The organism is Shewanella sp. SR1 (genome assembly GCF_020447145.1).
Taxonomy (GTDB): domain Bacteria; phylum Pseudomonadota; class Gammaproteobacteria; order Enterobacterales; family Shewanellaceae; genus Shewanella; species Shewanella baltica.
Genome location: NZ_JAJAEF010000026.1, coordinates 1 through 57671, shown reverse-complemented (window position 1 = coordinate 57671; position 57671 = coordinate 1). Strand labels below are relative to the sequence as shown.

53 protein-coding genes and 1 pseudogene (1 of these 54 running past the window's edge) are annotated in these 57671 nt (G+C 44.4%); 40 read left to right on the top strand and 14 right to left on the bottom strand.

Annotated elements, in window-relative coordinates; all coding sequences use genetic code 11:
- The 3 genes from KV201_RS18820 to KV201_RS18810 all read right to left on the bottom strand — a co-directional run.
- Window positions 1-1355, bottom strand: the 5' portion of a protein-coding gene (locus tag KV201_RS18820; protein ID WP_011711567.1) for a hypothetical protein. Its footprint begins 253 nt before the window's first position; the window shows 1355 of its 1608 coding nt (coding positions 1-1355); its start codon is at window positions 1353-1355; its stop codon lies beyond the left edge, outside the window.
- Between the two features lie 128 nt (window positions 1356-1483).
- The gene (locus KV201_RS18815; RefSeq protein ID WP_011711566.1) at window positions 1484-2011 is read right to left on the bottom strand and encodes a single-stranded DNA-binding protein; all 528 of its coding nucleotides are present in this window, start codon (window positions 2009-2011) and stop codon (window positions 1484-1486) included.
- A gap of 72 nt (window positions 2012-2083) precedes the next feature.
- Window positions 2084-2659, bottom strand: a complete 576-nt coding sequence (locus KV201_RS18810) for a hypothetical protein (protein WP_011711565.1) — start codon at window positions 2657-2659, stop codon at window positions 2084-2086.
- Window positions 2660-3309: 650 nt separating this feature from the next.
- On the opposite strand from KV201_RS18810, the gene KV201_RS18805 reads away from it, so the two are divergent.
- The 3 genes from KV201_RS18805 (at window position 3310) to KV201_RS18795 (ending at window position 8028) form a co-directional block, all read left to right on the top strand.
- Window positions 3310-4473 carry a replication initiation protein gene (locus tag KV201_RS18805; protein ID WP_140906695.1) on the top strand — a complete coding sequence of 388 codons (1164 nt, stop codon included), beginning with the start codon at window positions 3310-3312 and terminating at the stop codon, window positions 4471-4473.
- A gap of 1274 nt (window positions 4474-5747) precedes the next feature.
- Window positions 5748-6965 carry an AAA family ATPase gene (locus KV201_RS18800; RefSeq protein ID WP_011711563.1) on the top strand — a complete coding sequence of 406 codons (1218 nt, stop codon included), beginning with the start codon at window positions 5748-5750 and terminating at the stop codon, window positions 6963-6965.
- Window positions 6955-8028, top strand: a complete 1074-nt coding sequence (locus KV201_RS18795) for a hypothetical protein (RefSeq protein ID WP_037426883.1) — start codon at window positions 6955-6957, stop codon at window positions 8026-8028. The genes KV201_RS18800 and KV201_RS18795 overlap by 11 nt, the downstream gene beginning before the upstream one ends.
- A gap of 623 nt (window positions 8029-8651) precedes the next feature.
- Here the strand turns inward: KV201_RS18795 and KV201_RS22665 are convergent.
- From KV201_RS22665 to KV201_RS18775, 4 genes are all read right to left on the bottom strand, one after another.
- Window positions 8652-8798, bottom strand: coding sequence for a transposase (locus KV201_RS22665; protein ID WP_226060198.1), 147 nt, complete (start codon window positions 8796-8798; stop codon window positions 8652-8654).
- A 183-nt stretch (window positions 8799-8981) separates the two neighbouring features.
- The gene (locus tag KV201_RS18785; RefSeq protein ID WP_226060194.1) at window positions 8982-9908 is read right to left on the bottom strand and encodes an Abi family protein; all 927 of its coding nucleotides are present in this window, start codon (window positions 9906-9908) and stop codon (window positions 8982-8984) included.
- 259 nt (window positions 9909-10167) lie between these two features.
- Complete coding sequence (locus KV201_RS18780) at window positions 10168-10515, bottom strand: hypothetical protein (RefSeq protein ID WP_226060193.1); 348 nt, start codon at window positions 10513-10515, stop codon at window positions 10168-10170.
- Between the two features lie 14 nt (window positions 10516-10529).
- Window positions 10530-11792, bottom strand: a complete 1263-nt coding sequence (locus tag KV201_RS18775) for a PD-(D/E)XK nuclease-like domain-containing protein (protein WP_140906693.1) — start codon at window positions 11790-11792, stop codon at window positions 10530-10532.
- Window positions 11793-12070: 278 nt separating this feature from the next.
- On the opposite strand from KV201_RS18775, the gene KV201_RS18770 reads away from it, so the two are divergent.
- The 3 genes from KV201_RS18770 to KV201_RS18760 are packed head-to-tail and all read left to right on the top strand — an operon-like array spanning window position 12071 to window position 16323.
- Window positions 12071-12898, top strand: a complete 828-nt coding sequence (locus tag KV201_RS18770; RefSeq protein WP_037426876.1) for a hypothetical protein — start codon at window positions 12071-12073, stop codon at window positions 12896-12898.
- Entirely contained in the window at window positions 12898-13626 is a 729-nt protein-coding gene (locus tag KV201_RS18765) for a TraV family lipoprotein (protein ID WP_037426873.1), read from the top strand. Before KV201_RS18770 ends, KV201_RS18765 begins: the two co-directional genes overlap by 1 nt.
- 12 nt (window positions 13627-13638) lie before the next feature.
- Window positions 13639-16323 (top strand): TraC family protein, encoded by a 2685-nt coding sequence (locus KV201_RS18760; protein ID WP_086904416.1) that lies wholly within the window; start codon window positions 13639-13641, stop codon window positions 16321-16323.
- Window positions 16324-16353: 30 nt separating this feature from the next.
- On the opposite strand, the gene KV201_RS18755 is transcribed toward KV201_RS18760, so the two are convergent.
- Window positions 16354-17076, bottom strand: coding sequence for an HDOD domain-containing protein (locus KV201_RS18755; protein WP_037426869.1), 723 nt, complete (start codon window positions 17074-17076; stop codon window positions 16354-16356).
- A 138-nt stretch (window positions 17077-17214) separates the two neighbouring features.
- Here KV201_RS18755 and KV201_RS18750 point away from each other — a divergent pair, with 138 nt between their 5' ends.
- The 6 genes from KV201_RS18750 (at window position 17215) to KV201_RS18725 (ending at window position 26206) form a co-directional block, all read left to right on the top strand.
- Window positions 17215-17706, top strand: coding sequence for a hypothetical protein (locus KV201_RS18750; RefSeq protein ID WP_037426866.1), 492 nt, complete (start codon window positions 17215-17217; stop codon window positions 17704-17706).
- 68 nt (window positions 17707-17774) lie between these two features.
- Window positions 17775-19769: a helicase-related protein gene (locus tag KV201_RS18745; RefSeq protein WP_037426863.1), complete on the top strand. Its 1995-nt coding sequence runs from the start codon at window positions 17775-17777 to the stop codon at window positions 19767-19769.
- Window positions 19770-19824: 55 nt separating this feature from the next.
- A complete protein-coding gene (locus KV201_RS18740) occupies window positions 19825-20730 on the top strand; it encodes a thioredoxin fold domain-containing protein (protein WP_011711551.1) in 906 nt (301 codons plus the stop codon).
- Window positions 20731-20915: 185 nt separating this feature from the next.
- A complete protein-coding gene (locus KV201_RS18735) occupies window positions 20916-25160 on the top strand; it encodes an Ig-like domain-containing protein (RefSeq protein ID WP_226060192.1) in 4245 nt (1414 codons plus the stop codon).
- Window positions 25161-25295: 135 nt separating this feature from the next.
- A complete protein-coding gene (locus tag KV201_RS18730; protein WP_011711549.1) occupies window positions 25296-25757 on the top strand; it encodes an antitoxin Xre/MbcA/ParS toxin-binding domain-containing protein in 462 nt (153 codons plus the stop codon).
- Complete coding sequence (locus KV201_RS18725) at window positions 25754-26206, top strand: RES family NAD+ phosphorylase (RefSeq protein WP_011711548.1); 453 nt, start codon at window positions 25754-25756, stop codon at window positions 26204-26206. Before KV201_RS18730 ends, KV201_RS18725 begins: the two co-directional genes overlap by 4 nt.
- Before the next feature lie 141 nt (window positions 26207-26347).
- Here the strand turns inward: KV201_RS18725 and KV201_RS18720 are convergent, their stop codons facing one another.
- Entirely contained in the window at window positions 26348-26773 is a 426-nt protein-coding gene (locus KV201_RS18720; RefSeq protein ID WP_011711547.1) for a hypothetical protein, read from the bottom strand.
- A gap of 74 nt (window positions 26774-26847) precedes the next feature.
- Here KV201_RS18720 and KV201_RS18715 point away from each other — a divergent pair, with 74 nt between their 5' ends.
- From KV201_RS18715 to traN, 4 genes are all read left to right on the top strand, one after another.
- Entirely contained in the window at window positions 26848-27354 is a 507-nt protein-coding gene (locus KV201_RS18715; RefSeq protein ID WP_226060191.1) for a S26 family signal peptidase, read from the top strand.
- 37 nt (window positions 27355-27391) lie between these two features.
- Window positions 27392-28630 (top strand): TrbC family F-type conjugative pilus assembly protein, encoded by a 1239-nt coding sequence (locus tag KV201_RS18710; protein ID WP_166485397.1) that lies wholly within the window; start codon window positions 27392-27394, stop codon window positions 28628-28630.
- Between the two features lie 68 nt (window positions 28631-28698).
- Window positions 28699-29778 carry a TraU family protein gene (locus tag KV201_RS18705; protein WP_011711544.1) on the top strand — a complete coding sequence of 360 codons (1080 nt, stop codon included), beginning with the start codon at window positions 28699-28701 and terminating at the stop codon, window positions 29776-29778.
- Window positions 29779-29780: 2 nt separating this feature from the next.
- A complete protein-coding gene (gene traN, locus KV201_RS18700) occupies window positions 29781-34055 on the top strand; it encodes a conjugal transfer protein TraN (protein ID WP_226060190.1) in 4275 nt (1424 codons plus the stop codon).
- A 41-nt stretch (window positions 34056-34096) separates the two neighbouring features.
- Here the strand turns inward: traN and KV201_RS18695 are convergent, their stop codons facing one another.
- Entirely contained in the window at window positions 34097-34954 is an 858-nt protein-coding gene (locus tag KV201_RS18695; RefSeq protein WP_011711542.1) for a hypothetical protein, read from the bottom strand.
- 151 nt (window positions 34955-35105) lie between these two features.
- Between KV201_RS18695 and KV201_RS18690 the strand changes: the two genes are divergently transcribed.
- A complete protein-coding gene (locus KV201_RS18690) occupies window positions 35106-36905 on the top strand; it encodes an ATP-dependent helicase (RefSeq protein WP_226060189.1) in 1800 nt (599 codons plus the stop codon).
- A 13-nt stretch (window positions 36906-36918) separates the two neighbouring features.
- Here KV201_RS18690 and KV201_RS18685 read toward each other — a convergent pair whose 3' ends face one another.
- Window positions 36919-37974 (bottom strand): RNA-guided endonuclease TnpB family protein, encoded by a 1056-nt coding sequence (locus tag KV201_RS18685; RefSeq protein ID WP_088212891.1) that lies wholly within the window; start codon window positions 37972-37974, stop codon window positions 36919-36921.
- A 565-nt stretch (window positions 37975-38539) separates the two neighbouring features.
- On the opposite strand from KV201_RS18685, the gene KV201_RS18680 reads away from it, so the two are divergent.
- The 17 genes from KV201_RS18680 (at window position 38540) to KV201_RS18600 (ending at window position 52298) form a co-directional block, all read left to right on the top strand.
- Window positions 38540-38911, top strand: coding sequence for a hypothetical protein (locus KV201_RS18680; RefSeq protein ID WP_037426830.1), 372 nt, complete (start codon window positions 38540-38542; stop codon window positions 38909-38911).
- Between the two features lie 313 nt (window positions 38912-39224).
- Window positions 39225-39422, top strand: coding sequence for a hypothetical protein (locus tag KV201_RS18675; RefSeq protein WP_037426827.1), 198 nt, complete (start codon window positions 39225-39227; stop codon window positions 39420-39422).
- 344 nt (window positions 39423-39766) lie between these two features.
- Window positions 39767-40162, top strand: coding sequence for a hypothetical protein (locus KV201_RS18670; RefSeq protein ID WP_011711540.1), 396 nt, complete (start codon window positions 39767-39769; stop codon window positions 40160-40162).
- 178 nt (window positions 40163-40340) lie between these two features.
- On the top strand, window positions 40341-41408 hold the full coding sequence (locus KV201_RS18665; RefSeq protein ID WP_011711539.1) for a DUF3150 domain-containing protein: 1068 nt from the start codon (window positions 40341-40343) through the stop codon (window positions 41406-41408).
- 96 nt (window positions 41409-41504) lie between these two features.
- Window positions 41505-42479, top strand: a complete 975-nt coding sequence (locus KV201_RS18660; protein WP_011711538.1) for an AAA family ATPase — start codon at window positions 41505-41507, stop codon at window positions 42477-42479.
- A gap of 82 nt (window positions 42480-42561) precedes the next feature.
- Window positions 42562-44187, top strand: coding sequence for a hypothetical protein (locus KV201_RS18655; RefSeq protein ID WP_226060188.1), 1626 nt, complete (start codon window positions 42562-42564; stop codon window positions 44185-44187).
- Window positions 44188-44376: 189 nt separating this feature from the next.
- A complete protein-coding gene (locus KV201_RS18650) occupies window positions 44377-45396 on the top strand; it encodes a toprim domain-containing protein (protein WP_086904913.1) in 1020 nt (339 codons plus the stop codon).
- 145 nt (window positions 45397-45541) lie between these two features.
- The gene (locus KV201_RS18645) at window positions 45542-45844 is read left to right on the top strand and encodes a hypothetical protein (protein WP_086904914.1); all 303 of its coding nucleotides are present in this window, start codon (window positions 45542-45544) and stop codon (window positions 45842-45844) included.
- Between the two features lie 327 nt (window positions 45845-46171).
- Window positions 46172-46603: a hypothetical protein gene (locus KV201_RS18640; protein WP_088212894.1), complete on the top strand. Its 432-nt coding sequence runs from the start codon at window positions 46172-46174 to the stop codon at window positions 46601-46603.
- Window positions 46604-47109: 506 nt separating this feature from the next.
- Complete coding sequence (locus KV201_RS18635; protein WP_011711534.1) at window positions 47110-47475, top strand: hypothetical protein; 366 nt, start codon at window positions 47110-47112, stop codon at window positions 47473-47475.
- A 111-nt stretch (window positions 47476-47586) separates the two neighbouring features.
- Window positions 47587-48021, top strand: coding sequence for a hypothetical protein (locus KV201_RS18630; protein ID WP_011711533.1), 435 nt, complete (start codon window positions 47587-47589; stop codon window positions 48019-48021).
- Window positions 48022-48142: 121 nt separating this feature from the next.
- Window positions 48143-48430 (top strand): hypothetical protein, encoded by a 288-nt coding sequence (locus tag KV201_RS18625; RefSeq protein WP_011711532.1) that lies wholly within the window; start codon window positions 48143-48145, stop codon window positions 48428-48430.
- Window positions 48431-48558: 128 nt separating this feature from the next.
- On the top strand, window positions 48559-49932 hold the full coding sequence (locus KV201_RS18620) for a DNA cytosine methyltransferase (protein ID WP_226060187.1): 1374 nt from the start codon (window positions 48559-48561) through the stop codon (window positions 49930-49932).
- A gap of 101 nt (window positions 49933-50033) precedes the next feature.
- The gene (locus tag KV201_RS18615) at window positions 50034-50462 is read left to right on the top strand and encodes a hypothetical protein (RefSeq protein WP_088212897.1); all 429 of its coding nucleotides are present in this window, start codon (window positions 50034-50036) and stop codon (window positions 50460-50462) included.
- A 512-nt stretch (window positions 50463-50974) separates the two neighbouring features.
- A complete protein-coding gene (locus tag KV201_RS18610) occupies window positions 50975-51199 on the top strand; it encodes a 2Fe-2S iron-sulfur cluster-binding protein (RefSeq protein ID WP_037429954.1) in 225 nt (74 codons plus the stop codon).
- 69 nt (window positions 51200-51268) lie between these two features.
- Entirely contained in the window at window positions 51269-51706 is a 438-nt protein-coding gene (locus tag KV201_RS18605) for a hypothetical protein (RefSeq protein ID WP_226060186.1), read from the top strand.
- Between the two features lie 91 nt (window positions 51707-51797).
- Window positions 51798-52298 carry a hypothetical protein gene (locus KV201_RS18600; protein ID WP_226060185.1) on the top strand — a complete coding sequence of 167 codons (501 nt, stop codon included), beginning with the start codon at window positions 51798-51800 and terminating at the stop codon, window positions 52296-52298.
- Between the two features lie 112 nt (window positions 52299-52410).
- Here the strand turns inward: KV201_RS18600 and tnpA (KV201_RS18595) are convergent, their stop codons facing one another.
- Window positions 52411-52875, bottom strand: coding sequence for an IS200/IS605 family transposase (gene tnpA, locus KV201_RS18595; RefSeq protein ID WP_088212900.1), 465 nt, complete (start codon window positions 52873-52875; stop codon window positions 52411-52413).
- Between the two features lie 246 nt (window positions 52876-53121).
- Here tnpA (KV201_RS18595) and KV201_RS22560 point away from each other — a divergent pair, with 246 nt between their 5' ends.
- Genes KV201_RS22560 through KV201_RS18585 form a run of 3 tightly spaced genes read left to right on the top strand, consistent with a single transcriptional unit; the run spans window position 53122 to window position 54665 of the window.
- The gene (locus tag KV201_RS22560) at window positions 53122-53256 is read left to right on the top strand and encodes a hypothetical protein (protein ID WP_264175291.1); all 135 of its coding nucleotides are present in this window, start codon (window positions 53122-53124) and stop codon (window positions 53254-53256) included.
- A complete protein-coding gene (locus KV201_RS18590) occupies window positions 53256-53609 on the top strand; it encodes a helix-turn-helix domain-containing protein (protein WP_226060184.1) in 354 nt (117 codons plus the stop codon). The genes KV201_RS22560 and KV201_RS18590 overlap by 1 nt, the downstream gene beginning before the upstream one ends.
- A gap of 33 nt (window positions 53610-53642) precedes the next feature.
- Window positions 53643-54665, top strand: a complete 1023-nt coding sequence (locus KV201_RS18585; protein ID WP_319000225.1) for a transposase — start codon at window positions 53643-53645, stop codon at window positions 54663-54665.
- Between the two features lie 14 nt (window positions 54666-54679).
- On the opposite strand, the gene KV201_RS18580 is transcribed toward KV201_RS18585, so the two are convergent.
- Window positions 54680-55324, bottom strand: coding sequence for a hypothetical protein (locus KV201_RS18580; RefSeq protein ID WP_226060182.1), 645 nt, complete (start codon window positions 55322-55324; stop codon window positions 54680-54682).
- A gap of 287 nt (window positions 55325-55611) precedes the next feature.
- On the opposite strand from KV201_RS18580, the gene KV201_RS18575 reads away from it, so the two are divergent.
- From KV201_RS18575 to KV201_RS18565, 3 genes are read left to right on the top strand one after another with little or no spacing between them, the layout of a single operon-like run.
- Window positions 55612-56169 (top strand): hypothetical protein, encoded by a 558-nt coding sequence (locus KV201_RS18575; RefSeq protein ID WP_226060181.1) that lies wholly within the window; start codon window positions 55612-55614, stop codon window positions 56167-56169.
- 53 nt (window positions 56170-56222) lie between these two features.
- Window positions 56223-56687 (top strand): metal-dependent hydrolase, encoded by a 465-nt coding sequence (locus KV201_RS18570; protein WP_037429945.1) that lies wholly within the window; start codon window positions 56223-56225, stop codon window positions 56685-56687.
- 2 nt (window positions 56688-56689) lie between these two features.
- Entirely contained in the window at window positions 56690-57205 is a 516-nt protein-coding gene (locus KV201_RS18565) for a hypothetical protein (RefSeq protein WP_088212905.1), read from the top strand.
- Window positions 57206-57282: 77 nt separating this feature from the next.
- On the opposite strand, the pseudogene tnpA (KV201_RS22660) reads toward KV201_RS18565, so the two are convergent.
- A pseudogene (tnpA, locus tag KV201_RS22660) lies at window positions 57283-57549 on the bottom strand (IS200/IS605 family transposase); the annotation flags it as partial.
- Window positions 57550-57671 lie beyond the last annotated feature (122 nt).

Genomic DNA, 57671 nt, shown 5'->3' with positions numbered 1-57671 from the left:
ATGATGCTTACTACAACAGATTTAGTGCTTTCACCGGCGGCAAACTTCACATCAATAAAATCTGAATCCAGCAGTGTTACCGCGTTATCAATGAACACTTTCACCGACGCTGACTTTGATAAATCGCCGTTACGAGACACAACAAAACTCAGGCTTTCATCGCCACAAACACTACCATTTACAATCACTTCAGGGGATGAATAATACAGTTTGGTGTCCGGAGATGATTGCCAAGTCATTACCGTATAACCGCCATCACAAGGGGAATCAGTAGCACGTTTAAATTTAGCGATATTATCGGTATTGCGGTGCGCTAGGTCATGATCGGCCAAGTACACATGCCCTATTTCATGCACAACGGTGTTCGGGCAGGTATTTACACCATGGGACGTAAGCTGTGCAGCGTTAAATCCAGCTGAGCCACAGAGTGTTTTTTCGAAATCACTGTATTCAGGCTCGGCTAAACGACCATAAATTTCAATGTCTGGGCTGTAATCTAACAGCATCTTGGTATCTTCTGGCAGAGTCTCAATACCCATTCGCCCACTTAAATAAAATGGTAAATAGTTCCACGACAGATTTAACATCCCTTCAGCGCCATAATAATACTTAGTCCACTTTTCACCTTGGTAGGTGTAGCTAGATGAACGATTGTTATAGGCATCGAAGCTGTTTGGCACTTCATCCAAACCCACAGCGAGTAATTCTTGGTATTTTTCTTCCCCGCCATATAAAGCCACTTCGAAATCTCGATAGCCAGCAAACGTCGGCTCTTCAAATGCTACCAGTTTGAGCTGTGCAGGAGTATTTTGAGCTAACACCCTATTTGTTGTAGCTATTTCTTCTCTGATTGCTTTAAATGCCTGCCCCTTCGATGGCATTTGCTCCATCCAACGAGGGTGATAAAAGAAAATCACATCTGCTACGGTCTTGGAGAGATCAACAGGTACAGTGGTGCAATCCTGAACCAGTGTTTGAGAGTATTTACCACGAGGATATGGCTTGCAGTTAATCTCTGCGTTCTCAGCATCAGCGTTTATATTGATGTTAGCCGCTGACAACGCTACCGCCTTTGCAATAATCGAAGGAGAACCCCCTGCTTGCTTGAGCTTTGTCTCTATAGACCTATCCAATGGAATAGAGTCAGCGGGTCTGTCCAACAACATCGGTAACTCACTTGCGTGGATTGGGCCAGCAAGAGAGACTGTGATGGCCAATGATAACATCTTGTATTTCAGAGAAACATCCTTATATAGCACTATAGAATAATTTAAGATTAATGTTTGCGGATAACATCGATTTCTTTCAAGCAAGCATAAATTCGCTTTCCTTTCTCCCGAAGCCATTAAACCCATATTCGAAAACCTTTTGGCTCCGACTTATTGGGATCGGCCAGTTAAAGGCACGGCGCCGCAGGCTTTATGAGCCCCTGTGGACAGAACAAAAGCCGCCCGAAGGCGGCTAGTTCAACAAACCCTAAAGGTTAACGGTGGTAGTTATAAGCCTGTTGCTGAGTATTTTGTTGGTGACCGCCCTGTGGTTGCGCCTGATAACCGCCTTGCTGCGGTGCATTTTGCTGGTATCCATGCAGCAGCGGTGCGTTTTGCTGGTAACCTTGCTGCTGTGGTGCGTTTTGCTGATAACCAGAGCTTTGGCCTGCATTATCCTTTGGTGAACCACCTAAAAGCTGTACTTGACCATCAAAGTCCACGACAACTTCTGTTGTGTAGCGTTCTTGGCCATTGGCATCTTTATATTTGCGAGTCTTTTGCTTGCCTTCGATGTAGACCTGACGGCCTTTTCCACCGTATTGATTGATAATCTCAGCCAGCTTGCCCCAAACAACAATCTTGTGCCAATCGGTCACCTCTTGCTGAACACCCTGTTGGTCTTTCCAAGTGTCACTCGTGGCCACACTGAAATTTGCTACGCTTGTACCGCTAGGAAGTGTCTTAAAATCAATTTCCTGACCGATATTGCCAACAATGATAACTTTATTAACTGAACCCATTTTGCTCTCTCCAAAGAAGTAATTAACGAGCACATTAAAACACAAACTCATAATCACACAAATTTTGTATATTTAAATATTTATTGCCACCAGTTCCACACAAAACGGTGATACCGCCCTACCTACTCGCTTAGAAATCGCTTTCATTAGCAGAGTAATCTGCACGTATGCGGCAATTAGCTTGCTACGACTCGGATCTTCTAGTCGTATCCAGAGAGAATGAAATGGGTCGTTTACGATGTTGCTTTGACAACCGTTAGCCAGCTGTAACAGATAACCCTGTACATCCAGCCCCGAACCGGACTGCAATGATGAATACGATTTCACAGTTAATGGCTGACGATCACCGGCATGGATACACAAGCGGAAATCCTGATTGTCGTGAGTAAACCCTGCATCGGCACCATAAAAACTAATTGCTTTTCCAATGGGGTCGAGATTACCGCTCGATAACTCTGAATAGACAGCCTGAACAAACAACGTCTTTTGAGCGGGAGTAATATCCGGCGTTGGCTGCTCGCATACTCTGGCGCCGTGATTAATTAACGTGTCAAACAATGAAAGCAGACCTTGTAAGGCGTTAACTTCGTTATTGGGCCAAACGGAAGACAGTAAATCGGTTAACTGGCTAGAACTGGATACTTTCATGAATGCCTCGCAATCGGGGAAAGATGGCCCGATATTGGCCTCTGAATCAATTCACGCAAATTTGCGCTCCCCTCCCTGCCACGATTTACTTCAAAATTCCAATAAATAAACCGTGTGAGCCCGAGATTTTACTCGTCTACTCATAGATTTTTCTCGTCATCTTTAGAGTGTCATTCACAGTTGGGTTGTCAAAATCAATGCTGATACACAAATATTTATATCGAAATCTATGTAAACCATTAAAAACCCTTTTAAAACAATACCTAACGATTTTTTTAGACTTCATTTTGCCTTTAAATAATCTGATTCAAAAATTTAACATATTTGTGCAAAAAAAATACAGATTTTTACTTGCAAGATCCCGTTGTTCACCGCCCACACTTAACTCTTATATAACAATAACTTACATTTACAGAGTTAATTTTGATCACAATTTAAGACGAGTAAACTATTTGGATTACACGAATAAAATATAGGTATATGACGAGTAAAATATTGTGTGAACACGAAAAAAATATGGAGATACACGAAGAAAAGATAGGGATTGAAATTTAATAGTTGGGTCAACACGAAAAAAATATGGAGGGAATACGAAAAAAATATGGAATGAGAAAATGGCGAACGCTATATTGATGCATAGGGAGGATGCCATGACAGATAAAGCAAACAACAAACAGGTACTACAGGGTTCAGATGGGGTAACTACAACATCGAAGAAAGTCAAAACTGACAAATTCGATGTACATCCAGAAGCGCAATTACCGCAGACGTATAAGAAAAACCACAACTTAATCTACAGTCGTATATCGATGACGACCCATGAGCAAAATCTACTTGCCCTATTTCTGATCCAGATGCAAAAGACAGAGTGGAAAGAAGAAACCCAGCTCGAAATTTCTATCCCCGCCTCTAGGTTGGCTGATTGGCTTCAAGTTGAATCCAAAAGCCTTGCGGCAACAATTAAACCTGTCGCTCTTAGGCTTCAGAAACGAACGGTTTTAGCAGAGCATCCGACGACTCATGAATTTGAATCATCCGTCCTTTTCCCGACAGTGAAATATGCACGTGGAAAGTTAACAATGGTACCAAATTATGACTTGAGAGACTTTTTTCACGACGCGTCAAAAGGATACGCTTCCGTTAACGTGGCTAGATTCCTACGACTGAGGGGAAAATACTCTAAACCAATGTATGACCTATTATCGAGGTTCAAAACCCCTGAGAAGCAGTTGTATAAGACAGACGTTATGACTCTCAAAGGTATTTTCGGGTTAGTTGACGACAAAGATAACTATCTGCCAGGCAAGAAAACCATGAAGGACACATCGGTATTCGTCAATCAGGCGCTGGTAAAGTCGATTGAAGAAATAGAGGAGGCTTGTAGTGACGAGGTAATGTTTTTCAACACAGATCCTTCTGGTAAAAAACGTCATGGCATCATTGAAAACAAAACAGGCAACAAAATTACCAGCATTGAGTTCGAGTACCTTTGGATAGATCAATTCATCAAATTGCATCCAATGGATCTTGAAGCAGCAGCGGAAGTCGCAATGAATGCAGAGAATCGTCTGCGTATGAAAAAAGAAACGCTTACTCAAGAAGAGACTGAGCAGCTGGCCGTAGCTTACTACGTTCTCTCATCACACTATGAGAAATACAGACCGCGCTGTAGAGAATTATTTTACGACATTTACAAACACTACCGAAAAATATCGATTGAGAAAGCAGAAAACGAATCTGAACAAACTGAACGACCAAAACTGAAGAGTTCTGCACTCGATAAGTTAGATTTCTTGTTAAACGTCAATACCTGATCCCCCTCCCCTCCATATCAAACCTTTGGTCTTTCTCAATAGTTTACTCAAATACGAGTAAACTATTGGGTTAGTGCACGAAAAAAATATTGAGTTGGTCACGAATAAAATATAGACATGGGTACGAGTAAACTACAGGTTTAGGAGCGAATGAACTACAGATAAAGGAACGAGTAAACTAATGGTTATAGATGCGAGTAAACTATCGACATGTGAACGAGTAAACTATTGATATAGAGGCGAGTGAACTACAGACATATAGACGAGTAAACTATTGATATAGAAGCGAGTGAACTACAGATACTTGAACGAGTAAACTATTGATATAGAAGCGAGTGAACTACAGATACTTGAACGAGTAAACTATTGATATAGAAGCGAGTGAACTACAGACATATAGACGAGTAAACTATTGGTATCGAAGCGAATGAACTACGGACATATAGACGAGTAAACTATTGATATAGTAGCGAGTGAACTACCGACATATGAACGAGTAAACTATTGGTCTATTTTTGGGTTATTTTAAAATTGGATGCGACAACGAACTGATTTTTCATAAATACGAGTAAAGTACAGTCTTTCACACGAATAAACTCTAGGGGTCACACGAATAAAACACATGAGAAAGTATAAAATTCAATCAATACAGGCGCATCTACTCTGTGTTTAGGGCAATAAACAACCAAAACTCTTTACTGTGGATAACTACACGAGTAATACTTATGGGTAACACGAGTAAAATCAGTGTATTAAACGAGTAAACTTTTGATCTGTCACGAGTTAGATCTTGGCATAAAGCGAGTGAGATCTGGGAACCTGACGAGTAAGATCTAGGTGTAAAGCGAAAAAACTATTTGAAAAACACGCATAACATATTGATTCAAAATAAAAAACCCTACCCTATAGATCTTTATATCTTTAATAGATCTTAATAAAAAGATCATATCTTTTTATATTCCCAAGCAGATAGATCTTGTTTTTGATCCTTTTAAGATCAAAAGAAGAAACAGGATTCTATTCGATTCTAGTTCAACTTCCCGAATGCTCCATAGCAAACAAGTAAACCTACAACCTACAGTCTTCACCTATAAAGCATCATTGCCCTTTCATGATATGAAGCTGAGTGTATATCTAATATCATCAGACACTAACATCCAGGTGAGGAAATTAGCACACCATTAAATAGGTGCGGATTTTAATGTACCAAATATTGAAATCCACACCTTTTAGCTGTAATCTTATACGCAATTGATAAATGGAGTTAAATTGCTATGAATGAACACTTCAAAGCTCGTATGAGAACGACTGCTGACAGGGCACGAAAAATGCTTAACACCATGTCTGACTCTATTACACAGCACAAAATCGAATTTGGTTTAGATACATTTCACCAGCGTTACTCAAAAGGCGCATTAGCTAACCTGAGAGGCCTCACTCGTAAGATCGTAGAAAAATCGATTAATGAGATGGAAGCTACTGGTTACCAGTTCGATAAGAAGCTAAACGGTAGCGTTGAAGTTTATGATCTAACGGTTGAGCAAGTAGTCGATATTTACAAGCATCGTGGACATAAAGCATTGCGTGAGAAATTTGAACGCGGCTATGTAGTATTCCTTTGTAACCTCAAAGGCGGTGTAAGTAAGACTGTATCAACCGTAAATATTGCCCAAGCGTTACGTTGCCATTCTGAAATGCTTCAGCATGATTTAAAAGTGTTAGTACTGGACATTGATCCTCAAAGCTCAGCCAGTATGTTCATGAGCCATAAAAACTCCATTGGTACAATTGATAACACTGTCGTTCAAGCCGTATTTCAAGACTTAACTCGTGAAGAGCTGTTAGACGAGTTTGTCATACCTACTCAAGTGCCTGGTGTTGACATCATACCGTCAAGCATTGCAGATGCTTTTATAGCATCTCAATGGGAAGCTCTATGCGCTCAGCGTTTTGGTTCGGAAATTAATCCGTTTGAGGCGTTATCTCGCAACGTCTGTGAAAAGCTAATCAACGATTACGACTTTATCTTTATCGACTGCGGCCCACACTTAGACTCACTTTTAAAAAGTGCATTGTGTGCAGCTGACGTTTTAGTGACTCCACTTCCGCCCTCAACCGTTGATTTACATTCAACATTGCAATACGTGACTCGTATTCCAGAAATGCTGGATCATTTAGAAGCAGAAGGCGCAACAACGAATTTGAAAGGCCATTTGGCTTTTATGTCTAAGTATTCGCAGAGCGAGCAAGATATTAATAGCTCAATGATTGCCAACGCTGTATTTGCTGAAGACATGATGATGGCTAGTATTCCTGAATTATCTGCCTTTAAGCGCTGTGCAGAAACATTTGATACCGTTGTGTCAGTACATCCTGGAAGCTACACAGGGGACTCAAAAGCTCTTAAAAAAGCAAGAGAGTCGCTAGACCAATTTACTTTGGCGCTATTCCAACACATTTCAAGAATTAGAGGTTCAGAATATGGTATCTAATGCTAAAGAAGCGCGTAAGCGCGTTCCATTTGGCAGAGCCTTAGTTGACTCTGCTGGTTTAAATAGTCAATTACATCCAGAAACTACTGAGTCTGCATTTGTTGCTAATACTGATGTACTGAACGACTCTGCTACTTCAATTAAAATTAAATTGTCCAGTGGGCGTACTCTTACATTCACTCGTAAGCACTTAACGGCGGAAGAACTCAAAACAAAGTCTTTCGTACACCCATTTAACCCGCGTCCAGCCGGTGATGTAAAACCAAATTCATTACTGCGGATCCGTAAAACTATTGCAAAGGTGCAATTTTCTGATGCGTTGGCAACACGGGATTCAACTGGTTATCACTTGTTTGATGGTCAGCGCCGACGTATGGCAGCAATCTTAGAGAATGCTGGATTAAATGTGCTGTATACCGATTTTGTACTAACAGAAGAAGAAGTTCACGAAATCGTTAAATACGTCCAAACCTCTGAAAAGTATAGTTATCGAGATGCGGGTTTTCAGATGAAAAAGGCACTCGCGAAAAACGAGCTCGAGATTGCCAACAACAAAACAGTTAAGTTATCTCTGAGAGAGCTAGCTGCTCAATTCGACGTATCTTATTCGTATGTAACGAGAGCACTTAAAGCCGCAGAAATTCCAGATGAAATTATTGAGTTGTTCCCCTGTCCTTCTGCTTTAAGTTCAACACAAATTATGGCTCTTTATGACATTACTCAAAAGCATCAACTTTCAGCTTTATTGAGCGAGCAGTTACTTGAGAAAATTGAAAAAATTTGCATCGATGCAAATGAAGGCGAAACATCGGTAGCGGGACTATTTGATGTCGATGGCCAGAAAAACAGTCAGATACTGAAGGTGTTCGAAGACTTTGATAAACAATCAAAACCCAAAAAGCTGGCAAATGATAAAATTGCCGAGGGTGACGACCGCAATCGTTGGGCTAAATTATCGACCCAAAATCGAAAGACCAAGGTCGAAGTAACAAGATTGTCGGAGCAAGAGATTGAGAAGCTAAAACAATTCTTAATTGATTTAGTAGAAGCAAAAAACCAGTAGTAAAAGAAACTGACAGGCCGACCGCCAAGCCTGACCTGTCATGCACTAACAAACATACTTATTCGGAGTATTTATGTCAGCAGAAGTGATGTTAACACTAGCCACGGCCTTAAACAACGCGATTACCAATAAACTACCATTCAGACTTCCTGCAATGAAGTTCTATGAACTGGAAGAACTAAATCGTTGTAGCGCGAAAATGAGACAAACAGCCAATTAAGAAAGTAAAGCCAGCAGAGATGCTGGTTTTTTTATGGAGTGATTCGGTGGAATCAAGCGTTAAATTCTGAGTTTTTTAGCATAAAAACAATAATTTAACGAGGTTATAGCTTGGTGCTGCTTTTAGATGGAACGAAAATATCTGCACCAAGCATTTTTAATGGTAAAATGTTGAAGATAAAGAAAATTTTCGATTATTAAGCCCGTGATTCCACCGAATCAAGCACAGATTAATACTGTCTAGCGCTTACATACTTTACAGGAACTTACTTCAAATGATTGCGCTGTAATGGGTGATGTACCCTATGTGGATTATTGAGATGAGAGTTTGTTATTCAATTCCGTAAATTATGGTGTGTTATTGTTGGTATCCTCTCCGCCTTTTAGGGCGGGCATTCCTACCGCTAGACGATTATACCCGACAGTAAGCATGTTCTTGGCTGTTTCGGACTACTTGCGGGGATTTCCCTACAGCACGAACAAGTTTGGGTTGTGTAACTTTCGTTGACCTCTTCAAAAACAACACCTGCGTGAGCGCATTTGTATTCCATCATTGTTTTCAACATCCACCTGCCTGCATCCAACGCTGATTTGGCCAGCTTGGTTTTGAACATCGAAAGGGAATTGACGTTACCAACGAAGATGACCGCATTGCTATCGACTAGCTTCCGATTTTATTTGTGTAATTCGTTCTTTCGACGTTTGCGGATTTTGGGGTGAATTGCTTTGACACCCTAGTTTGGGTGAATCAAAAAACTAATTTTTCCCATTTCATAGACTTGAATCTTCTCGACTGAGTTAGCATCATTTGCGCTTTGCACTAATCGGCAAAGTTTAGAAATAGACTTTACATTGTGTGTAGCAATATTGTGTTGGAATCGTCTCAATTCACCCAATGTACATGCACGGTAAGCTCTCTCGATAATTTTGTTCTTTTCCAGAAGACGCTTTTTTTCCGGGGATACTAATTCCAAAAGTTGCAAAATTTTGCTTATTTTATCGCGCAAATGTTCGATAGCATCAATTTCAGTCTCTACACCATATTTTTTCCACACGGGTTCGTGATGGGAAACCCTGTTTCGGAATTCTCTTACGGTTTTGACTAGATCTTTTGTATTGATTAGCAGCTCTTTGGTCTTAGTTGTGTTCCATTCTCCTTTGAAAACGGTCCCCAGGTGAGTTGGCCAAATCAAACCTGGCCCCATGAACTCTTTACTAAGAATGTACTCCCATGTGGAAAATTCAGTTTTTGCTATTATCTCTTGATGCATCGGAGTTGGATTGGCAATGTTATAACGTTTCTTTTTGTCTTGTTGAACTTGCTTTGTAGCCTTAGAGAAGTTTTTTCTGATAGCTTCGACTTCAAATGGAGGATTCTTATCAGGCTGTTCTGGGTCGAAACTTTTAAAATGGAGTTTGTTCTTCTTCCACCAAAAGTAACCTAAATCCGAAGAAGTTAGTGCAGAGTCAATTGCGTTGCGTAGCGCCACTTCTGTGGCACTAAGCAAAGGGTATATAGCAGAACAAACGTGGGTGTTCCATAAGTAAGCCCCGAGCAATTCAATATCGCTTTGAGTTTTAAACGTGACCTTATAACTTCTTAGACGTTCTTCTGTAATAAAATCTTCTATAATTTCCTTATAGCTAATTGTATGTGGCATTTATCGTTGCTCTCGAACTTCGTTGTTGACGTCGGCGTCAGTATTAAATATAATTTTTGTCAGGTTGACGTCTGGCTCTAAGGATTATATCCAAGACCTTGCGTAAAGACCTAAAGAATTTGCCCCAGCCTTGAGCTGGGGTTTTCAATTTCAGGAAGCCTAAAAATCTTTTCAAGTCTACAATGTTGGATTTAATCTATATATCTGCACCAGCTGAAACTGTGAATAAGTTACTGATAATAAATTGTATTTTTCACTTTTAAACCTCTGATTCCTCCGAATCAAGCCTGAGTTTTCTGCCCAGCCCAGGTATAGTGTTAAGCTCTGACGGATTTCGTTCCGCCCAGTCCCGCATTATTTCAATCAATGCTGGATTGTTTTGCTTAAACGCTGCTGCATAAGCCTCCCCTTTTAGCACAAACCCGTTTGCACCGGCATTTAGTATCGCCTTAGCAATCTCAGGCTGATTTGATGTAATTGCCGCACGCAGCAAAAGACCATCTTTGAAGTTCAATAGATTACCGGTGAGCCCTGCTGAGATGTACTTGGCCACCAAGTGAGGTTTTTTGTCGTAAATAGCCTTAAGTGCTTTGAGTTGCAGATTCATATTCCTTCACCACCCTATCGAGTTGCAGCCAGAGAAGATTTGCGTCTTGCCAATTTGATAACAGACTTACCTTGTTCGGTGTAGCCTCGGTACTCGTTTTTCTTAATGCTATTTTTCATATTATCAAGAATGATTGGCAGATCTTGCTCAGCGATAGCCCAATCATCATCGTGAAGCTCAAACACTTCACAAATTGCACAATCACCCGTTTCAACGGTAATGAGTGGGAATAGACGCTCTGCATACTCGGTTTCATTCAAATGTGGCTTAATCACTTTTAAGTAAAACACAGCTTGCAAATCGTAACGTAAGTCTGCGAACTGGTAGGCCGCTAACGCTGGGTTAGCACTGCGCGTGGTTTTCAAATCGCAAGGAACAATAAAATTTTTAACGGCTGTTAACCAATCCACTTTGCACTTAAGCATCAATCCGGTCTCAGGATCTCTTGTAAAGAATGCGACTTCCGCCATACCGTTTTTACGATTTAAAAATTTGTTCGCGTGAGCGTTGCGTTCAATGGCTTGATTGAGTCCTATAACGCTATCAAACATCTCCTTTGACACTGGCAGCTTAAGCGCCTTCATCGCGATATGTTGATTATCCTGAAGTAATTTAATGATTGCTGCACAGGTCACCGCTGACTGTAGTTCTGTATCACATAACGCAAAACACTCGTCACCAATGTTCGCTTTGATCCACTCCAATTGACGTGACTCAAACGGTTTTTGCGGAGCGTTGGCTTGCTCAAGGCGTTTGATTAATTCAGCAATGGTGCCGCTGGTTGTTAGTTTGTTGGCTGTGCAGGCATCTTTAAGCTCGGTTAATGACTTTGGATCATCTGGGAATTGCTCTGAGTCGAGCAGGGCAAATCTGCGAGCATTAAATACATCGGCTCCCTCTAGTGTTAATTCGTGGCTTAGAACACCGGACTCGCGGGATTTGGCGCTGAACTGTTTACCTTTACCGTTGATATACGCTTGTTCGTATTTCATTGGGCTATCTGCATAGCACTTAACCTGACTTGAGCTAATGGCATCTAATGAGTGATACACATCGTTTGGAATGTCTGAGTAAACACCTTCGATAAGTTCACCGGTGTCAGATAAGAATTGTGGTTTGCCGTCCACATAACCAGGCTTGACTAAATGCGTCAGGCTTGCAGGGATGATGCTTGAGGTTTGCTGGCAGGTGATGGTAACCATGCTCACGCTGGCAGGGTCAAAAAATGCGTTCATAGCAGAATTTAACGCATCTAAATCAAAATCAAATGAACTCATGATACTCACTCCAAAAATCTAACTCTTCAATTGAAACCATCATTACACGGCTTCCTATTGAGGCAAATTTCTAGAAATGGAGCAAAAAAATGCCCGCAAGAGCGGGCTATTGGAGTGAGCTTTTAGCTATTAGCTATAAGTTCTAGTTGTTTTAATAATGACTGCATCATACCAATCAAATTTTAATGCACAAGAAATTCACGAAAAATGACTTGAAAATTGACTTGTTGCGGCAAAACTGCTGAAATATGCAACACACTTTTTAGGTTGTAAGTGTTATGAGTATCAAAAGAAAGGTAACCAAAATTGCGTTAGCAGTATCGCTTGGTTTGTGTCATCCGCTGGCTATGGCCAACAGTGGCTTAGATGCTTTGTTAGAGGCAAACAAATCAGCTAAGCAGGCACAAACACAGCCAGAGAAAATGCCGGAAAGTGAGGGTAAGGAGCTTATCAAGAATGCTTTCTCGATGTTAAACGACATCGTATGGTCTCAAGCGCTTCCCGTGAAAGGTATGGTGATGATGGTGTCTCGAGATGGTACTCAAGTGCTCGCCTCCACGGATGGCAGGATTCTCGTTAAAGGCGGCGAGGTATTCGATGGCTGGAACAGTTCACCTATAGCAACTGAAGCCAACGCAAAGGCGGCATGGCTTGCCAAGATTGATAAGGTCTTAGGGGTTTCTGTTAAGGATATGGCTGCATATTACATTGGTGATTTAGCAAAAACAGAGCCCGATCTAGTTGTATTTGTGGACCCTTTATCGAAGTTAAACGCTGACCTATTCAATAAGCTCCTTTCGATTAAAGGTAAGCAAATCGCGTTACTGCTTACCCCATTAGTGAATGGTAAAGAGGCTGCGATTAGAGCGAGGGAGCTGTGGTGCGCCAAAGACCAAAGTGAATCCCTACGTTTGCTAGTTAACAGTGATTTCACCACAGCCCCGGAAACCCTCGAAAACTGCGACATTAAAAAGCTATCCACCACGATTGGGGTTACTCAATTTCTACAGATCCGTCGTTTACCCTATTTCGTTAACGGACACGGACTGCACAACGTCGGATTACCCGATTCATTAACTGATTTCATTTCCCAAACGGAGAAATAATGATTACTCGAGCATTAAAATTAGGCATGGTCGCTGTTAGTTTGGCAACTATTTTTGGATGTCAATCGATGTTCGAAACGGGTGAGGAGCCTACGGTTTGTGTAAACACTCAAAACAGCGGATTACCCTGTACCACCACTAGAGAAATTCTGAAACTGGCTGATACACCTGGCGGCATTGAGGCAGAAAAAGCGCGGCGAGCAGCTGAAAGCGATGAAGATTGCCCAGACTGTAAAGTACCTAAAAAGTCAGTGGCTAACTCCGGCGCCATGGCCGGCTATGGCTTGGACGCTAACGGCCAACCAATCACCCTGAATGAAGTCAGTAATGCTTACATGTTTACGGCTGATAACAACCGTGCATTACCCGCTCCAGAGCCTATCGCTGTTCGGCAGGCGCCCAAAATGCTTCGTGTTGCATTTGCTCCATGGCAAGACGACAAAGGCCGTTTACAGAATGTCGGTTATGTCTATACCGAAATTGAAACCCGTAAATACACCTATGGCCGTGAAGCATTCAACATGCCTGCTCAAATCACTCCGCTTTATATTCGTCAGCAATCCATTGAAGAAGAGCGAAGGGGTAACCCAAGCGAAATTAACGGAGTTGGCATTAAGACAGGTAAACCTGGGCGTAATAATTTCAATGCTGACCTAGAAGCGGCAAAGGCCACTTTGGATCAAGCGCCAAAAGTTGTTCAAGAAGCGTTACGCGCTAACGGCAATTAACACGGGTGCGAAATGACAACTGTAAATAACTGGAAAAATAGTCTAGGCATTGAGAAATATTCCTCAATCATCCCAATCTTAGATGAATTTGTGAGTGAGGAAGGGGAACATCTTGGTTACATCCTAGAAGGGGGTTACCTTGGCGTAACGTGGCTATGCCCACCGTCAGGTGGTTATGGTGCGAGTACGATTTCCACGCTGGATTCGATTTTCAAAAAAGTCTATCCAGAAGGGACTGTGCTGCAATTCTCGCTAGTGGCTTCAGACGACTTAGTAACAGTGTTAGACAATTACCGACATTGCCGTGGCAAGCGTAATCGGTTCGATACGGTCATTGATAATGACAATATGACCGACTACATGGTTGATTATTATAAAGCGCTTGCTGATACCTCAATCCCTTCGCGAGATATGGAAGGTGTACCGCTTCGCAACTTCGAGGTATGGGCCTCAATCAAGGTGCCTATCAAGAAAGCCATGCCGACTACAGAGGAAGTCGAAGATTTTGTAGATATGGCTAACAACCATGAAGCGTCATTACAACAAATCTTTGGTGTAGCGACCAAAATGCAACCTGAGATCCTAATTAACCGATTGCAGATGATCCACAACCCATCCCCGAATGCAGTTTGGCGCCGTGGAATTAAAGTAGATGGTAGACAAGGCTGTTACCGTTCTACTCAGCCCATCCGTGCGCAGTTGCTTGAACCTGGCACTGAGGTCAAAGTCGATGGTTCTGATTATATGGCGATTAAAGCGGAAGATGGTTCTACACGATTTATTCAAAGTGTGAGCATTAAAGAGTTCCCAGATTCCATTTACCAAGGCACGTTACATTTAATGACTGGCGATTGGTTGAAAGGGGATGATGGCGCTATTCCCGGCAATTTCATGATCAACCTTGTTGTTGAAATGAGCCCTAAGAAAGTCGCTAAGGATTACTCCAAGCGCCGCCTAATGGCCAAACAGATAGGTGAAGGTCCGTGGGCTCGTTGGATTTCGTCTTTGAAATACGGCCTGCAAGATTTTGAATACTACGAGCATTATCTAGAGCGAGAAAAGGCTCAGCATTGCCGCTTTCATTTAAACTTTCAAATGTGGGGACCGACTTTAAAGTCAGTTAAGAACTGCACTAAAAAACTAATCACGCGCATGGAAGGCTTTAGTTGGTCAGCTGGCGTGGATAGCTTGATTGGCCGTTTCACTTGGCTAAATGGTCTGCCAATGTGTACCTCAAGTGAAGTCAGTAGTTTCATTGAACGCTTTGACTTTCTCCCTAGTAACTTGGTCAAGTTCTTCGTTCCTATGGTGGCATCGTGGCCAGGAAACGCAGTTCGACACCCTGTGCTGACATACATTGCCCGTGATGGTCAGTTAATCACCTTTGACCCATTAAAGTCAGACTCCAATTACAACATCTTTATAACCGCAACCTCTGGCGCTGGGAAGTCGGTCTCTGCTAACTATTTGATTGAAGGTCTACTTTCAACCGGAGAAAACCGTTATCCAGATGCACTTGGTAATATCCACGGTGATCCTGATGGTGGCCGCGTATTCATCATCGACTCAGGTCGCTCATACGTTAAAACAACAGAGTTGTACGCAGGACAGTTCGTAGAGGTTATTCCGGACAACCGCTTTGCGTTTAACCTATGTCCTTTTAAGAGTATCGACGAATCTCAAAAAGATACTGATGAAGGCGTTGTAGATAGTGACGCTAACAACTATTTAGGCGCTCAAGGTGAAATGCTGTTGAACATCCTGAAGTTGATGGCTTTCCCACTTGGAGACTGTAACAGCTATCAATACTCTGCAATGTCAGTATTGCTCATGCAACTGTGGAACGAGAAGGGTAGGGAAACCAGTATTGACGATTTCGCTGATGCTTGTGCCAAACATCCCCGAGAAGAAGTTCAACAAATCAGCGACCAATTGACTCCTTGGTGTTACTTACGCGGTGGCCAAAACAGTTGGATGTTCAACCCTAGCAAGCCGCCCATTCAGTTTGAGAAGGATTTAGTGGTGTTAGAGCTAGACGGACTTAACGGTTCAGACCAGCTCAAAGCGGTGTGTATCATGCTGTGTATTCAACGTATTCAGCAGGAAATGTTTAGGCATGATCAACTGCATATTGTGAAAGCCTTTATTCTCGATGAAGCGTGGGAGTTCTTAAAGGAAAACAAGGGTGTAGATGAGCAGACCCGTCAGGTTCTTCAAACTCTGGCAAAATTCCTCGAATCTGGTTGGCGTCGTTTCCGTAAGTACAACAGCCTGGGTGTGTGTATTTCGCAATCGATGAAGGATGCCAACGAGTCGCCTGCGGGTATCGCGATGGCCAGTAACTCGGCTCACTTATTCTACCTCATGCAAAACGGAGAGGAACTGGCCCGACTCAATAAAGAGGGTAAGTTCATTGAGCAGGATTACCTTTTACTGAGGAATATCAAGACTGTTAGGCCGTTTTTCAGTGAAGTTCTGTTATGCAGTGGCGGCACAAAATCTGTAGGCAGGCTATATCTGCCAAGGGCTAAAGCACTGACTTACTCTACCGCTCCAGACGAGAAAAAACAGATTGAAATCATGATGAAAGACAATGGGGTCGATATGTTTACTGCTTGCCAGATGATTGCTGAAAGGGAAGGAAAAGATCTAGTCGGGACATGGCGACGTCGATTCGACGCCGAAAATGAATCTTAGGCCTGCTGCTCGCAGGCCTCGCGTTCTTACTTAAAAGAATGGATTAGCGTTGATACTGGAAACAACTTCTTCAAGCTGTCTCTCAGGGAGGCTCGAATCTACCCCAGGGAAGGGGGATAACAGATGTTTATGGGCAACAGCGGAAATCGCTAATGTGATACTCGAATGTTCATTGGCAAGATACAGCTCTATTGCTTGCAGTGTTTCTTCAGGGAATGACCAGTGTCGAATGAACACAGGAAGTAGTTCTTGGTTGAGTGCTGTGCATTCACCAATTGTGACATTAATACCCATGTGATCAGCGTAACCAGCTACCAGCATAGATCCACCGAATAACGCAATGCCTGTGATATACGAACTGGGTTTGCGCTGAATGTAGTCGAGTGCGATGGCGGTGTCGATTGAATAGTTTATGAGTTGAGTACTGACGTCATAAGCGGAGCTAGGCAAAAGTTGTCTTAGCATGTAGGTAATGATCAGATTGACACTTCTGAGCGTTCCTAGTTTGGTGATTGCACGTTTTAAATCATCAAAGTTTTTAATGACGGGTAATGCAGCTGAATTGGCTACACGAAGGAACAACGCAGCGAGAGCAGCATCATTACCAACAAGTCGGTAAAGTTCATTAATGGGATCGTCGTGCTTCAAAATTTCCCTGATCTCCGGTACGGGGACATTTTTGATAAGTAAATCAAACTGAGCGCTTTGGGTTGCGTCAGTTATTGATTTAGCCGATATGGTGTAGTTAGCCATAAATCATCCATTAATTAACAGCTTAGACGCTTAGACTGAAGAGTATCATGAAACACCTGATTGAGTGTAATCGTACATCAGTATCTATGCCGTACAAAAAAATTAATTAGTATAAACTACTTTAACTATGGGGGTCGCATGTTGAGAAATATAAATTGTATGGTGTTAGGTTTGATGTTGGCTGTTTTTTATTCGTTCACGGCGCCAGCATTCGCATCACCCGCGCCTAATGAGGCTGAAAGCTGTGCTGTTGCTATGGCCCAGTTTCGCTATTACGCACATGGTTATGAGACTGGGGCTAAATGGATCCCAGGCAGTTTAGAGGCACCTAAGTACGCAGAAAGCGAAGTCAATCCAGAAGGGGTGATTATTGATTATTATATTGCTAAAGAGTACACCGAGGGTAGCAATCAGATCCCTGTTGAAATTACTCGTCGATTAATTCACACGGCATATAACAACTATCAATCGGGTCATAGCGCATCGTTTGGGAGCTACTGGACGTTGGCCTCGTGTATGGGGGTTATTAATAAGCCAATCGAGTTCCTAGGACGCTGTGACGAAAGAGAAGCGCAGCCGACGAAAAGGGGATTCCAAGAATTCGTGCAGTGTGCTAGTCCCAACATCTAATTCTCAAAATTTGCCTCAATCAAGAAGCGTGATCTAATGGAGACATAGAACACGAATCGGATTGGGGCATGACAGACACGTCTTTAGAGCAATTATCCAAGTTTGGCATAACTGAGTTATGGCAAGTTGGACTTGTAATGCCTCTGCAATACAAAGATTTACGCCTTGTTCAATATGACTTGAATCCCTATCAAGGCTTCTCTGGGATGACGCTTTTCGGCGGTCATATTCACTCCGTATCTGACATCAAGTTAGGACGCACTAAAAAACGCAGTCCCTTCATCATTGTTGAGCTGACAGACCAACAGGGGTTCCGACTGAAAACCTTCGTTTACGACACAGCTGAAAACCTAAAATCGTTGAGCAACGGGCTCGCGATGGCTAATCAGCATCACCCTATCTATGTCTATGGCTTACCGGAATATCAAAACCAACAACTGATTTTAAAAAATCAGGAGTTTGTTGCCCCCGATGATTTAGGGCGGTTGCATGTGTGCTATGAACTGGCCAAGGGAATGAGCAAAGCGGAACCCAAGGTAATCGATTTCCTCAGCCGCTTACTGTCAGAACGTGATGTTATCAAGGAGTGTGCTGACAAGATTAGAGAGCTGCTTTCAGCTACCGCTGTAAGTAACAAACGACTAAAGCAATTTCTGGGTGCAGCCCCGAGTGACAACATCGAGCAGATGTTACAGGAGATCCATTTCCCCGATTGTGTTCAACGAGGTTACGCACGGATTCGGCAAGTTAGTAAGTTAGCAGCAGTCCTCATTGGTGCAGAGGCAAAGAAATTGGCGTCACAGTGGGGAGTAAAGCGTGTCCCGTTGCAGTTTGAGTCAGAGGCGATAGATAACCGCATTAAATCGTTACCATTCCAAATGACCGAGGAACAAAAATCCGCGGCATTTAGTATGGTCACGCAAATGACTTCGGCAGTATCTCAACACATGATGTTAATTGGTGACGTTGGCACCGGAAAAAGCTGTGTGATTGGCACCTGTGCCGCCTCAGTTGTGGATGCCGGTGGGCGAGTGGCCATTATGCTGCCTACTTCGAATTTAGCGCGTCAGTTACATAGAGAGTTCTCTGAGTATTACCCTGACATCAGCCCAACGTTAGTCATTGAAGGGGAGATCATTGAAGAGATTTCCCAATGTCGAATGTTGATTGGTACCACGGCGATTTTACACAAACAGTGGCCATTCACATTTGATCTGACCGTCGTGGATGAACAGCACAAGTTTTCAGTTGAACAGCGCGAGCTGTTTTGCGCTGACGGGGCGCATTTACTGGAATCGACAGCAACCCCAGTACCGCGAACAGCGGCTTTGCTAAAACATGGAGTGCTGAAGGTGTACGAGCTAAAGCATTGCTTCGTAGATAAGCGTATTGAGAGTCGTTTGTTAGAGCATTACGCAGGTCGAGACCTGGCAATAAGAGCGTTAGCGACGCTTCAAAGCGGCCAAAAGTTATTGATCGTTTGCGCCCTAAAAGATGAAAGCAAGTGTGAGGCATTTGCGGATATTCAGAATGCGACAGAGACATACGAGAAATGGTGCCGATTCATCCATAGTAATCGCCACGTCCTACCGGATGGTAGCGGGGTTGTTCTGGCGCATGGAGGGCTAACAAACGAAGAAAATGCAGCTGCAATCGATGCGCTCAATACGGGTGATGCAAACGTGCTGGTCGCGACGACATTAGTTGAAACTGGGCTGACTATTAAAGGGTTAACCCACTGCATTGTGATGAATCCAGACAGGCTAGGTCTTGTCCAACTCCATCAGCTTAGAGGGCGCTTAGCAAGGCACGGAGGGGTAGGGTACTTTGATTTACTGTTACCCCCTGAAATAAGCCCAAAATCAAAGGATAGGCTTGAATTAATTTCTCAAATTTCACATGGCGTGACGCTAGCGATTGAGGACATGAAACTGAGAGGATTTGGCGATTTAACCAAATCAGGTCGCTCGCAAACGGGAGTTAATCAGCGATATTTGTTCGGTTACAAAATCAATCTTGATGATTTAAACGATGCAATTGAGTTGATTGATACCTCAAGTTAGGTCAGAATCAACACAATTTTATTAACTCAAGAGCTTTATGGTTTATGGGTAAGGTATGAAACAACAATCGTTAAGTAAAAAATCGTTCATCGCATTTATTGTTATCTTGGCTCTTGCCCTTCTCGTTTGGGTAGTGAGCCAGTTCAACAGCTATAAAACATCACTACCAACGGGTGTCGCCAAAGATGGCCCTCCGGCCCTAGCAACTTTGTTAAGCAGTAACGCCAATAACAAAGTGATCCAGAAATGGAGTGTCACCGACGGTTCGCAAAATATCACGGGTTGGCTGGTGGATCTGAGTGGCCAAAAACAAATTTATTGGAGCACGGGCGACTTTGTTATTGCTGGTGGTCTGGTGGATGCGAATGGCGTCAACTTAACGGAGCAGTGGGCGACGACGCTGGGCATCTCCGAAGCCGATAGGAATCAGCCACAACAAGCAGGTCGAGCACAACGCGCACCTGTTGCTCAGCAAACTTACACTGAGCAGGATTGGCAAAGTCTCACTGCGGCGAAATACATTCAACTGGGCTATGAACAAGCGTCAGCTGAGAAAGCGATTTATGTATTCTTTGAACCCTTCTGTAGTGCTTGCAGTAGCTTACTCGCACGTTTGAAACCCGAGATTGAAAGCAAACAGTTGGATGTGCGCTTGGTGCCGTTAGCGTGGATCAGCGCCAACTCTGTCCCAGCAATCCAAGCCATGATTGATGGCGGTAAGGACGCGGTGTGGAAGCACGAAGAGGCGAAGCAAACTAAAGCTGCTTATGCCACTGCAACCCCAACCCCAGAAACTAAGATGGCCATCATCCAAAACTCTGAGCTCATGGGTACACTGGGCATCCAAGGTACGCCGACGCTGTTTTATCGCAATGGTGGTGAAATGGTCAAAGTGGTGAATAACTTTGCCGCAATCTCCCAAGCCATAAACTCGCTACAACTCACCGCATCAGTCAATTAATTTCCCAACTCCATAAGGAGATCCCATATTGGGATCTCATTGGTATTATAAGCACATTTGATTAATTTAATGTGTATTAATTCATCGCAAAATTCCCATTAATTGCTCAAAAAATGGGTAAATAAATTTATCCATTTATATAATTCTGATAACCTATGTAATCATAAAAAAATGTTGGGTTCAGAATGCGCGACTTAACTTTCAGTAAATCCGCTATAGCGCTACTTATACTAGCGCAATCGGCGTGGTCATTTAACGCTTTAGCTGTATCCGGTGTAACCATCACTGGTGAACTGTCTGCAAAAATGCCCGAAATCGTCTTGACCCCACCTTCAGGAGTGGTGGCAAACGTCCAGCAGGTGCAAATCAAACCAACTCAAGGATCCGGTGCGGGTTGTAGCTTAACGACGGATGTAGCGGCGGCAAAAGCCTTTACGCAATCCCAAGGTAACATGCTCTGTTTACTGGAGTGGAGCTTGCCATCAGGGTTAAGCACTTACAGCGATGGTATTCAGGGTTACTTGAATAACTCTGGCAATAACATCATCGGGTATACCGTAAGTATTTATTCTGGCAGTGGCAGTGAAAAAGTGCTGGTTGAAACAGGTTCGATGACTGTGGAAGCGGCGCAAGCTATTTCCCCAAACATCGTTGAAATCGTAAGTGACTTAACCACTGGTATCCAGTTAGGTTCGGACGTAACCAGCAACAGCAAGGGAAACATCCTCAAAACCGTCCAAGTTAAGACCGATTCAAGGCCATATACCCAAGTAGTTAATGCGCCGAGTCTCGGGGCGTGTACCATCCCGATTGGCAGCACATCATGTACCATGTCCACAGCTGGCACGACTATTGTTACCGACACAAGCAGTTCGACGGGCTCAACCAACTACAGCATGAGCGTAGATTCGGATAATGGCTATTTCAAAACCATCAATGGCCAATATCAGTCGCAATACAATCTCGCATGGGACTTCAGGACCGCGACACTCGACGATTATATGATGCAAGCGGTGGCCTCGGGTAACGAGGTGCCAATCACTAAAACATTTGCTGACGGCACGACACTAACTATCGATAACGAAAAAGCGCTATTAACAGTAGCTACCCCTCACGCGGGTAAATCAGGTACGTGGTGGCATCCACAGGCGACTATTACGCTAAAACCAGATCCACAGTATTCAATCAAACAACCAAGCTATAACCTGGCAGGAAATGACATTCTCTCTACCGATGTTATTACCTTACCTACGGGAGAACTTAAGCTGAGCCCTAAGCTCGTTGAGCAGCATTCCGATGTATGGGCATTCGAGTTTGACCTGTCTTCGCTTCCAGATGGCGTTTACATCCCATACGCGACGTTGACGGACACTTACAGCAACACCTGGGAAGGTGTCGTAGGTGAGTCCAGTAACATCGATAGAAATCCTCCAACTATCAGGATTTACAACACTAACGGCGGCATTGTTAACGCTGCCGACCCTATTTATTTCTTTGATGATATTCTCGTTGCGGCTGTTGATTCCATGTCTGGTGGGGGGAAGGTGATTGCTGCGTCAGTGGATGGCCAATCAGTTCTTGGAGATGGTATTGATGAAGGGATTGAGTATTTAAAAATGCTCAAAACTCCAGATACTCCATTAGAGCCCAATACTGATAAATTACTATCTGTGGTAGTCCAGGATAATGCTGGTAACACATCAGTACAGGAAGTCTCAATTCGATATATGCCAGTAAAATGGCAGATAGATGACAGAAGCCAGACCTATCGAAGAGGTGTTCAAGCGGTCTCTATGCCACTCAAAAACACCGAGGGGGTTGGTTGTCGCATGTATGCGTCAGCTGAGCAGGCACGTAAAGCTGGTGGTCAGTTAAATTATCGCTGTTTTATTGAATGGCTACAATTCCCTGATGGCACAGGCTCTGAATGGTCTAACTCTCAGCAAGTCCTCGCGGGTACGTTCCAAAAAGCGACCAGTACATCCTCACTTAACGAGGCTAAGTACAAGGTTTGGATGATCAACCGAAAAAACTCAGAAGCGCTCAGCTTTGTGGGTTCGCAAGCATTTAAAGTGACTGAGCCGGAGCCGCCAGTAGTAACTGTTGCTAAATACCGTGAATTTAAACCTGACATTTTTACGACGACAGTTGATGGTGGGGTGATTACCACCACGTCAGCTGAGTTTATTAACGGTGATTTAACTTTTTCAATCACTAGCAGTGATGGCACTCAGGTGTCATACCCTTACACACAATCAGGCTTAGCTCAGTCTAAAAAGCGGATTGGTAAAGTTTTAAGTGTGGGGGCATCTGCCTTGTGGACCACAAGAGATATTGAGCTAAAAGCTCAGTACACTGGGGACAAAACCGCGTTAGGCACTAAGAAGGTTAAAGTTCTGACTGTGCCAGCTAATACTATTGTAGCGAAGCTAGAAACCCCCGAGGTACTTCAAAACACTCAGTCTACGATCACTGCTAAAGTGAGTATTGGCTCTCTGGACTTCTTAACTCGAAAAATGACTTACGATAAAGAGACTATGGGTGATTGGTCTGCGGTCATTGCATTGGAGTCGCGAAACAAAGAAGGTACTAGCTATCAAAACCTAACAGAGCCATTAAAGCTTAACAGTGAAGGTGTGGCATCTGCGGAAATCCCATTCAAGGACTTTTCTATCGGCAGTTCTCGCTTAGTGGCTCTGGTGACTGTGGACAGTAAACTGGCTGATTACCAAAAAACGATTAAGAGTAATTCTGCATTTTTCCAGATTTATAAAGGTGAGGCTATTGACGGAGATATCCTGATAAAGCGCATGGCGGGTAAAGCGCCATTCGCGGCTCAATTGCTATACGTACCTAATACACTAAATGACCGTCGTGCTAAAGGCGACGTGACTTGGGAAATGTCGAAAGATAGTGGCGGTACATGGGAAGAAATTGCCACTAACAAAGACTTTGTGCAAATCCTGTTATCTAACAAAGGTATCTATCAATTTAGAGCCCAGATTGCTAACAAGTACAGCGGTATTAAACAGACCACCGATTTCCAAGAGGTGTTGGTGTACGACCAACCAGAACTGAAGATTGAGGGTGTTAGTGCATTACATGCTGGCGAGATTGGCCAATATAAGCTGCTTGATAATGATGAATCAGTCGATTTGACATCAACCGAAGTAGAATGGTCGTTAGATGGCGTGAACTGGGTGAAAGGTGATGATAGTTTCACGTTAACGATGGACAGTGAAACTCGCTATAACATCTATGCTCGCGCAGCTTATGTGAATACTGATTTGGCTGGCGACGCCAGGTATGCGAAGGCTACTAAGATTGTACGTGCCGCACGTTTACAACCTGTGCGAATGGCATTGCCGGTGATCAAGGCGATGGAAGAAGGCGTTCCGTACACACTGGAAGCGACTACGAAGCTAGCGGATACCGCTGCGGGTACGCCAATCATCACTGAGTGGACATTACCAGACGGCACCAAGACGTTAGCGCCGTCCATCAGTTACACGCCAACGGCTGAAGATGTCACTAATAAACTGGTGAATATCCAAGTGCGATCATGGGCCGAAGGCTATCAGACTGAGACAGAAAACCTGAAGCGCTTAACTCCAGCAGCATGGCGTTATAGTTTCCCATCGTTTGAGATTATAAGTAAGACGAGCAGCAGCTATGCGCCGACGTCAGGCTCTATGTTGATTAACACTCCGACTGACCTTCCTCCGTACTACTCGGGAGTGACGTTCTCGGTTGAGTGGACAATTCCCGAGACATTTGAGGTGGTGCGCAAGACCGACAAACAAGTAGTGTTCAACGTAAAAGAAGCGGGTACAGAGAATGTGCAGGCGACTATTACTGACAACCGTGGTAACGCTAAGGTCGTTTCTAGCTACATCGGCACCAACCAAGCGCCGGAGCCGCAGTTGAACATTGAGCCACGTTATAGCAACACTATGATGCGTGAGCCACTAACCGTGATTGCAAACTTGTCGGGTAAAATGGGCCACCCATTAGACCGCATTAATACGGTCAGTTGGTATCTCGATGGCAAGCTGGTGGAGCCTACCAATCTGAGGGTGGTGGTAAGTGGCGTTGAAGCGGGTGTACATAGACTAAAAGCGGTTATGACATCTGTATTCAACATCCAACGGGAGTACGAAATGGAAATCCCCGTGGCCAAAAACGTAGAACCCAAATGTAACGTGAAGGAAAGCAATTATTCCAACATTCGCCGACTAGATCTGATGTGTACTGACGAAGATGGTAAGATGGCGAAATACGAGTGGAGCATAAACGGTGAAATATCACCCTACATTGGCTCTTATATTTACGTAAGTAAGTCGACTGGTTATAGCGCTGTGATTATCGCTAGAGGCGTGGATGACTCTGGCGCTTACTCAAATTCTATTGAGAAACATTACACAAATTAAACCGTTCAAATAAAGAATCCCGCTATTGTTGCGGGATTTTTTATAACTAGATTATCATGTGAGACATTAAAATTTGTCAAATGAGACTTGTAGTGCGATAATTATTCATAAATTTGGAATGCAGGAGTCATTGATATGGCAGTTCAACAATTACGTGAGTTCAGATTAAAACCTAAAGTACATCAATCTATCTGGGCTAAAGTGGGGTTGCCTGCTGGCGAAGGCCCTGTGCTAAGTGACGCAATTAATCATGGGTTTAGTATTGATGTTGTGAATCGCTTTGCCGAAGCCGTTTCCATGCCCGTTACGAACCTTGTCCAGTATGCCGGTTTAAGCCGGGCAACCTTCGCCCGTCGGGTAAAGGATAAAGAACATCGACTGAAGCCTAGTGAAAGCGAAGCGTTTGCACGGATGATACGAATGTATGAAGCAGCAACTTTGATGCTTGGTGGAAACAAGGCAGATGCTATTCAATGGCTCAATGAACCCGCAATTGGATTGAACGGTAAAAGACCAATTGAGTTAATGGGCTCTGAGTCGGGCACAGTAGATGTCATTCGTCTAATTAATAGATTAATGCACGGAGTTTACATGTGAAGCTCTATCGCATTGTATCAAAGCAGTACGTGGATTCAGCATGGAATGGACAAGGGGCTGCAATGTATGGGGGGCGCTGGAACTCATTGGGAGTACCGATGGTGTATACCTCTCCTACACTATCTCTAGCAATCCTAGAAGTCTTAGTGCATCTCAATTCACCCCGAAGATTCGATAACTTCGTCACGCTTGAACTGGAATTGCCCGAAAGTGAATTGATGATGTTGCCACAAAGCGAATTGGCCGAGGGGTGGCGATATAACGAAATCATGTCCAGAGGGCTTGGAGATTCGTTTATAGAGTCTGAATCGGCGGCTGGACTGATGGTGCCCTCGTTTATTGTGCCCTTGGAGCACAATGTGTTGGTCAACCCTTCCAATCCAGTTGTAATTGAGTCGGTTAAGAATGCCGTTGATTTAAAATATCAAATCGATCCAAGACTAATTTAAGTTGTTGATTAGCTAGCATAGACAACTCGAATTAAGCGGGTTCTCATTTTATTTATGACAAGTAAAATCTAACCCAACCCAAAAAAAACCGAGGTGGTTGAAGCCTCGGTTAAACGGGTCTAAACGGAAGATGGTTGTACATTATCGAGCTAGTTTGCTTAATGAATCGATCGAAATATCGGATATTGAATCATTAGCAGCATTTGCGGTTGCAACTTCAATTTGCATAAAGTAGCTAAGAACATAGGTATCATTAGGGCTGCTGGTGCTGTTGAATAAACTAAATGTGGGGTCTAAATAGTAGTCGCCACGCTTTAACCATCGATGATCTAGCGCGATTAAATTATCACCTATTGCGACAATCACGATCCCTTGCACTATAACGTCAGCATTCAATATGCTCTGAGTCCTACAGCAATTCACAAAACTCTTACCACATTCTACGTGTGCGGAAATGCGGTCCAACTCTTCAATTGTAAGACCTGTAATATTCACTGGGATCAGTGTTGTCGGGTCAATTCCTAGTTGATTCAAAATTAGCTCTAAGTCATTCACAGTAGATTTCATCGCCGATCTCGTTGTTGCTGAACTGCATTCCGTCTAGTAATATACATGAACTGTGTGTTAATAGAAATGTGTAGATGATCAAATTCGACAAGGCTCACTGGCGTCACACGTATTTACTTCCATTTTGCATTGCTGCCGTCATTACAGCTGCTACTACGTGGTTTAGTCATAGCTATAAACTGATATTGGTACTCAACAGCGATAAATGCATTCCTGGTTCTGTATTCGTGGTAGACACACGACAAAAAACCGTTAATAGCGGCGAGCTGGTGATGTTCATGTCTCCTCAAACCGACATTCTTCCGTCAGGGATCAACATCATAAAGTTAGTGGCAGGTGTCGAAGGAGACCTCGTAGAAATAGGGAGGTTTAGTGTGACCAACAAAAAACACAGGTTCTCAGCACCTATCGACAATGCTGCGAATGCGCTGAATATCGATGTGCAAAAGCTCATTGGTACTAGGACTGTAGAGAATGGCGGGATCTTTGTGTTAGGCACAGAACCTGGCAGTTATGACAGTCGTTTCTTTGGTTCAATCAAAACTCAGCAGGTGATTGGTCGTGCTTACCTCATTATCTAATAGACAGTTTCTTGTTAGCTTGTTTGTGGCGGTATCGATGTCTGCCATTTATTTCGATGCAATGGCTACAGACGATAATCAGCAGTTTATTCTGGATGCAAAACGACAGATGGATGACGTCCGTAGCCAAATCGAGGCTATGAGGCAGAACAATACCCAGCAGCCCCAAGGTGGCCTCCCCGCTGCTTGGGGGCAGCAATCTTACATTTCACAAGCACAAATGCTCACCCAGCAGGCCGATGCGATCAGGTATCAAGTGCTGCCAAAGCCAGAACCTGTCACGCCTGTTGTGCAGCAAGAGATAGCCGCAAACGGAGAGGTATTCATTTTCGCTTCATTCGGTATGCCAGCATACACGCTGAAATCAGCGCTGAGAGCAGCATCTCAAAGCCAAGTTAAAACAACAGTCGTATTTAGAGGCCTGAAAGATGAATCTGAAAGCCTGCGTGATGCCTCCAACGCCATTCATAGAGCGATAGATGAAGCAGATTTAGATGTGACTCCAAGAGTTATCATCGACCCTCGTTTGTTTAATACCTATGCAGTCGAAGTAGCGCCAACAATGGTGTATCGCAACGGTGGCAAAGTGGTTACCGCGACAGGGCTACAGTCATTAGAAGATTTCGTTAAGCAGTCCGAAGGCTTGTTGCAAAGCGGCTCGCTCGGGAAGTTGTCAGACACTTACGACATTACTGAGATGGACATGCTCGAACTTATCCAACAGAAGCTCAAAAAAGTAGATTGGGAAGAGAAAAAGCACGAGGCCGTTAGCCGATTCGTTAACCGTAAAGAGGTTCAGTTGACAGAGAGCCTTAAAGACGAGGATGTGCGTTACAAAATTGACCCGCGTGTTCGCTTTACCCAAGACCAAACAACGCCGGATGGCCAGTATTTTGCCAAGGCCGGTGATGTTGTAGATCCTACAGCATTACTCCAAATGGAAACCCGCTTATTCATGATTGACCCAACCAGTGAGCGTCAGCTGGCGTGGATGAATGATGTACTTTCCGTGACAGATCACAAGCAAGTTTACGTGCTGCTATCAGCTCTGCCAGCGGGTAGCGATTTAACCGAATTTAACCGGTTGCAGACAAAACTAGGCCGTCGCTTGTACTTGATGCAACCGACGATGGTGTCTCGTTTTCAGCTTGAGCATTTACCCGCATTAGTTGATTTGTTTAAGGGAGAAATCCGCGTCACTGAGATTGGTCAACGAACTCTGAGTAATGCGGGATTACCGACACTATTAGTAGCTCCAAATGGCGGTGCCAAATGATGAAGAAGTTCGCAAAAGTAGCTGTTTTTCTGGCTTCCATGATGTCCGTAAATGTGAGTGCGAACAGTATGCCGGACTCGGTTTGCCCCGATGCTGGCTATTTCTCAAACCTGATTAACTCTTTTTGCTGGTCATGTACGCTACCTTTTAACCTCGCCGGATTCTCGGACAATGTGCCTAAAGGGGCTAATTCGAGTCGTTTATGCTCATGCTCGGATGCTCTGGGTGTGCCGGAGCTTGGGGTATCTCTGGGTTACTGGTCACCTGATCATTTAGTAGAAGTCTCTGCAACGCCATGGTGCAGTCCAACGCTGGGTGGAACCTTGCTACAAAATGACATGACGATGCGGGGGAGGGCATCCAACCCAGATACTCAATCTGCCGAAACGGTATCGTTCTTACATTACAACTACATCATCAATCCGGTTTTCAAGATGTTAGGTCTTTTCTTGTTGCCTGAGTGCGACACATCCCCTGGTTACTTTGACCTCGATATTGCGTACATGTCAATTCTCGATGTCACCTACGAAAACTCGGCGCTATCATTTCTGTTCACTCCTGACGCAATTCCGATTGCGAATCCTGTTGGCCGCGCCATTTGTGTTGCCGATGGGATGATCACTGCTAGTAGCGGCAGTGCTAACGAGGCACTGTGGTTCTGCGCTGGCTTAGATGGTCCCTTGTATCCATTAACCGGCTTTATTGGGGCCGACAATGATTTTATCCGCAATACCCAGTTAATCACGACTCGTTCACTTGCTGCGCTACATCGCAGGGGGTTAGCACGAAAAACTTACGGTAAAGAGGCGATGTGTAACGCCGAGTACAGTCCAATGATCCCTAAGGCGCAGTACAAAATTTCTATGATGTATCCGTCTCCTGAAGCGAATCCTGCAGCAGCATCAGCCGTGAAACCCACGAAGGCTTTTAATATTGAGGATCTACAAAATCCTGAAACTGGCGATTACGACAACAGCGAAGATAAAAATAAATCAACCCTAGATGGTTCATGGGATGAATGTTGTCACCCTCTCGGTTGGCCTACGATTTGGTGGGGTTCAGGTAGAAAGTCTCCTGGTAATGGAAAAGACCAACACGCGGTTTATTCAATTTTCAGATACACCGATTGCTGTGTGAGGGTTCAATAACAATGGAAGATAAACTGGTTACGTGGTGGGAAAAGGCAATCTCTTACGGAATAGGAAGCATTTACTTATTCAATATTTTAACTATGAGTTTTCTGGCGCTATTTCTCACAAGTAGCCCTGCATTTGCAGATCTCCCATTGCCAGTTTCTCTTCAGTATTCCTGCCCAACAGGGTGGAGCTATTCCAATGGCACCTGTATTAAGTACACTTATGCTGCTCCGATAGTGTCATGCTCGACACCGGGCTATTCAGTCACCACGGTAAATGGCTTACAAACATGTGCCAAAAACGAGTCCCGGACAACGATAAACAGTTGCCCCACTGGGACAAACTGGTTGGACTCTCAACAATCGTGGAACTATCATGACCCTCTGTATCCTAACCTTTGTTCAGCAAGGCAAAGCGCTTCATCTCAGGCCAGTTGCCCCACAGGGTACACAACATTCAGCAATGGAATTTGTTTTAAACTGCAGATCCCATTGGGTAAAACTTGCCCGGATGAAGGTGGGGCCGCAGAAACAGTAGAGCAAATTTGCCCACAAACCTATGTAGACCTCGGACTCTGTAAAAAGGACGAGACGGTCTCAGTTTCACTGCCTGATCAAAGCTGGCAAAAGCAAAACGAATCAACCTGTAAGCGAACCTTGTATGAGGGAACCATTTCCACTTGTCCAACTGGCTACACGCCTGCCGGTGATGACAACTGCCAGAAAGTCGAAACCACTGTATCAACTGTAAGCTGTCCGGCAGGCTACTATCAAGATGGTAGTCAGTGTATGCCTGGGGCTGCCCCGAGCTGCCCGGCAGGTACGACGTTAATGAACGGTTCATGTGTTAATTCCTCGGGTTCTGTCGCCAGTTGTCCAACTGGAAAAGAGTTAGATCCCTACAGCAATACCTGTATTACGGCGAAGGGAAACTTATCAGATCCTGATTACTTTATGCAGATGGGCCGCGATTTTGGCAAATCCGCGGTAGGCGCCATTGAGCTGCCAGGAGGCACAACTAACAATATTAAGCTTAATTACCGGAATGTTGGTCAAACAGATATGACCACATCTAATATGACCAATGCTGATATGCTCGGGCTTGACTCCAATAACGGTTACAACGTATCTGCAACAGGTACTTATCAGGACGAAAAGGCGCAACAAAAATCGATTAAAGAGGCCGTTGAGCGAAACACGGCTTATGGAAAGTCAGAGCCCGTTGTAGGGGCAAATCAAGATGAAACGAATGATGCACAAGATCATAGTGCCAATGCTTATCTAACCTTGCTTGATGCTCAAAACAAGAACCCGCCACACACTATTGGAAAGGATGCTTCATTCCTTAAATCTGGATCACAGGAACAGCAAAACATTCTTAATGGTAGTGGCGGACAATTTTTCGGGGATTGTTCGACGGACACTGTCACTAAAACTACTATCGATGACTCACTGATTAAAAATACTATCGAAGAGTGCTTTAAGCCAAACAGAAACAATCTTTCAAGCTGTAATAGAGAAAGAATTTTAACGCCACCAAACGAGAATAAAATCTTTGGCAGTGGGTTTGGGTATTGCGGTAAACGCTGTATTTCAATCATTTTGGGAGATGAAACGGATAACGCTCTGCCAGACAATGATGATGGTACGTGTAAAGTCTATCGCAATGCTTCATCGTTCAGATTGCTTGACGGAATAAACATTGTTTCCGCTACTATAGGGAAATCGAGATATGACGATTATTTTAAATTATCAGTTAATGACACAATTCTTAACCAGTCTTCGACTTTCCCACTAGATGGACAGTCTTGCTCCGATATTGGTAACACCATAACTGCGTCCCCCATTGATGTGACTGTGCCATTCCAGACTGCATTAGCAAAGAATCGCACTCTGACCGTCGAACAGTTGCTATCCGTAAAAAATTTGGGGGAAGGGTATACCAGTATCACTATCAATTTCGATCAAGACTTGCTTGCAAACTGGGTTGAGGAAATTGTTGAGTCACCAGAAGGATGTGAGGCATCGTTGTCAACGCCAGACAGTTTTTGTACGGCATCTGATTGGAAATGCGATGCTAGATTAGATTCTGAGTTAATCAATAACGGTGGTGTGCTAAACCTTTCGGATATAGATGGTGCTCCGGGGGTTCAGGCGGTGTCTGGGGCAAATGACGTAATATTAATGGTTATGCGTAGGGATTTTGACCCAAGTTTGGCAAATGGGACTAAATCAAACTGCGGTAACATAGTTGGTACCACTGATGATGAAGGTGACAATAAGAACGACGACGGTCTATGGGTATGCAAAGAGGGAATTGGGTTTCAAACTCATAGTATCTACAGTGGCCCAGGTATGTATGGTACAGAGTTTGTAAACGTCCTACCCAAGCGGAATAAATGGTCTGTATTTGCTGTCAAAATAAACAACGGTGTTACATCTCGGTTTTACAATGAGAATGGCCAGATTTTTGATGCTAAGCAGATGTACGGTGGAAGTTTTGACTCTTTAAAGCAACGTCGAATTATCATTGGGCGAGGGAATACCTCAGAAGATTGGACCAAACGTGCTAACGCACCACTTTATCTCGCTCATTGGGAAGTACTGCGTGATATATCCTCAGACCAACAAGTTATCGATGCGTTAGAAAAAACCAAGGATATGTTTGCACTTGTCAATCTAGATCCTTTATACGAGGGGGACGATGGCCTTACTCCTTGCATGTATGCGCACATGGAAGATTATGTGTGTGATCCTCTTAAGGGTAATCGACTACCCTTTAATGGTGGAACAGTTGGGTATTCTGACATTCGGACAATGGGTGATCAGTGCAGTCAGTATACGTCAGATGAAAAATGCAGTATTGAGTCATCTACGTGCGCGGAGGGGTGGCTTGATTCGGCAACTAATACATGTTTTGGGTGGGATGTGACTTATCGCTGCGAGAGCGGTTCGGTCATAACTAAAACTGAAATAGTAGAGAATAATACCTGTTTTACCGATATTTCATGTGTGAATGGCAATTGCGAAACAAAAGCAAAAGAGACCAATACAGACTTTGTTCAAACTGCTGCGATGTACGCGGCTATAAACGAATTAGACAATGGGTCATCATGTACGGACCCTACTAATCCTGATACCTGCCAAGTGTTCGTTGGCAGTGTTGAGCAATGTAGCTGGGATCAACTCAAGGTAAATGATTGCTGCTCCACCAAAGGCACCGATACCACATCCAACCTATTTAAACTGTCATTAATGACCTTCAAAGCTGGGCAAAACGCAGTGTCCAGTGAGAACGCGTGGGTGAATGAGTATTTAGGCGGGGAATATGCCAAAAAAGGCTGGAGCATGGTAAAAAGTGGTTGGAATGATGCTGTTGATTGGGTATCTGACACAACTAAACCAGCGACGGAGGCCGCAAAAGGTGCATGGGATTATCTTGGTAAATCCTTTTCTTCCGAAGCTACGGCTACAGCTGGCAACGCAGCAACCACAGTTTCTGGAGAAGCCGGATCCGTTGTTACTGACTTTTTCACTGATTTGGCTACCTCAATCGATACGGTAAAAACTGAAATCTACCAGTGGGTATATGATGTCATGCCTGAGGCGATGCAGGAAGCGATTCTCTCAGGAGCCGAAGCGCTTGGGGTTGAGATGGCTGGGGAGGAAGCAGGTGCTCAAGCGATGGAAGGGATTGTCGGCAACCTCATCGCAGCACTTTCTTTCGTTATGATGCTTTACACCATCTATAACATGCTGAAATTGCTTTATACGATATTGACGGCCTGTGATGACGAAGAGCTGAAAATGGGTACAGAGCTGAAAGAACGAAAGTGTTTCTTTGTCCGTAAGGTTCCTTGTAAAAAGACATTAGGGATATGTACCGACAAGGCCCATAACGAGTATTGTTGTTTCAAGAGTACCTTGGCCAGAATAATTATGGAGCAAGTAATTATTCAGTTAGGTCAAAATCCGGTGTCATGGCATGACAACGAAACGTGTCGCGGATTGACTCTAGACGAGCTAGCAAATATCGACTTGGGTAAAGTGGATTTCAGCGAATGGGTAGGGTTGATGACTGAATCAGGTATGTTCCCTGAACCAGACATGGAAAAGACGGGTGAAGACGCTGTGGTTAACCGAGAAGCTCGAGATAGTGCCGATGACAGGATTAAAAATCAGTTAGGGGTTGACACTGGTGTTAAAGTTCGAGAAGCGTTCCAGAACGCATCTCCTGCAACTAACTTAGATTGTTCAGGTTTCCCAAGACCGCCAAGCTGTCCTGTATAAAAACAAAGGCCGTTACAGCGTTTATTGTAACGGCCTTTTTGTTAGGCTTTAGGTTTGATGAATAAATGGGTCTGTTTTTTATTCAGGTCGATTACCTGCTGATATTTTGCTCTCAAATTATCAGCATCGGGGCAGTCTCTATTCGCAACAGCATCCACCGGAGGCACATATAGGTAAGTTGGATAAGTGGTCGAGATAGCATTTAACTTATCTAGCAGCACTAGCTCTCCGCAAGTGCTCACTGACGTTGTAACTACTAAATAGTCTCCAACCTCAAATGATTGATCAAATAAGGAAGATGCCTGTTCAGCATTTAATGATGTCGCTGGGGTGGCGACGCCATAAGTTAACCATGCCCAACCTGCCTCTTTCTTGTTTGGCGCTAACTGGGCTTTAGAATCCTTAACAAACATTGGGTGAGTCATTTTGCTCCCAATTTTTACACTTCCTATCTTATATTCAGTTCCAACATCTTTGCCTAAATAATCGGCTAATTGCTGAGAATGTCCTACCAAATCTGCGGCAGGAATCACTTGAATAAGATTAAACTTTGCTAAAGGCTTTTTGTTCGTGGTTCCGAGAAAGAACAAGCCTGCATTCATTAAACCGCCACTTAATCCACTGCCACCGAATGCGCCAATACCAGCAGTGCCTGCAGCCATATTCATCGCCATGACAGAGCCTGAAGCACCATTAACCTTTTGCCAATCTTCCGCAGATAGTTCAATGTCTTGAGTGTTTTTATCGCCTCCAGCTGCTTTTAGCACTTTTAGAGCAAACGAATCGTCTGATTGAATAGCTAATTGATCGAATGACTTTGTTTCAGCAGCACTTGCTGTCGCTGATACAAATACTGAACTAGCGACTAATGCTGATAATGCGATGATTGATTTTTTCATGTCGAACTCCTACCTGAATTACCAACAATGTTAACACAGGCCTAATACTTGGCAAATTTCTTGAAATATAAGAAGAGTGGTTAAAAGGTTGATTGTTTAGCTTACGAAACTTATCATTCGCGCAACACACAAATTCAATGGTGAAGTTTAAATGGGCTCAACAAAAGATCAGGGGTTAGTCATCGAACGTGACGACAATACCCTTGTTTGTGCATTACCTGGAAGTGGTAAAACTTATGTTTTGGTAGAGCTGACTAAGCGTTTACTGTCCAGAGATGGCGCCTATTCTGTCCATTTACTTACGTTCACGGATGCGGCTCGTGTTGAGCTCACTGAGCGAATGCTTCACGCCCTTACCCCACGAGCTATGGAACGTGTAACTATCAGTACCTTTCATTCAACTGCGTTAGCGATGACTCGCGGCAAACTTAATCGCCGGTTATTAATGGCCAATGAGTTAATGCTGTTCGTTAAGTCGGTGCTCAATGAAGCTGACCATTTAGACCTCATTGATAAGTTCAGATTTAAGGTGCCGGACGTTGTTAGGCTGTTTGATGAAATGGGCCGAAGCCAAGACCTGTCAAAAGAGTATAGTGACACAGAAGTTGCCTTGTACGAGCTTTACAAAGATATGCTGATTAAGCAGGGCAAGACGGATTTTAACGTCGTATGCCAATTGTCCGTGAGCTGGCTGGCGCAAAGGGAAATCCCTCCAGTGTCGGCTACGCATATTCTGGTAGACGAATTTCAAGATACCGATGCACTGCAATACATGTGGCTACGTGAACACGCGCTGCTTGGTAAAAAGCTGGTGGTCGTTGGTGATGACGATCAAGCTATCTACTCGTTCAGGGGGGGCCAAGGATACGACAATATGGTGGCCTTTCAGTCAGAGTTTAACGCAGATGCTTACGTGCTAAGAGACTGCTTTAGATGCTCAAAGGAAATCCTGAATCGAGCGGGGATGCTGATTAAGTTCAATAACCCCGATAGGATTGATAAGCCGATGAATGCGGTTAGGGAAGAGCAAGGGACTGTCAAAATCATTAAGTCTGGCACGATGGATAACCAGCTTAACCAGATTTTAGATGCGGTGAGCAAAGAGCCTCATACGTGGGCAGTAATTGCGAGGAATAATGCCATCCTTGATCGCGTTGAAACGGTTATTCAGGGTCATGGCATTGAGTACAATCGACGCGGCGGTAAGTCGTTTTTTGATGGCGTAGCACCCTACAGCTTGATTCAAATTGCCTCTGTGATTTCAGGCAAACATGATGACCATACCCTACATCGGGCTTTGGCGGCTTTGTCAGTGCCAGAGGCGGAAACGGCAAGAATTGTTGGTTTATGCCGGACGGCGAAAACGACCTTTGGCGGCCTTAAACATGCGGAGATTGGTCATCATGCTGACCTGCAAAAGTTCCACTCATTAGCTGAAGGCTGGCATGACATACCTGCAGGGCGTGAGGATGCTAAGCGAACCAACATGCAATCTATCGTTAAATTGTTAGCCATACACCTCGATAAGCGGGACCAAAAACATGCTCAAGTCGTCGGTGATGTCATTGCTGGACGTCACTGGGAGAGCCTGGGCGAAAGTATTGCGCAACTGAAGTCATCGTTAGACAGCAAAAAGCGCAAAGACCAATCAGAAGAGGCCGCACCTAAGCTGTCATTGATCACTATGCACTCTTCAAAAGGTTTGCAGTTCGACAACGTGTGGATTGTGGGGAGCGACACAGGAACCATCCCGAGCAAAGAGGCGTTAGCAGAGGGTAAGATAGCGGAAGAACGTCGATTAATGTATGTGGCCATGACCCGCGCTATCTCGTCGCTCACTATGAGTTACACCAGTGAGCCCAGTGAGTTTCTGTACGAGGTTAACAAAGAAAGGGTTGTAGAGCTGGAGTCTGGATATGAAGACGATGCCGACGATTTTGACGCCGCTTGACATCCTCCACCCCCTAAAGGGGGTGGATTCCTACAGCTAGACGGTCATGCCCGACCGCAAGAATGTTCTTGGCTGCATTGACATCTCTATCATGCGTAGCGCCACAACTGCTACAAGACCATTCTCTTATTCTCAAGCCTGCTCTACCTTTCGGACTGCTTGCGGGGATTTCCCCGCAGCACGAACACGTTTGGGTTGTGTAACTCTCGTTGATTTCTTCAAAAACAACGCCTGCGTGAGCGCATTTATATTCCAGCATTGTTTTGAGCATTCCCCATCCTGCATCCAAAACGGACTTAGCCATTTTGGTTTTAGCTAAAGAAAGGGAATTGACGTTACCAACGAAAATCGCCGCATTACCATCTACTAGCTGGCGACTGTATTTGTGCAAATCGTCCTTGCGGCGATTCTTGATTTTGGCGTGAATTGCCTTAACTCGGTGTTTCTTGTTAGCCCGTTGCGCAATACCTAATTGCTGTTCGAGCTGGCGGTACTGGCGGCCAACAACTTTATGACCGTTGCTATCAGTGGCCGCTTCTTTACAACCAAGGTCGATACCGACACTCGCTGTCCCTGAGCTTGCTTGAGTTTCGATTTCAACCACCACATTGAAGTACCAACGCCCTTGAGCATCTTCGTTGAATGAAGCGGTTTTGAACTGATATTTGCTTAGGCCGTAGCTATCCCACACGCTGTAATAGTGACCATTGAAGAACACTTGACCGTTTTTCCACTTGGCCGCGCCCGTGTTAATTGGTATCCAGCCAAGGGAGCGTTTCGCACCACCCGACTTGCGCCAGTTAAGGCGAACCTTTTTGAATTGGACTCTGCGAGTAACGTACTCTTTGGCGATACATTGAAGCGTCTGACTGTGAAGTCCTAGCTCTTTGTTCGCGCCTTTGGTGTAAGGATGAATATCAAATGCAGACAAAAACCGCCCCCGCTCTTTGATGGAGCGTGAGCTTAATTCGTTGATGTAGTTCCAGACAAAGTTGACCGACCTCGCTTGCTGAGTGAGCACGATTTGGTGTTTGTCTTTTACTCTGACTTTTAGGGTTTTTGTGTGCATGGCTGTATATTTATACAGACATCAATTAAATGCAAGGGCGCTTACATCCCCACCCTAGAAGTGTGGGGTTTTACGCTTAAACTGACAGATTGACAAACCTGTGAAATTAAAATAATGTGTATGTAGGCGGATACCCTTCGCCTTTCTAAGTGTTCTACTTTTCAGTAGGCATTCTTTTCAGGGCCATGATGTACACACCTGTTCATGGCTTTCGTATCGGTGGCTTTAGCTATTTCTGATTTACCTCCAGTTTCACTAGGAAATAACGATTTCCTAGTGCAATTGCGCAGCCGAACCTCCCACCTAAACGTCTGGCTCGCTGAATATCAGCTTTCCATTTCTTTACGAAAAATCTATCACTGAAAAATTCAGTTAGATAGATTCGGCGTTTAGTTCAAAAGGTGTTGCTACGCAGCAACCAAAAGTCTCCGTTAGCCTCGGACTCAGACTCAATTCAGATTAGCGACCTGAAACCAGATGTTTAGATTTTCTAAATATCTTCCCTTGTGGGTGAATATTCCCCCACAGGGATTGTTCACCCAATTTTTAATTATTGGAGTGAACTATGAATAGTATTTTTTCGGCCGAGAGTGTTCTGCATCAGATCACCCTTAATCAAAAAATCACACTTTGTGACGCTGAAGGCGAGATTCAAACTGCTTCAGCTCAGATTGCCTTGCTTAACGATTCTCCGTTTCGTGATGTCAATTCAAAAATTCAAAAAAACGCCAAATTCCATGCTGATTTAGCTGGTGAGTTGTGTGGGACCCTTTATTTATCTGCGGCTGAATCTTTGAAATCAGAGATGGTTGCGACATTTAAAGAACTAATGAATCGACTCCCTTTAGAGCTTCAAGACAGTTTTACGTATGCTTTGCTTGACTCTGGCGCACGTACACGCTTGGCCAAACGGAATCTATTCAACTTGTTACATTGATTAACAAACCTACCTTTTTGGGGTGATGAATTGCCCTAAAAGGCGTTCTCACCCCTTTTCTTTTTTATTTTATTAAAACTGGAGTGAGACTATGGACGCTATCGTATTTGCGGCAATCTTTATGGGTTTTATGACTATCTATCTGTTTTTAGTTAGACCTGTATTAGAGAGATTGGGCCTAGTTTGGTAATGCCAAATTAACCACTGTAAATCGACATCACTTAAGCGTCCTCTAGGACTGTTTATGGGGTGTCACTAATGCTCTTTCGCAATAGACAGCACTAGCGACACTCTATAAACAGGAATTTTACTTATGTCTACACTATCTGCGATTTTCTTCTCTGATCTGAATGTGCTCGTTACCGCGTCTGAAAAATGTGTTGCTATTACATCAAGCAAGGTTGGTTTTGATGTGAGCAGCAGTGATCATGGCGAACTGGCTGAGCGTTTATCAGTTTGGGCAAAATCTCAAAACATTCTGTCACCAGAGGAAACTCTAGGTGTTATCTAACCGGCTAGTAAGACCGTCTTACGGACGTGTCAGCCAATCAGTGCCGGTGCTGATTGGCACAACTAACCAAAGTGGGTTTTTTCAAGCCTATTTTGCTTAGTACCACTCCATGCTTCCTCACAACAACTCCCAATTAAGCGCTGAACATCAGTATTCCAATCGCCTACGCGAAACTGGAATTTAATTGCCGAGTTGTTGTTTGGTTGTGGTGCGTCTACTAGAGCATCTAGTTTGACCATCACAATCTCCCGAAAGGGCGCTTTGATGCTGCGTTAAGCATTTTTTCCCTTGTGGGTTCTGCCCACTAAAGGGCCGTACCCGCAACTTATTTATTTGGAGTGGGTATGGCTAAAAAATATCAAACCCGCGAGAAATCGTTGGGTGAATTAGGCATTCATGAATCTGTTGATTGGAGCGCTGAACAATGTCGCGCTTTTTGGGACGGAATCATTTCTGCAAATCTGGAGTTACTGAGAGATTCGGTGACTGAAGCGGAAGACATTCTTGACTGGGTGTTTTCAGAGCAGTTTCTAGTTGCTTGTCGTTATGCTGGTTTAGATTGTGATTTACTGAGGGATGGTGTCTTAGACGTCGTTGACCCAGTTGAAATCGTCAATGCCAGAATAAAGCTCAACAACGAAACTTGGTCTAAAAAACGCACTAAGCAGCAATCGCAATTGCGAAATGGCGAAGGCGTTTGGCAGACTATTTCTTGGGGCGAATCATTGGCACTATTTTGAGTCAGTATCGCTCCAGCATATCCAATTGCATCAGTAAAATCCGAGCCATAAAACGCCAACGGAGTTTGACTGCTGCAGCTGGTGAACAAATCAATTTATTAACCCTTGGGGTGAGTTTTGTCCCCCCGGGGCAGACTCACCCTTTTTTTATGCCTAACGGGCATATTTGGAGTGAGTCATGAAATTTAATACCGCAGGTAACATCGCTGCACGTCAGGCCAAAATTGCTTCATTGCAAGGCCAAAAAGGTCTCCATCTGTCTTTAGATTTCTCGTCCTTTTCGGGCAAGAAGTCAGAGAAATCATCAAAGGTATTTGATGATCAAGGTGGGGACGTGTCAGAAGTCACAGAGAAGCCTCGTAAGTTCTTGGTTGATAAATCAGCCCTTAAATTCGTCAGTAAATATTACATGAGAGCTAAGCGACTCATGGATACTGCTGGCATTCCTGTTTGGGGTGGGTGGTTAGTCCCTGAGAGTGAGTTCGATACCTTAAAAATTCGCTTTGAAGCAATTCAGCGTGCTTTTAATGAGGAAGCAGAAGCCTTCGTGAAAGATTACGAAGAGCTGCTGGATAACCAGTGTGCGGCACATCCTGAAGCGGCAAGATTCATTCGCCGTGATGCGCCTACTGTCAGTGACGTGGAATCACGCTTCTATATGAGCATGAGCCCACCAATGTCTATCGTTATCGGTTCTATGTCCGATGATGAATCGGCTGCTGCTGATACTCACTTGGATAAAAAGCTGCTTCAAGAATTTGCGGATTTGTCAGAGGATGTGTTGAATAAGATTGGTCGCGGCGACGTGATTGGTCAAAAGGCAATTTCATTCCTTGCTGATATGGAAGCAAAGGCGGCGAACTTCAGTTTTCTTTCTGATACTTGGGTCGGACTTGCGGCATGTCTCAATGAGATGCGCAACTCGTTCCCTAAGAATGGGCAACTGGATAGCAAATCGTTAGGTTTGTTACGGCTGTTACTAACGTCATTAAGCAACAAAACCGCGCTTGAAACTCTGTTAACGTCATACGACGAACTAGGCTTGGAAGCGATGGTTGAGCCTGAAATTGTTAACGAGCCTATGGCTGAGATTGATGAAGATGTCGCTCAGTTGCTACATGCGTTACGCGGATCCACAGAAGACAGTGGTGAAACGGAAGTTACAACGGCAAAAGTGACTGAAGAAGTGGAGCACTCGGAATTAAGTGCCGAGTTAGATGCCGCTTTTGCTGCGTTTTTTAATTAATTTTTAAACCCTTGGGGGTGAGTTTTGTCCCCATGGGGCAGACTCACCCTTTTATTTTAATGCCTTACGGGCATTTCTAAAATTTTGGAGTGAGTTATGTCTATTAAAGCTAAACAAGTATCCGGTGCAACAGTATTCCCATTATGCCCAACTTTAAGCGGTAAAATGGTCGCTGTTTTTGAAGGTATGGCTAACGTGCCAAAAGTGAACCCCAAGTACAGACCAAACGAGCGTAATTTGCTCATTGCGCTGACTTGGATGTTCGGAAAGAGCCGTAACATGTCACTGGCTTGTTATGGCGAAACAGGTACGGGTAAAACGGAGTTTGTCGCGTTTCTTGCGGCTTCTCTTGGCTTATCTCTGCACCGAGTATCCGTGAGTGAAACCATGCGCCCCGAAACGCTGAAGGGCAACATTGGTATCAAAAATGGTGAAACCGTTTTTGAAGAGAGCGTGGTGGTCAAAGCGTATCGCGAAGGCGGTATTCTGTTGCTGGACGAGCTGGATAAAGGCTCATTCGACCTGCTAGCTAGTCTTCACCCAATCCTCGAGGGCAAACCTCTTGCGATTGAGAAAACTGGCGAGGTGGTAAATCCTCACCCGCTCTTTAGAGTAATTGCAACGTGTCAGACCCCAGGTATAGCCGACATGTCTGGCCGTTACGGTTCGATTTCATCCGATATGGACGAGGCGGTTAAACGTCGCTTCCTTTGGATTGGCTTTGAATATCCAGCAATTTCTGTGGATACAGATATTCTCGGTGATATGACTAAGCTGTCTTATCGTATTCGTCTTGCGATGGCGAAATTTGCCAAAACGGTACGTGATGCGATGAACACCGATGCTGTCAACGGCAATTCTCAGCACTGCATTCAATCAGCACTATCAACTCGTGTTTTAGTTGATTGGGCGGTAATGTGGGAGTTGTTGCCTGACTTCACGATGCAGGAGGTGTTTGAGATTGTGTTTACAGCCGCTTCAACTCCTGAAGAGCGTCTAGCGCTTAATGAGTTGGGCAAGCTGCATTTAGCTGAAATGTTTACGCAATCGCTAACAGCTGCGAATGCTTAATTTAACCCTTGGGGGTGAGTACGCCCCCAAGGGCTTTCTCACCCCATTTTTTTTTACCTTACGGGTGCAATTGGAGTGAGAAATGAAAAGAAATACTGAACAAGCGTCATTCTCGATGCTGTCGAATGCGTTAACTCGCAAAGGCGTTAACGTCACGATTGCTGGTGGCAGTTCTTACACCAACGGTAAAAGAATTGTCATTGGGGTTGGCCCGTGGGATCAGATGGTTTGCTCGTTACTTCACGAGTCGGCCCATCTCAATCACACCAACTTCAGTGCAATCGGAAACGTCATGCAGCAGACCAGTACAGCGTTGAAAAACGCAATCAACGTGCTTGAGGACATAAGAATCGACTTGCGCAATATCAGGGAATTTCCTGGCGCAATACAGTCTTATCAATCAAGCCGAAGAATATTGGTAGACATCATTACCAAGCGTGAGTTTACAAACTGTCTCGACGACATTTTGTATTACGTACTTCTAGTCGGAAACCTTGAAAACGGGATTACTGCGATCAAACCAGCATTAGCTGGATTTGATTGGGTAACACTGGAGCTTGATAAGTTGTGTTTGAAATACGCACAGCTTGCACAAACGGCGAAAGACACCTTAGAAGTGCGTGAGTTGGCAGAAAACCTTCTGTTAGAGCTTGCGGCAATGCAACTGGCTAATCAGCAAGAAGCTGAAGGTGAAGCTGAAGCTGAAGCTGAAGCTGAAGCTGAAGGTGACGCTGAAGGTGATGCTGAAGGTGATGCTGAAGGTGACGCTGAAGGTGACGCTGAAGGTGACGCTGAAGGTAAAAGCAACGGCAATACTAGCGGGAAGGCTCTTAGCAATAGCAAAGGGTTCAATGAAATCGATTTGGAGCAATCCTTCGAGGACTTGGACGTTGGCAAACTGTTAGAGGCTCACCGATATCAGCAAGATATGAGTAACTATTCTCGTGTTCCTGAACCAATCAAAGTCGTTCCTTACACAGTGCAGGAGTTGCTGCGTGGTAATCCAAGCAATGTTTTCCCTGCGGCAAATCTGCAGGTGAATGGCGCTGTCGCCAATGCTGTTAAGGTCATGTTCCGACAACGAAACATGAAATTATCCGGCGTGACGCAGTTTGGGGAGTTAGACGAGGATCGGTTGGTCGATGCTTTTCTGGGGAATCCTGGCGCTAAAAATATCCGTCGTGATATTGCGGCAAACCTTTCAGTTGGTGTGTTGCTTGATGCTTCAGGTTCTATGGGGTATCCGTGGGACGACACACACCGCTCTTATGTAGCAACAAAGGCGGCAATGGCAATGACACAGGCTCTTGAAAAACAGAGTGGTGTTTTGACGTCATTATCGTTGTTTGGTGATTTTTATCTGGAGCTAAAAGGTTTTGCTCTGAAGAAGACTCCTTCGGTTTTGCCATATGTAGAGCTCGGCGGCACAAGTACTGGAAGTGCGATGATGGAAATGGGCAGCAAGCTCATTTTACAGTCATCGCAAAAAAAGGTGATGTTTGTGATTACCGATGGTCAACCGGACGTTCCGCAGGAAGTGGTTGGTTCTCTCGATTGGTTAGCTCAGCATGGCGTTGTGGTTTTGCCTGTCATCATTGGTCAGGTGGACGTAAGGTTTACTGGTTTTAAAGACCTTAAAGTAGCCTGTATCGACCACGTCAACGAGTTACCGAAACAGTTAATGCAGTTGCTTAAGCAACACATTTAACACTTTAAATCCCTAGAGGGGCGTACTTCCCCTCTAGGGAGAAGTGCGCCATTTAGCGCATGAATACGCAGTTTGATTGCTTCCCTGCAATCGCTCTCTCTGTGTGTTCGTCCTAGATTTCCCTCGGGGGATCTTTGATGCGTTCTCTAGTTAGTGGGTATCAAAGATCCCCTGAGTAAAGGAGCATTTATGGACGCAATACAAAAAATCCAAGCTATTCGGTCTAGCGTTAATCCGTTAGATATTTACGGCAAAATTCCGGCGCTCAGCGAAGCGCTACGCAAGAAACCATCTCAAGTACCTGATCCTCGGACGGGGAGTGGGACAACCGTGTTTCGAATTGCATCCAATGGTTCAACTTACCTCAACGGGGTTGGTTACATGGATGTGATAGATACGGTGGCATACGTACTTGATCTACCGAAGATGAAGGCCTGCGATGAAATCAGTCGTTTGGCTAATCTGAAATTAGATTCTGAGTACGTGGCATCGGGTTCTAGCAAACCTGCCGAGTACACATTACCTCCGGAAGATGTTGCAAAACGTACCGAGTCATTACGCAAGGTGTGGTCAAAATCCGTTCACGCAATGGAAGCTGATTATGTGAAGGCTTATCTGTCTAAACGCGGTTTAGATGTATCTGACTTACCCAATACACTGCGCGGAATTAAATCGTGTCTGAACGTCAGCAATGTCGATGGGAAATTGGTGAAAAGCTGGACTCCAGCGATGTTAGGCGTTTATTTCGATAAAGAAGGCAAGCCCCTGACATTGCACCGGATCTACCTGACACCCGAAGGTAATAAGGCCAATGTGGAAGACGTAAAAAAAATTATGTCGCCACCAGGTGATATAAGAGGTGGAGCTATCCGCCTTGATTATCATCCTGGGGAGCACTTGGCTGTTGCTGAAGGCATTGAGACTGCTCTGGCAGTGCGAGAGATGTCCGGTTTACCGACGTGGGCGTGTTACAGCGATAGATTGTTAGAAGCTGTTCACATTCCATCGAGTGTAAAACGAGTCAGCATTTTTGCTGATAAAGACGTTTCTGGCGCAGGTCAGGCGGCAGCGGAAAATCTCAGGAAGCGGTTAGAATCGCATGGTGTTGAGGCTCGGGTATTTTTCCCCAAGCAAGCAATACCAGCGGGTTCGAAAGGCATAGATTGGCTTGATGAATACAATCAACTATCAAAACCGACAGCGGCTTGAGTCGTAAATGAATACCTTACAAAAGGTGTTCATTTTAAAGTGGATTAATAACAGTCTACTTTGAGATGAACACCTAAATACCACACACAGCGAGGGCGAAAGCCCTCAATGGGAAGCCCTCACTCTATAAACTAATGGAGTGAATATGAGTCAAAACGGCTTTCCAAACTGCCCAACGAACTACGTTGATGAAGTGAGCTTTTTCCTTGAGTTTCAGCCGATACCGAGCAAGAAATCTACAGGAGAAGAAATCCACATCAACGGAAAAAACTACCTGCACCCCGGCGTGAAAAAGGAGGAATCCTGTAGCGTATGGCGGTTCATTGAGACAGACGGTGAGCGAATGATCACAAGCTCTCACACCGATTGCGGTGAAGTGCTTGGATACGTTCTTAGCCGGAAGTCACCCCCCGCAGGTATCACTATCAGGGTTCCCTTTGATAGTTAATTCCAAAGCCCTGCCAACGCGGGGCCGTTACCGAGTGGCCAACTTTGATGACTACTCGGTAACGGCCTCAGTGCTAACCGAGCAACCCTTCCAACCTTGTTTAAGACCGTCGTAAATCGACTACTTTAAATACAGTTGGATTTTGCATGACTAATGTACTTGATGATTCTTGTACTGCGGTCATGTATTGGCGAAAGCCCGTCGAACCTACGTTAAGGTCTAACAATGCTTTAAGTACCGCTTAAAGCCAAAACCCTTGAGGTGTGCATAGCCTCAAGGCCTGCGCACCATTTTACTTTTTTACTAATTAATTTTTAGGAGTGAGTTATGGGCGCAGGTCATTTTTGTCTAGCAAACGCAAGTACCGTACATATCGAATTACCATTTGATGAAGCTTGGGAACCTTGGGAGTTGCACGACGAGACTCAGTGGTTTATTGAGAACGTAAAAAAGACAGTTCAGTCTCTTTTACCGAAATCATTCACTGAGCCAACATTTAATGTTCGCACTAGAGATGGAGAAATTATCGCTGAAAACGGCTTTTATAAAGTGCTGTTAACCAGCTGGTGTAGCTACATCGCTATCAGCGTACAAATCAAAGAAGCGAATTGGTCAGAACCTTGGGAATTTAATCCTTTGGCTCTTTTCCATCATGCTTCTGCAAGTACAAAACTTTTCGATGAGTTAAGTGAGCAATATGAAGTCCGAATCGCGACAAGCGCTTGGACTTCTGGTGCTTACATTCGAGAAGCCGCATAAATATAAATCAACATAGATTAACCATCCCTAGGGAATTTTGCCCTAGGGCGGATTCCCTTTAATTAACTTTATAGGTATCCGCTATGAAAAAATTCATTTGTGATGGTGAGAACTCAGCAAGGGTGATTGATGCCACTTCACTGAAAATGGCTCAAGAATCTTTTGAGTTAGCTAATTATGTTTAGTTGTTCCACAGGAGAATATTCATGTTACAACAGAACGTGCTACGATGCTCAAGTAAACTTTTTATACGAGTATCTAACATGCCATCAATCACAATTCGATTTGATGATCGTGACACTCTTCTTGCAGAATTGGAGGCCAAAGCTTCTCAGCTCGGTATTACAACTGAGCAATTGGTTCTACGTTTCGTTTCAGCAGGAATGCAGAGTGACTGTTCGCCATCGATCGCAGGAGAGTCCATTGAGGATTTCTTCGCGAGAAATGGGGTATTCAGCAAACCATAATTCAATCAAATTATTTCCTACAACTAGGTCGAGGTTCCTATGAGTAACCCTACGGCCCTAGTTGGGGTCATTCTATTTGCCTGGTTCCCTTCGGATGAACATCCTAATCGGCCAGGCCCCAAATTCCGTCCTGTTTTAGTTGTTGATGCAGACCCGTCTGGTACACAGTTGCGCTTGGCTTACGGCACAAGTCAACGAGTGGACGAAAACCACCGGGGAGAGCTCACTTTTAGAAGTCACGAGATGGAAAAATTAGACAAAGATACAAAATTTTGCCTCGGAAGAACTCGCTGGGTTCCTGTGACACCGGAATACTTTGTCAAAGATGGCAAACAAGTGATCATCGGCACCATACCTAAAAATCGCGTTAGAGACCTCTATTTGCGAGTACAGGAAGTGCTGTAACCTTAACGAATTTGATTTTTAAACCCTTGGGGGTGAGTTTTGTCCCCATGGGGCAGACTCACCCTTTTATTTTAATGCCTTACGGGCATTTCTAAAATTTTGGAGTGAGTCATGCAATTACAGAAAATCAGTTTCAAAGAAGCAAAACAACTTGTGGCTTTGACGGCACCACATTTGGACGTATTGATAAACCAAAAGCGTCAAACAATCGTGCTGTTTTACAAGGGGATGGAAGACATCCTTTATGTAAAAGGGTCTCAAGTCATCGTTGTAGATGATATAGAAAACCTGACAGGTTTTGGATTAGTTAATTCAATCCAGAACCTGAACAACATCATAATGAGAGCAGACTTTGATGATTACATATCCCTTATGAATTGGGCATCTTCGGAGCATCTTCAAGATGCAGAGAAGGTGGTCAATCAAGACAGGATATTGGAGTTTCATCAGAATGCCTCCCGCACTGCATTATTAGCCGCTTCGATTTATGAAAATCTTAAATTGATTCAAGCCGAAATGCGTAAATTCGAAACAACAATGGTTTGACACCTTTCAAGCGAGCCCAGCGCCGCTTAGTGAAAGAGCCTTTGTAGTCGATATTTAACCCCCAAGGGTACACTAGTGCCTTTGGGCTGCGTGTACCTTTAATCAGTAGTGAGGACACGCTATGAGTAAATTAGAAGGTGGCAGTAAAAGCGAGATTATGGATCGTCGAGAGCAGCGTTTTTTTGCGATTTTCGATGCTTCTTTTTTAATAACTGGGCTTTTTGGATATGTACTGCTTTTTAATGCGACCAAAGAGGATTTAATCGTTTTAATTGGGGTCGTTAATTCGTATGTGCTATTGAATCAGCTTGTTAAGGCAAGTTTCAACTTCAATTACATCCTCAAAGTGGCAGTTATATCTATCGTCTTTAGCGCGATATACCGCTTTTTAGCTTCACTAGCAATTTAACCAAGACAGTTAATGCTGCCATTGCAGCTTAACATCAAAATTTAACCCTTGGGGTGAGTAATGTCCCCTAGGGCCATAGCTCACCCTTTTTTGTTTTATGCCTTACGGGCATTTATGGAGTGAGTCACATGGCAACAATCATTAATACTAAAATTGGTGATTCCAAAGGCCGCGCTCGTGTGTGGGTCGAGGGTTCCAAGCTATCACGAGAAGGGTGGGATGCAGGTCGAAATTACACTATTCACGCAAACGGAAATGAAATCCGCTTAGCGGCAGATGAACAGGGTAAGTACACCGTAAGCCGTCGCAGTAAAAACGGTAATATCACACCCATTATCGATTTAACCTGTAAAGCGATTACAGAGGTTTTTGAAGGCATTAGCAAACTCAGAGTGTTGATTAAAGCAGGGGTAATCATTATCTCAGCGCATCATCAATCTGAGCGGGTTAAGAGTCGGGAATTACGATTAATGTCACGCCTGCAAAATGGTGAGTCATTGAAAGTGGCCTCGTTATTCCATGGCGGTGGCGTGTTAGATAAGGCTGTCCATCATGGATTAGAGTCGGCGGGGATCTCCAGCAAAATAGCTGTCGCTGTTGAGCTAGAGTCCCAGTACCTAGATTCGAGCCTGACCAACAATCCAGAGTTGTGGGATAGCAGTTCTATTGTGATTGAGTCTCCGGTTCAAGATGTGAACTTGCAGCAATGCAATATGGAGGTCGATGTGCTGGTTGCGGGTATCCCTTGCGTCGGCGCATCAAAAAGCGGTCGAAGTAAACTGAAGCTCCAGTTCGCAGAATCTCACGATTCGGCAGGCGCTTTGTTCTTCTCGTTTCTTCAGTTCGCGCAAGTGTTAAATCCGGCGATTATCTTGATAGAAAATGTGGTCGAATACGCCAACACTTCATCAATGACAGTCATCAGGTCTGTGCTGGGTTCGTTGGGGTACAACCTCCACGAAACCACATTAGATGGTGGCCGCTGGGTTTTAGAACGTCGTAAACGCTTAGCCGTTGTCGCTCTGTCGTCGGGAATTGATATGTCAGAGTTTGACATCTATTCACTTATGCCTTCTCGCTTTCCAGAGGCCAGTCTAGGGCATATTTTGGATGCGGTGCCGGATGGCGACGACAGGTACAAGCCGTTTGATTATCTGGCGGCGAAGGAAGAGCGCGATAAAGCGGCAGGTAAGGGGTTTGCTCGTCAGTTATTGACAGCAGATTCCGATGGCTGTGGTGTGATAGGCAAGGACTACGCGAAATGCCGTAGCACTGAGCCATTCATCATCAATCCAGTTGACTCCGCGTTATCAAGATTGTTCACACCGGTTGAGCATTGCCGCGTGAAGGGGATCCCCGTTGAAGTCATTCAGGGATTGTCTGACACACTGGCGCATCAAATCCTTGGGCAATCGGTGATATTCCCTGCTTTTAAAGACTTGATGCAATCAGTAGGAACAACGCTTTTAACCAATACCGTTAATACTGCAGTTGCAGCTTAACATCAAAATTTAACCCTTGGGGGTGAGTTTGCCCCTCCGGGCCATAACTCCCCCTTTTTTTGTTTATGCCTTACGGGCATTTTTTAAATTTGGAGTGAGATATGGAAAATTTAGTAGTAGGTGCCTGGGAAACAAGCACTAAAAAAATCGTGGCCTATGCCACTTTACAGGGGATTGAAATTGACCGTCGCCCTAAGCTCTATGTTTATCACATTGGTTTATATGTGATAAAACAATCAGGCGACGTGAGACTTGCAGCTGTTGAGACCGTGAAACTCGAAGGGAACCTACTTCCGTTTGAGATTCAGGATGAACTAGAACTCATGAATTTGTGCTTCTGGGGCTTCCGTATTGCGAAAGCAAAACCAACGTCATTGAAGTCAATTAGCCGTGATGACATCGGGCTTATTGAGTTCTGCTATGCAATGTCTTCGAAACCTCAAGCCATTCCATTGCCACTCACTGAAGAAGTTAGCTGGAACGGGATTGTGAGCTTCGGTCAAAACGCAGGGAGATTAGCACATGTTTAATAACTCTCATGCAAACAAGAAAACGTCATTGTTAAACATTAACGAACTGAATGAGTCGTTAAAAAGTATCGATGGCGACCTGTATTGGTTCAGAAAAACAGGTCAGAAATATATCTCAAGTAAGGAGATTGCTCAGAAACGATGGTTACGCCGACTCATTAAGAAGCGTATCCAAAAGGGCAGAGCAAAACCGGAGTTAAGTATGTATGGGTCTACGATGGTCAGAGATTTCTGGCCGTTCGGCGGCTCATTAAACTTTGAGTCCTCACTTAAGAGTGGATGGGAGCGGAAGTATTGCGACGAGTACCAAGGATTATGGGTTAACCCTCAATCTCTCATGTTATGCACTTACACCGAAGGGGACGTGGTTTACGTCAACGCCCCTGACGAGCTTACGTACCAATCGGAATACAACCGGCACATCTGTTTCATCAACGATCTTTAGTCACGATTAATAACTATCGGGTAAGACCTTACCCGACGGGTGTGGCTTACTTTAAAAGGAGCAAGTCATGCTTATATCAATTGAGTCAGATAATAACTCCACTCTTCTTTTGCAGCTTGAAGTTAAAGGTATTTCTGTTTTTACTGAATGCCGAAGCGGTTACTGCGGGGCTTGCAGCACCAAATTAGTTAATGGAGTTGTAAGCTATAAAGAAGAGCCAGTTAGCGTCAAAGCCGGTCATGTGCTTGTGTGTTGTGCAATAGCACATACTGACGTGACCTTAGAAGTTTAATTTCTATTACCCCTTGGGTGAGCAATCACCCTTGTGGGTTGCTCACTCTTAATCCATTCGGAGTGAGTTATGCAAGTAGATAAAGTTATTCGATTAACAGAGGAAGACGAAGGTGGTATGGGGATTGTTCGAGTGTGCAATTATAACATCGTCAGTAGTCCTTCTCGCCGTCAAGTGCTTACTAAGCGATTTATGCGTAAAAAGCCAGTTACGATCCAAAACCTCGACAATGGGTTCTGGATCCTGCGCTATGCAATGGGTAATTCGGGAAATCTTTCACTAACGAAGAATCAGATAGCGATAGATTACGACGGGATTCAGCAGTTGGGATTAAAGCTGCATACTAATCCTGTCAATTTAAAGGTGACTGATTCGACGCAGTTAGAGATTTTCAAACATTTTTGGGATCATCAAGACTTAAACATTCGTATTTCTATGCGAATGGGCGCAATAGGTCTTGTTCTTGGCACCATAGGTTTTGCAATCTCGATAATCTCGATTTTTTAACTTAACAATGTAAAACGGTTACGCCGTTACAAAGACCCTAGGGTGAAACGACCCTAGGGCGTTCACCCATTTAAATTTTGGAGTGAGCACCATGAATTACGAATCAGAAATTAATACTGTTTTCGCTTCTATGACATCTGAATCGAATCGATTAAACCTGCCGATTGTCTATAAAGATGATTTAAAGGTCGATCTCGAAACGCTTACAAGGTTTGCTGACAAAGGTATCAAGCAGTTCTTGTGGCAGCTGCGCGAAGGCGGTTCGGTGTTAATCCCTGTGGGACTTGGCGTAAACCCTGTATATGTGAGCTTTTGGCACAATGCAGGTTACCCCACAAGCCCTTATTTAATCTCAATTGATGACGGGAAATCATCGATAGAACCGATCTCAATTGAAAAAATGCTTAATATTGTTCACCGGAAACCGCACGGTCAGTTGGAGGATATTATTAAGCGTGGATGCGATTTAAATATCTGGGGACTATGGAACACTCCCAGTTTTGAATCGTTTTCAGTGGCAGGTTGGCTCGATTATTTTCAGTATGCAGGCAATAAACTGATGGTGGATTTAATCAAGCAAGATCTGCACTAAAGTGTAAAACGACGTTGGAATGCTAAGGCATCCCTTCGTCGTTTTTTTTTGGATTTTTTGGCTAGTTAATTTGAACGAAACGCCCGCGCAATCCCACTCCTTTAGGGGCGGGTCAAGCGGGAGGTAAATTGGTTTTGGTCAATGCCTTAGACCGCTGCACGGCCTGTTCGCTCGGCGGGGCGTTTTGCTCCTCGATGTACTGCTTTATCACCTCCAACGTAGCGCCTCCGCACGACACAACGCAATAACTGGGAGACCAAAAATGGTTGCCCCATAGCATCGTCTTTATCTGGCCCCAGAACTCTCGACGCAGCATGTACGAGGACTTTCCTTTTAGCTTGCCAACCAGATTAGAGACTGAAACCTTGGGGTGGATCGCCACCATCAAATGGATATGGTTATGCTCTCCGCCAAACTCCAATAGCTCGCAATCCATTTGTTCACACGTCTCCGCTATGATGGATTTTGTTCGCTCCAGCATCTCTGCCGTAAATACTTCTCGCCGATATTTCGTGACAAAGACTAGGTGTGCATGATTTTTTAAAACACAGCTTCTGCCAGTGCGCCAGTCGTACATTACAACCTCATACTAGATTGACAATGGTGCGTGAATGGTACTAACATTTACCAATGACGACAACTGGCGAGACACAATATGGACAAAGTAATCATCTCATGCTCCGGCGGATGTGGATGCACAGTGACCTTGCGCAGAAGCAAGGTTCAAAAAGCCGATTATTACCTCTGCGAGTCAAGAGAATCAGGGCACCTATGCAGACAAAAACTCCCCCAGTTACAGCCGGGGAAGGTGCGCCGAGTAGAGATGAATGCAGCTGCCCATTTTTGGGGGTACACAGATGAGTTAGCCAGCGCGGAGGATATGGCATCCATCACCCGAGCGCGTGAAATTCTCGCAGCTGGTGTCGCGCAGTTGGCAATTAAGAAAGCGGTCAGATAATGCTCACTGGCATCAAGCTCCGCGCTAATCCGAACGAAGCTCAAAAGCAAACACTGAGTCAGTGGATGGGCTGCGCTCGCGTGATCTGGAATGGAAAGGTGGACGAGGAAAAATACCACCGCACCTATGCCCGTAAATATTGCGCCATTGGCACTTATCCACCGATTGACCAAAAAGCCGCCCAATTTAAATCTCAAGAATTAACGCCATGGTTATCAGACTGCCCCAGTCAAATTCTGCGTAATAGCGCGGTTAACTGGTATCAGACCTATCAGAAGTTCATGAAAGGATTGTGCGGGCGACCCAGGCGCAAAGCCAAGACTGACAAAGGCTCGGTTTATCTCACTCGCTAACTATTCAATTTCGAACATTGCTATGACGGTAATATCAGGCTATTCATCGGCACCAAGACCAATAATATTGGCTACCTTTCATTCAAGACGCACCGTGAATTCGAGATACCTAATTCGCTCTATGTCAGAAAAGAGCGCGGCCAATATTATGTGTCTTTCTGCTATGAAAAAGGCGTGAACGAAACATCGTTGTCCAGTAACGCCGAGCATTTGGCTTTTCTACAGGGGGCTCCTCGTGAGTTTCTGGAACAATACACCATCGGGATCGACCGTGGCGTCGCCATTCCAGCACAGGCAGGCGAGCAGAGTTTCGACTTTTCTGCCAACCAGAAGCACCACCTGAGCAAGGCCGACCGCTACCTCCAGCGACTCCAGCGTAAGCTGGCAAGACAGCAGAAGGGTTCTAACCGCCGCACCAAAACCAAGCGCCGGATCTCTGGTTATCATGGTAAAAAAGGCAATGTCCGCCGCGATTTTAATCATCAAACAAGCAGGGCGTTGGTTAATAGCCATGCCAAGGTTTTCGTGTTTGAGGCACTACGCACTGCGCAAATGACGCGGCGGCCAAATGCCAAGCAAGATGAAGCAGGGCATTTCTTGCCGAATAAAGCCAAACAAAAGGCAGGGCTAAATAAAGCCATTTTGCATTCCGGTTGGCACATGCTAGAAAGTTTCACCAAGTACAAAGCCTACCAAGCAGGAAAGGCGTTTTTTAAAATATCCGCTTCTTACACCAGTCAGGAATGTGCCGTGTGCGGCTACATTCACCCCGCTAACCGCATATCACAGAGTCTTTTTGTGTGCGGCAAGTGCGGCAATACTGACAATGCAGATCACAACGCATCTCTGGTAATAAAAAAGCGGGCTATTACGTTAATTTTGGACTCTGGAACGGAGTTATCAGCGGCGGATGTGTTAACAGCCGCCGCCGATATTGGGCGTGGAGGGAAACGTAAGGCTGGCAGGGTCAAAAGCTCAGTCAGCAGCTCCCAGCGAAGCGTCAAAAAAGAAAAGGGTGCGACTGCTGGTTGCGCTCTTGGAAGCTCGCTGCTTTAGATGCGAGTAGTTCACTAAACGGTCTTTAACGCGGCTCTTGCCATCGAAAACCAACCCGCAAAGGCGCTGGTGGCGGGTGACATTTTAAATGCACGATTGACCTTGAATAAGCGATTAAACGCGAGGCCTGCGCCGACTTCTGCCAACGACAAACTGCAGCGGTGGAATCGGTGGAGCACATCTTCTACTTCATCCACTGAAATAACCCCCGTTAACAGCAGATTGCTATTCTCACTGTACACGGCGGCAAACCCTTCCAGTTCCGAATTGGGCGCAACGTGATATTGCTCAGGCTCGCTCATGGCATCAATGTTAGCTGTAGTGAACTCTTCCCCTTTGGAAATGGCTTTGACGCGGAATTCCCCAGCTTTATCCGATTTATACAACCGGTTGTAGCCTCGAGCAGTGAGTATTGGGTAAGGCTCTGCAATGCCTGGTATTGAGACTAAGGCCAAGTCTGAATGGTGAGGGTGCAGGTTAATCTCTTCGTCAAATAGGAGCTTAATCAGTTGCTTTAAATGCTCTTTGTTGACCTGTTCTGGCGCGAGACCAATCAATCTTAAATGAACCTCCAAGAACACCAAACGACTCGGCGCACTGTTGCAGCCTAACTCCACTGCCAATTCGGAAAATAGTGGGTGAATCGTAATGCGCGACATGCATACCTCAAGATGTAAATTTGTTATGTGAACTTTATCTCACAGAAAATTTTTTTCGCAAATTTAGAAGCACTGACCAAGTTTTAACAAAAAATATCTACCCAATTTTTTGTTATCCTGTATTATTCTCGTTATTGGGTAGATATTTTTTGATGCACGTCACCAAGTTTGTAAAAATAATATTATAACCAACTGATTTAACAAGATAATGCAGCAAAATTTGCCACGTTTTAGAACTGTGATGAAATGATTCTGGTCGTAAACTTTAACAAACAAGGAATTACTAGATGAAAACTCAACACAAATTAACAACCGTAGCATTATCTGTTTTAGCTCTGTCTGCTTGCAGCTCAAACCCTGTTTCTGATTATGTCGAAGCACAACAAGAGCTAGTAGAACAAAAAAATGAACAAATGAACGACGCTATTGAAGAGGCGCCTGAGTGGTTCTTAAACCCTCCTGCTTCGAATGGTGATGGCGTTTACGCGACGGCAATGGGCCGTGCTGATAACTTGATGGCCGCTCGCAATATTGCGAACTTAAATGCGGAATACGCGATTGCTAAGACAGTATCGCAGGAAGTTTCTGGTCGTGAGCGTCAAAACACTGAAGTGCGCAATGGTCGCACTAATCAGTTGAATGATGAAACAATTGTTAAGCTAGTAAATCGTGCAAAAGTCGTTGGCTATAACCACGTTAACACCCAAGTTCGCGTCGATAACGGGCTGTACGTAGTGTATATGCTGTTACACCTGCCTTACGACAAGCTGGAGCGTATGATTGAACTAAACGAGCGCAGCTTTGACGAGCGCTCGCAAAAGGCCTATTCAGAAGTTGAAGCGTAAGTGAAACCTTCTCCGACTGTGGGAAATGTGACAGCTGCGGAAGTTGTGACCCAATGAGATATGCTGCTCATGTGGGCCTAGGAGTGGGTTGTTGGGGCGTTTACGCTGCTATCGTCAACTCCTATGCCCCTGAGACAGTAATCGGTGTTGTAGATGCGTGTTTGATGTTACCCGTGGTGGCGATAGCGTCGTTATTACCTGACATAGATCATCCTGAGTCGAAATTGGGAAGAAGGATTAAACCAATATCAACGATTCTTTCGCTCTTCTCACATCGTGGTATCACTCACTCATTGTGGGCTGTTGGGCTAATGGTCTGGCTTTTAGCCAGCCATCAAGCTGACTCTATCGCATCGCAAGCCCTAGTCATTGGCTATTTAAGTCATTTGCTTGGGGACGCGGTGACTCCGGCCGGAATTAGACCATTTTGGCCATTGGGTAGAGCGCAACGAATTGGGCTAAATCATGCAGTAGTAGCAAGTGTTGGTATTATTTTATTTTTAAGATGGATGTATTGAAGATGGGAAGTTCTGGTGCGCAAAACGTAGTGATGATGTTTAGAGCTCGCGAAGAGAAAACTCTCAGAGATTCAAGACTTTCTGAGATTGTTGATTCTGCGACGCCAAAAGATGTCAAAGCTATGATCACTGTTGTGTTGGAGCAACTACTGAATCGCTCAGTCTTTGTAATTCAGCACGACTCGCATCTTGAGTTTGTCGCCGGTGACACTCGATTAGAAGTCGGGGTTAACGGTAATTACTTCAACGAAAAATTTTGGAACGATGAATACCCTGCGGCTGAGCTACGTTTAGCGTTAATGTTTAGCTCGGATTCGGTGAAATGTACGCCGGAATGGAATGCAATGGTGAATTTCAAAGCTAAGCACATTCGTGATTCTATTCGTGTATCACTCGCCACTGGTGTCGTAACGTGCGCAAGTTGTGCTGATTTCTGGGGTGGGGCAAGTCTGCTAAAATTGAAATTTTTAATCACTAACTTAGTAAATAGCCTGCATCACATCACGTCTTCAGTCTAAATTATTTAACGAAATCTCGCGAAATTCTCCATCTATAGCGAGCATCGCTTAGGTGGAGATGGATAGCGAACCAGCCGTTAGGTTGGCCTATCTTGGTTTTGGATATATTGCTTTAAGATCTCCAAAGGCGCACCGCCTGCCGTTAACAGGCAGTATGCACGACTCCACAACACGGGCTTCCAGTAAAATGGCTTCAAGTGGTCGGCATACTTTTTACGAATCAGCCTACTCGATACTGTTTTGAGGCTATTTATGAATTTAGCGGGTTCGATGGTGGGATTTAGCTCCAACATTAAATGAACGTGGTCTGCCTCCCCGCCAAACTGCAATAGTTGGACGCTCCAATGCTCACACTCAGGGCTGACGCATCAGTGTTTATACTTTGAACAACCCCATACATTCGAACAAATATTGTTCATTCAGACAGCAGAGCCTGCGCTTGTTGGCCATGCTCAGATTACGTGAC

Excerpts from the sequence above, each read along its gene's own strand:
- KV201_RS18815 (WP_011711566.1), bottom strand. The coding sequence starts at position 2,011 with ATGGGTTCAGTTAATAAAGTTATCATTGTTGGCAATATCGGTCAGGAA.
- KV201_RS18810 (WP_011711565.1), bottom strand. The coding sequence starts at position 2,659 with ATGAAAGTATCCAGTTCTAGCCAGTTAACCGATTTACTGTCTTCCGTT.
- KV201_RS18805 (WP_140906695.1), top strand. The coding sequence starts at position 3,310 with ATGACAGATAAAGCAAACAACAAACAGGTACTACAGGGTTCAGATGGG.
- KV201_RS18800 (WP_011711563.1), top strand. The coding sequence starts at position 5,748 with ATGAATGAACACTTCAAAGCTCGTATGAGAACGACTGCTGACAGGGCA.
- KV201_RS18795 (WP_037426883.1), top strand. The coding sequence starts at position 6,955 with ATGGTATCTAATGCTAAAGAAGCGCGTAAGCGCGTTCCATTTGGCAGA.
- KV201_RS22665 (WP_226060198.1), bottom strand. The coding sequence starts at position 8,798 with ATGGAATACAAATGCGCTCACGCAGGTGTTGTTTTTGAAGAGGTCAAC.
- KV201_RS18785 (WP_226060194.1), bottom strand. The coding sequence starts at position 9,908 with ATGCCACATACAATTAGCTATAAGGAAATTATAGAAGATTTTATTACA.
- KV201_RS18780 (WP_226060193.1), bottom strand. The coding sequence starts at position 10,515 with ATGAATCTGCAACTCAAAGCACTTAAGGCTATTTACGACAAAAAACCT.
- KV201_RS18775 (WP_140906693.1), bottom strand. The coding sequence starts at position 11,792 with ATGAGTTCATTTGATTTTGATTTAGATGCGTTAAATTCTGCTATGAAC.
- KV201_RS18770 (WP_037426876.1), top strand. The coding sequence starts at position 12,071 with ATGAGTATCAAAAGAAAGGTAACCAAAATTGCGTTAGCAGTATCGCTT.
- KV201_RS18765 (WP_037426873.1), top strand. The coding sequence starts at position 12,898 with ATGATTACTCGAGCATTAAAATTAGGCATGGTCGCTGTTAGTTTGGCA.
- KV201_RS18760 (WP_086904416.1), top strand. The coding sequence starts at position 13,639 with ATGACAACTGTAAATAACTGGAAAAATAGTCTAGGCATTGAGAAATAT.
- KV201_RS18755 (WP_037426869.1), bottom strand. The coding sequence starts at position 17,076 with ATGGCTAACTACACCATATCGGCTAAATCAATAACTGACGCAACCCAA.
- KV201_RS18750 (WP_037426866.1), top strand. The coding sequence starts at position 17,215 with ATGTTGAGAAATATAAATTGTATGGTGTTAGGTTTGATGTTGGCTGTT.
- KV201_RS18745 (WP_037426863.1), top strand. The coding sequence starts at position 17,775 with ATGACAGACACGTCTTTAGAGCAATTATCCAAGTTTGGCATAACTGAG.
- KV201_RS18740 (WP_011711551.1), top strand. The coding sequence starts at position 19,825 with ATGAAACAACAATCGTTAAGTAAAAAATCGTTCATCGCATTTATTGTT.
- KV201_RS18735 (WP_226060192.1), top strand. The coding sequence starts at position 20,916 with ATGCGCGACTTAACTTTCAGTAAATCCGCTATAGCGCTACTTATACTA.
- KV201_RS18730 (WP_011711549.1), top strand. The coding sequence starts at position 25,296 with ATGGCAGTTCAACAATTACGTGAGTTCAGATTAAAACCTAAAGTACAT.
- KV201_RS18720 (WP_011711547.1), bottom strand. The coding sequence starts at position 26,773 with ATGAAATCTACTGTGAATGACTTAGAGCTAATTTTGAATCAACTAGGA.
- KV201_RS18715 (WP_226060191.1), top strand. The coding sequence starts at position 26,848 with ATGATCAAATTCGACAAGGCTCACTGGCGTCACACGTATTTACTTCCA.
- KV201_RS18710 (WP_166485397.1), top strand. The coding sequence starts at position 27,392 with ATGTCTGCCATTTATTTCGATGCAATGGCTACAGACGATAATCAGCAG.
- KV201_RS18705 (WP_011711544.1), top strand. The coding sequence starts at position 28,699 with ATGCCGGACTCGGTTTGCCCCGATGCTGGCTATTTCTCAAACCTGATT.
- traN (WP_226060190.1), top strand. The coding sequence starts at position 29,781 with ATGGAAGATAAACTGGTTACGTGGTGGGAAAAGGCAATCTCTTACGGA.
- KV201_RS18695 (WP_011711542.1), bottom strand. The coding sequence starts at position 34,954 with ATGAAAAAATCAATCATCGCATTATCAGCATTAGTCGCTAGTTCAGTA.
- KV201_RS18690 (WP_226060189.1), top strand. The coding sequence starts at position 35,106 with ATGGGCTCAACAAAAGATCAGGGGTTAGTCATCGAACGTGACGACAAT.
- KV201_RS18685 (WP_088212891.1), bottom strand. The coding sequence starts at position 37,974 with ATGCACACAAAAACCCTAAAAGTCAGAGTAAAAGACAAACACCAAATC.
- KV201_RS18680 (WP_037426830.1), top strand. The coding sequence starts at position 38,540 with ATGAATAGTATTTTTTCGGCCGAGAGTGTTCTGCATCAGATCACCCTT.
- KV201_RS18675 (WP_037426827.1), top strand. The coding sequence starts at position 39,225 with ATGTCTACACTATCTGCGATTTTCTTCTCTGATCTGAATGTGCTCGTT.
- KV201_RS18670 (WP_011711540.1), top strand. The coding sequence starts at position 39,767 with ATGGCTAAAAAATATCAAACCCGCGAGAAATCGTTGGGTGAATTAGGC.
- KV201_RS18665 (WP_011711539.1), top strand. The coding sequence starts at position 40,341 with ATGAAATTTAATACCGCAGGTAACATCGCTGCACGTCAGGCCAAAATT.
- KV201_RS18660 (WP_011711538.1), top strand. The coding sequence starts at position 41,505 with ATGTCTATTAAAGCTAAACAAGTATCCGGTGCAACAGTATTCCCATTA.
- KV201_RS18655 (WP_226060188.1), top strand. The coding sequence starts at position 42,562 with ATGAAAAGAAATACTGAACAAGCGTCATTCTCGATGCTGTCGAATGCG.
- KV201_RS18650 (WP_086904913.1), top strand. The coding sequence starts at position 44,377 with ATGGACGCAATACAAAAAATCCAAGCTATTCGGTCTAGCGTTAATCCG.
- KV201_RS18645 (WP_086904914.1), top strand. The coding sequence starts at position 45,542 with ATGAGTCAAAACGGCTTTCCAAACTGCCCAACGAACTACGTTGATGAA.
- KV201_RS18640 (WP_088212894.1), top strand. The coding sequence starts at position 46,172 with ATGGGCGCAGGTCATTTTTGTCTAGCAAACGCAAGTACCGTACATATC.
- KV201_RS18635 (WP_011711534.1), top strand. The coding sequence starts at position 47,110 with ATGAGTAACCCTACGGCCCTAGTTGGGGTCATTCTATTTGCCTGGTTC.
- KV201_RS18630 (WP_011711533.1), top strand. The coding sequence starts at position 47,587 with ATGCAATTACAGAAAATCAGTTTCAAAGAAGCAAAACAACTTGTGGCT.
- KV201_RS18625 (WP_011711532.1), top strand. The coding sequence starts at position 48,143 with ATGAGTAAATTAGAAGGTGGCAGTAAAAGCGAGATTATGGATCGTCGA.
- KV201_RS18620 (WP_226060187.1), top strand. The coding sequence starts at position 48,559 with ATGGCAACAATCATTAATACTAAAATTGGTGATTCCAAAGGCCGCGCT.
- KV201_RS18615 (WP_088212897.1), top strand. The coding sequence starts at position 50,034 with ATGGAAAATTTAGTAGTAGGTGCCTGGGAAACAAGCACTAAAAAAATC.
- KV201_RS18610 (WP_037429954.1), top strand. The coding sequence starts at position 50,975 with ATGCTTATATCAATTGAGTCAGATAATAACTCCACTCTTCTTTTGCAG.
- KV201_RS18605 (WP_226060186.1), top strand. The coding sequence starts at position 51,269 with ATGCAAGTAGATAAAGTTATTCGATTAACAGAGGAAGACGAAGGTGGT.
- KV201_RS18600 (WP_226060185.1), top strand. The coding sequence starts at position 51,798 with ATGAATTACGAATCAGAAATTAATACTGTTTTCGCTTCTATGACATCT.
- tnpA (WP_088212900.1), bottom strand. The coding sequence starts at position 52,875 with ATGTACGACTGGCGCACTGGCAGAAGCTGTGTTTTAAAAAATCATGCA.
- KV201_RS22560 (WP_264175291.1), top strand. The coding sequence starts at position 53,122 with ATGAATGCAGCTGCCCATTTTTGGGGGTACACAGATGAGTTAGCCAGC.
- KV201_RS18590 (WP_226060184.1), top strand. The coding sequence starts at position 53,256 with ATGCTCACTGGCATCAAGCTCCGCGCTAATCCGAACGAAGCTCAAAAG.
- KV201_RS18580 (WP_226060182.1), bottom strand. The coding sequence starts at position 55,324 with ATGTCGCGCATTACGATTCACCCACTATTTTCCGAATTGGCAGTGGAG.
- KV201_RS18575 (WP_226060181.1), top strand. The coding sequence starts at position 55,612 with ATGAAAACTCAACACAAATTAACAACCGTAGCATTATCTGTTTTAGCT.
- KV201_RS18570 (WP_037429945.1), top strand. The coding sequence starts at position 56,223 with ATGAGATATGCTGCTCATGTGGGCCTAGGAGTGGGTTGTTGGGGCGTT.
- KV201_RS18565 (WP_088212905.1), top strand. The coding sequence starts at position 56,690 with ATGGGAAGTTCTGGTGCGCAAAACGTAGTGATGATGTTTAGAGCTCGC.